Source organism: Peribacillus frigoritolerans, assembly GCF_030676415.1.
In the GTDB taxonomy this organism is placed as follows: Bacteria; Bacillota; Bacilli; order Bacillales; family DSM-1321; genus Peribacillus; species Peribacillus frigoritolerans_A.
In genome coordinates, this window is record NZ_JAUUTW010000021.1 from 1 (window position 1) to 57,671 (window position 57,671).

The 57,671-nt window shown below is 35.5% G+C and carries 45 protein-coding genes and 12 pseudogenes (1 of these 57 running past the window's edge); 12 read left to right on the top strand and 45 right to left on the bottom strand.

The features are described 5' to 3' along the window. Window positions 1-364 precede the first annotated feature (364 nt). From Q8G36_RS18545 to gdhA, 15 genes and pseudogenes are all read right to left on the bottom strand, one after another. Window positions 365-1,366: pseudogene (locus tag Q8G36_RS18545) on the bottom strand (LLM class flavin-dependent oxidoreductase). A 557-nt stretch (window positions 1,367-1,923) separates the two neighbouring features. After that, a pseudogene (locus Q8G36_RS18550) lies at window positions 1,924-2,094 on the bottom strand (family 1 glycosylhydrolase); the annotation flags it as partial. Window positions 2,095-3,033: 939 nt separating this feature from the next. Further along, window positions 3,034-4,143 (bottom strand): flavin monoamine oxidase family protein, encoded by a 1,110-nt coding sequence (locus tag Q8G36_RS18555; protein ID WP_305160993.1) that lies wholly within the window; start codon window positions 4,141-4,143, stop codon window positions 3,034-3,036. Continuing rightward, window positions 4,140-4,286, bottom strand: coding sequence for a hypothetical protein (locus Q8G36_RS18560; protein WP_305160994.1), 147 nt, complete (start codon window positions 4,284-4,286; stop codon window positions 4,140-4,142). Before Q8G36_RS18560 ends, Q8G36_RS18555 begins: the two co-directional genes overlap by 4 nt. Window positions 4,287-5,225: 939 nt before the next feature. Further along, window positions 5,226-5,897: an ArsR/SmtB family transcription factor gene (locus Q8G36_RS18565; protein WP_187049580.1), complete on the bottom strand. Its 672-nt coding sequence runs from the start codon at window positions 5,895-5,897 to the stop codon at window positions 5,226-5,228. 297 nt (window positions 5,898-6,194) lie between these two features. Then, window positions 6,195-6,533, bottom strand: coding sequence for a bacillithiol system redox-active protein YtxJ (ytxJ, locus tag Q8G36_RS18570; RefSeq protein ID WP_305160995.1), 339 nt, complete (start codon window positions 6,531-6,533; stop codon window positions 6,195-6,197). A gap of 368 nt (window positions 6,534-6,901) precedes the next feature. After that, on the bottom strand, window positions 6,902-7,240 hold the full coding sequence (locus Q8G36_RS18575; protein WP_305160996.1) for a thioredoxin family protein: 339 nt from the start codon (window positions 7,238-7,240) through the stop codon (window positions 6,902-6,904). Between the two features lie 142 nt (window positions 7,241-7,382). Next, window positions 7,383-7,642: pseudogene (locus Q8G36_RS18580) on the bottom strand (metal-sensing transcriptional repressor). After that, on the bottom strand, window positions 7,632-7,943 hold the full coding sequence (locus Q8G36_RS18585; RefSeq protein WP_305160997.1) for a sulfurtransferase: 312 nt from the start codon (window positions 7,941-7,943) through the stop codon (window positions 7,632-7,634). The pseudogene Q8G36_RS18580 and the gene Q8G36_RS18585 overlap by 11 nt, the downstream one beginning before the upstream one ends. Before the next feature lie 200 nt (window positions 7,944-8,143). Beyond that, a complete protein-coding gene (locus tag Q8G36_RS18590) occupies window positions 8,144-8,914 on the bottom strand; it encodes an SDR family NAD(P)-dependent oxidoreductase (RefSeq protein ID WP_305160998.1) in 771 nt (256 codons plus the stop codon). Between the two features lie 637 nt (window positions 8,915-9,551). Next, window positions 9,552-10,640, bottom strand: coding sequence for a quinone-dependent dihydroorotate dehydrogenase (locus Q8G36_RS18595; RefSeq protein ID WP_305160999.1), 1,089 nt, complete (start codon window positions 10,638-10,640; stop codon window positions 9,552-9,554). 545 nt (window positions 10,641-11,185) lie between these two features. Further along, a pseudogene (aspA, locus tag Q8G36_RS18600) lies at window positions 11,186-11,398 on the bottom strand (aspartate ammonia-lyase); the annotation flags it as partial. Window positions 11,399-11,658: 260 nt separating this feature from the next. Further along, complete coding sequence (locus tag Q8G36_RS29045) at window positions 11,659-12,069, bottom strand: MsnO8 family LLM class oxidoreductase (RefSeq protein ID WP_336622977.1); 411 nt, start codon at window positions 12,067-12,069, stop codon at window positions 11,659-11,661. A 118-nt stretch (window positions 12,070-12,187) separates the two neighbouring features. Continuing rightward, a pseudogene (locus tag Q8G36_RS18610) lies at window positions 12,188-12,343 on the bottom strand (ArsR family transcriptional regulator); the annotation flags it as partial. Window positions 12,344-12,348: 5 nt separating this feature from the next. Continuing rightward, window positions 12,349-13,731 carry an NADP-specific glutamate dehydrogenase gene (gdhA, locus tag Q8G36_RS18615; RefSeq protein ID WP_305161000.1) on the bottom strand — a complete coding sequence of 461 codons (1,383 nt, stop codon included), beginning with the start codon at window positions 13,729-13,731 and terminating at the stop codon, window positions 12,349-12,351. Between the two features lie 570 nt (window positions 13,732-14,301). Here gdhA and Q8G36_RS18620 point away from each other — a divergent pair. Then, window positions 14,302-14,730: a VOC family protein gene (locus tag Q8G36_RS18620; RefSeq protein ID WP_222619875.1), complete on the top strand. Its 429-nt coding sequence runs from the start codon at window positions 14,302-14,304 to the stop codon at window positions 14,728-14,730. A gap of 597 nt (window positions 14,731-15,327) precedes the next feature. Here the strand turns inward: Q8G36_RS18620 and Q8G36_RS18625 are convergent. From Q8G36_RS18625 to Q8G36_RS18645, 7 genes and pseudogenes are all read right to left on the bottom strand, one after another. Beyond that, window positions 15,328-16,209: a DMT family transporter gene (locus tag Q8G36_RS18625; RefSeq protein ID WP_305161001.1), complete on the bottom strand. Its 882-nt coding sequence runs from the start codon at window positions 16,207-16,209 to the stop codon at window positions 15,328-15,330. 144 nt (window positions 16,210-16,353) lie between these two features. Continuing rightward, window positions 16,354-17,163 carry a TrmB family transcriptional regulator gene (locus Q8G36_RS18630; RefSeq protein WP_305161002.1) on the bottom strand — a complete coding sequence of 270 codons (810 nt, stop codon included), beginning with the start codon at window positions 17,161-17,163 and terminating at the stop codon, window positions 16,354-16,356. Window positions 17,164-17,799: 636 nt separating this feature from the next. After that, window positions 17,800-17,961, bottom strand: a complete 162-nt coding sequence (locus Q8G36_RS29355; protein WP_370694073.1) for a hypothetical protein — start codon at window positions 17,959-17,961, stop codon at window positions 17,800-17,802. Window positions 17,962-17,972: 11 nt separating this feature from the next. Beyond that, window positions 17,973-18,176, bottom strand: a pseudogene (locus Q8G36_RS29360) (hypothetical protein); the annotation flags it as partial. Between the two features lie 82 nt (window positions 18,177-18,258). Then, window positions 18,259-18,828: pseudogene (locus Q8G36_RS18635) on the bottom strand (flotillin family protein); the annotation flags it as partial. A 566-nt stretch (window positions 18,829-19,394) separates the two neighbouring features. Further along, window positions 19,395-19,697, bottom strand: a complete 303-nt coding sequence (locus tag Q8G36_RS18640) for a hypothetical protein (RefSeq protein WP_305161003.1) — start codon at window positions 19,695-19,697, stop codon at window positions 19,395-19,397. A 72-nt stretch (window positions 19,698-19,769) separates the two neighbouring features. After that, a pseudogene (locus Q8G36_RS18645) lies at window positions 19,770-19,927 on the bottom strand (IS1595 family transposase); the annotation flags it as partial. 486 nt (window positions 19,928-20,413) lie between these two features. Here Q8G36_RS18645 and brnQ point away from each other — a divergent pair. Next, window positions 20,414-21,757: a branched-chain amino acid transport system II carrier protein gene (brnQ, locus tag Q8G36_RS18650; RefSeq protein WP_305161004.1), complete on the top strand. Its 1,344-nt coding sequence runs from the start codon at window positions 20,414-20,416 to the stop codon at window positions 21,755-21,757. Window positions 21,758-21,936: 179 nt separating this feature from the next. Here the strand turns inward: brnQ and bla are convergent, their stop codons facing one another. Then, on the bottom strand, window positions 21,937-22,869 hold the full coding sequence (gene bla, locus Q8G36_RS18655) for a class A beta-lactamase (RefSeq protein ID WP_305161005.1): 933 nt from the start codon (window positions 22,867-22,869) through the stop codon (window positions 21,937-21,939). A 313-nt stretch (window positions 22,870-23,182) separates the two neighbouring features. Between bla and Q8G36_RS18660 the strand changes: the two genes are divergently transcribed. Both Q8G36_RS18660 and blaI read left to right on the top strand, forming a co-directional pair. Continuing rightward, window positions 23,183-24,994 carry a BlaR1 family beta-lactam sensor/signal transducer gene (locus Q8G36_RS18660; protein ID WP_305161086.1) on the top strand — a complete coding sequence of 604 codons (1,812 nt, stop codon included), beginning with the start codon at window positions 23,183-23,185 and terminating at the stop codon, window positions 24,992-24,994. Next, window positions 24,975-25,355, top strand: coding sequence for a penicillinase repressor BlaI (gene blaI / locus Q8G36_RS18665; RefSeq protein ID WP_305161006.1), 381 nt, complete (start codon window positions 24,975-24,977; stop codon window positions 25,353-25,355). The genes Q8G36_RS18660 and blaI overlap by 20 nt, the downstream gene beginning before the upstream one ends. Before the next feature lie 405 nt (window positions 25,356-25,760). On the opposite strand, the pseudogene Q8G36_RS18670 reads toward blaI, so the two are convergent. The 5 genes and pseudogenes from Q8G36_RS18670 to Q8G36_RS18690 all read right to left on the bottom strand — a co-directional run bounded on the left by Q8G36_RS18670 (window position 25,761) and on the right by Q8G36_RS18690 (window position 32,505). Next, a pseudogene (locus Q8G36_RS18670) lies at window positions 25,761-26,596 on the bottom strand (alpha/beta fold hydrolase). Between the two features lie 523 nt (window positions 26,597-27,119). Continuing rightward, complete coding sequence (locus Q8G36_RS18675) at window positions 27,120-28,556, bottom strand: amino acid permease (protein WP_305161007.1); 1,437 nt, start codon at window positions 28,554-28,556, stop codon at window positions 27,120-27,122. Between the two features lie 133 nt (window positions 28,557-28,689). Next, window positions 28,690-30,144 (bottom strand): aldehyde dehydrogenase family protein, encoded by a 1,455-nt coding sequence (locus tag Q8G36_RS18680; RefSeq protein ID WP_305161008.1) that lies wholly within the window; start codon window positions 30,142-30,144, stop codon window positions 28,690-28,692. A 65-nt stretch (window positions 30,145-30,209) separates the two neighbouring features. After that, a complete protein-coding gene (locus Q8G36_RS18685) occupies window positions 30,210-31,250 on the bottom strand; it encodes a homoserine dehydrogenase (protein ID WP_305161009.1) in 1,041 nt (346 codons plus the stop codon). 37 nt (window positions 31,251-31,287) lie between these two features. After that, on the bottom strand, window positions 31,288-32,505 hold the full coding sequence (locus tag Q8G36_RS18690) for a cystathionine gamma-synthase family protein (protein ID WP_305161087.1): 1,218 nt from the start codon (window positions 32,503-32,505) through the stop codon (window positions 31,288-31,290). A 537-nt stretch (window positions 32,506-33,042) separates the two neighbouring features. Between Q8G36_RS18690 and Q8G36_RS18695 the strand changes: the two genes are divergently transcribed. Both Q8G36_RS18695 and Q8G36_RS18700 read left to right on the top strand, forming a co-directional pair. Beyond that, window positions 33,043-33,687, top strand: coding sequence for a GntR family transcriptional regulator (locus Q8G36_RS18695; protein WP_305161088.1), 645 nt, complete (start codon window positions 33,043-33,045; stop codon window positions 33,685-33,687). Window positions 33,688-33,953: 266 nt separating this feature from the next. Beyond that, window positions 33,954-34,355, top strand: coding sequence for an MFS transporter (locus Q8G36_RS18700; RefSeq protein WP_305161010.1), 402 nt, complete (start codon window positions 33,954-33,956; stop codon window positions 34,353-34,355). Window positions 34,356-34,792: 437 nt separating this feature from the next. Here the strand turns inward: Q8G36_RS18700 and Q8G36_RS18705 are convergent. The 11 genes and pseudogenes from Q8G36_RS18705 to spoVAD all read right to left on the bottom strand — a co-directional run. Continuing rightward, a pseudogene (locus Q8G36_RS18705) lies at window positions 34,793-35,608 on the bottom strand (IS110 family transposase); the annotation flags it as partial. A 61-nt stretch (window positions 35,609-35,669) separates the two neighbouring features. Then, window positions 35,670-36,203 carry a DinB family protein gene (locus tag Q8G36_RS18710; protein ID WP_305161011.1) on the bottom strand — a complete coding sequence of 178 codons (534 nt, stop codon included), beginning with the start codon at window positions 36,201-36,203 and terminating at the stop codon, window positions 35,670-35,672. Between the two features lie 508 nt (window positions 36,204-36,711). Then, window positions 36,712-37,908 carry a macrolide family glycosyltransferase gene (locus Q8G36_RS18715; protein ID WP_305161089.1) on the bottom strand — a complete coding sequence of 399 codons (1,197 nt, stop codon included), beginning with the start codon at window positions 37,906-37,908 and terminating at the stop codon, window positions 36,712-36,714. Window positions 37,909-38,301: 393 nt separating this feature from the next. Further along, window positions 38,302-38,856, bottom strand: coding sequence for a hypothetical protein (locus tag Q8G36_RS18720; RefSeq protein ID WP_370694076.1), 555 nt, complete (start codon window positions 38,854-38,856; stop codon window positions 38,302-38,304). 777 nt (window positions 38,857-39,633) lie between these two features. Beyond that, window positions 39,634-39,822 (bottom strand): annotated as a pseudogene (locus Q8G36_RS18725) (IS5/IS1182 family transposase); the annotation flags it as partial. Between the two features lie 415 nt (window positions 39,823-40,237). Beyond that, on the bottom strand, window positions 40,238-40,534 hold the full coding sequence (locus Q8G36_RS18730; protein ID WP_305161012.1) for a hypothetical protein: 297 nt from the start codon (window positions 40,532-40,534) through the stop codon (window positions 40,238-40,240). 200 nt (window positions 40,535-40,734) lie between these two features. Continuing rightward, entirely contained in the window at window positions 40,735-40,947 is a 213-nt protein-coding gene (locus tag Q8G36_RS18735) for a hypothetical protein (RefSeq protein WP_305161013.1), read from the bottom strand. Between the two features lie 353 nt (window positions 40,948-41,300). Further along, window positions 41,301-42,161 (bottom strand): DUF421 domain-containing protein, encoded by an 861-nt coding sequence (locus Q8G36_RS18740; RefSeq protein ID WP_305161014.1) that lies wholly within the window; start codon window positions 42,159-42,161, stop codon window positions 41,301-41,303. A gap of 29 nt (window positions 42,162-42,190) precedes the next feature. Further along, window positions 42,191-42,397 carry a DUF1657 domain-containing protein gene (locus tag Q8G36_RS18745; RefSeq protein WP_305161015.1) on the bottom strand — a complete coding sequence of 69 codons (207 nt, stop codon included), beginning with the start codon at window positions 42,395-42,397 and terminating at the stop codon, window positions 42,191-42,193. 13 nt (window positions 42,398-42,410) lie between these two features. Further along, on the bottom strand, window positions 42,411-42,761 hold the full coding sequence (gene spoVAE / locus Q8G36_RS18750; RefSeq protein ID WP_305161016.1) for a stage V sporulation protein AE: 351 nt from the start codon (window positions 42,759-42,761) through the stop codon (window positions 42,411-42,413). Window positions 42,762-42,763: 2 nt separating this feature from the next. Further along, on the bottom strand, window positions 42,764-43,777 hold the full coding sequence (gene spoVAD / locus Q8G36_RS18755; protein ID WP_305161017.1) for a stage V sporulation protein AD: 1,014 nt from the start codon (window positions 43,775-43,777) through the stop codon (window positions 42,764-42,766). Window positions 43,778-45,303: 1,526 nt separating this feature from the next. On the opposite strand from spoVAD, the gene Q8G36_RS18760 reads away from it, so the two are divergent. Together Q8G36_RS18760 and Q8G36_RS18765 are read left to right on the top strand one after the other, a co-directional pair. Then, window positions 45,304-45,579: a hypothetical protein gene (locus Q8G36_RS18760; protein ID WP_305161018.1), complete on the top strand. Its 276-nt coding sequence runs from the start codon at window positions 45,304-45,306 to the stop codon at window positions 45,577-45,579. A gap of 251 nt (window positions 45,580-45,830) precedes the next feature. Next, a complete protein-coding gene (locus Q8G36_RS18765) occupies window positions 45,831-46,223 on the top strand; it encodes a hypothetical protein (RefSeq protein ID WP_305161019.1) in 393 nt (130 codons plus the stop codon). 920 nt (window positions 46,224-47,143) lie between these two features. Here Q8G36_RS18765 and Q8G36_RS18770 read toward each other — a convergent pair. From Q8G36_RS18770 to Q8G36_RS18785, 4 genes and pseudogenes are all read right to left on the bottom strand, one after another. After that, window positions 47,144-48,417: pseudogene (locus Q8G36_RS18770) on the bottom strand (IS110 family transposase). A gap of 289 nt (window positions 48,418-48,706) precedes the next feature. Then, a complete protein-coding gene (locus Q8G36_RS18775; RefSeq protein ID WP_305161020.1) occupies window positions 48,707-49,462 on the bottom strand; it encodes an SDR family NAD(P)-dependent oxidoreductase in 756 nt (251 codons plus the stop codon). A 54-nt stretch (window positions 49,463-49,516) separates the two neighbouring features. Further along, on the bottom strand, window positions 49,517-50,299 hold the full coding sequence (locus tag Q8G36_RS18780; protein ID WP_305161021.1) for a MerR family transcriptional regulator: 783 nt from the start codon (window positions 50,297-50,299) through the stop codon (window positions 49,517-49,519). Window positions 50,300-51,559: 1,260 nt separating this feature from the next. Beyond that, on the bottom strand, window positions 51,560-51,967 hold the full coding sequence (locus Q8G36_RS18785) for an Lrp/AsnC family transcriptional regulator (protein WP_305161022.1): 408 nt from the start codon (window positions 51,965-51,967) through the stop codon (window positions 51,560-51,562). 134 nt (window positions 51,968-52,101) lie between these two features. Here Q8G36_RS18785 and Q8G36_RS18790 point away from each other — a divergent pair, with 134 nt between their 5' ends. From Q8G36_RS18790 to Q8G36_RS18800, 3 genes are all read left to right on the top strand, one after another. Next, window positions 52,102-52,866: an MBL fold metallo-hydrolase gene (locus Q8G36_RS18790; RefSeq protein ID WP_305161023.1), complete on the top strand. Its 765-nt coding sequence runs from the start codon at window positions 52,102-52,104 to the stop codon at window positions 52,864-52,866. A 166-nt stretch (window positions 52,867-53,032) separates the two neighbouring features. Beyond that, window positions 53,033-54,352 carry an MFS transporter gene (locus Q8G36_RS18795; RefSeq protein ID WP_305161024.1) on the top strand — a complete coding sequence of 440 codons (1,320 nt, stop codon included), beginning with the start codon at window positions 53,033-53,035 and terminating at the stop codon, window positions 54,350-54,352. A gap of 524 nt (window positions 54,353-54,876) precedes the next feature. Beyond that, on the top strand, window positions 54,877-55,449 hold the full coding sequence (locus tag Q8G36_RS18800; RefSeq protein ID WP_305161025.1) for a biotin transporter BioY: 573 nt from the start codon (window positions 54,877-54,879) through the stop codon (window positions 55,447-55,449). Window positions 55,450-55,736: 287 nt separating this feature from the next. Here the strand turns inward: Q8G36_RS18800 and Q8G36_RS18805 are convergent, their stop codons facing one another. Both Q8G36_RS18805 and trhA read right to left on the bottom strand, forming a co-directional pair. After that, a complete protein-coding gene (locus Q8G36_RS18805; protein ID WP_305161026.1) occupies window positions 55,737-56,222 on the bottom strand; it encodes a YusW family protein in 486 nt (161 codons plus the stop codon). 98 nt (window positions 56,223-56,320) lie between these two features. Next, window positions 56,321-56,965 carry a PAQR family membrane homeostasis protein TrhA gene (trhA, locus tag Q8G36_RS18810; protein ID WP_305161027.1) on the bottom strand — a complete coding sequence of 215 codons (645 nt, stop codon included), beginning with the start codon at window positions 56,963-56,965 and terminating at the stop codon, window positions 56,321-56,323. Window positions 56,966-57,144: 179 nt separating this feature from the next. On the opposite strand from trhA, the gene Q8G36_RS18815 reads away from it, so the two are divergent. Then, window positions 57,145-57,671 carry the 5' portion of a metalloregulator ArsR/SmtB family transcription factor gene (locus tag Q8G36_RS18815; RefSeq protein WP_305161028.1) on the top strand. It continues 61 nt past the right edge of the window, so 527 of the gene's 588 nt are visible here — the first part of the coding sequence; the start codon lies at window positions 57,145-57,147; its stop codon lies beyond the right edge, outside the window.

The window sequence follows — 57,671 nt, forward strand, 5'->3', positions numbered from 1 at the left end:
TTCATTGTGAGACCTCCAAATAGATGTTTTGTCCTTTTTTAGCTGGCCAGCTTAGGACACATTCATCTTATCAAGAGGTCTTTTTTCGTTCAAACCTCATTTTCAGTTATTACAGGAATGCTGCCCCGATAGTTCAATAAAGACTTCTTCAATATTAGCCTTAATCCTTTATGGATTAAAGAACGTTATCGTTCAAGCGTATTTCGTCACATACTAAGTAAATTAAGGCAAACAGAAAAAAGCCGTGATCACATTTACTAAACCACGGCTTTAATGTCTGTTATATTAAAAAATACAATTTAATTTAAAAGATAACGCGATACCATCCCCCCTTAACTCCATAACAGAGGTGTTTTCCTGCTATTTATTTACCTTCAACAATTTCCTTAAAGATTTGATATGACCGCTTTTGTTTCTCAGGATTAAAGATAAAGGAAACAGCCATTATTTCATCTACCTTATACTTCTCTTGGAAATTTGTTAACTGTGCTTTTACTGTCTCTTTACTTCCCATTAACGCTACACTGGTCATCGAGGAAGCCATTTCTTTCTCAGGTTCGCTCCATAGGTTATCCATGCTATTTACTGGTGGCTGCAATGGAAATTGTGTACCTTGTACTATATTTAGGAAAAATTGTTGCATCGTTGTTGATTCTCTTTTCGCTTCCTCATCTGTTTCAGTTGCAATCACATTTAAACAAATCATCATGTATGGAGAATCAAGATAGTCAGAAGGTTGGAATCGATTTCGATAAATCGAGATGGCTTCCTCCATATGCCTAGGTGCAAAGTGTGAGGCAAACACATATGGCAACCCTAATTGAGCAGCTAAATTCGCCGAATCTGTCGATGACCCCAAAATATATAATGGGATTTTAGTACCAACACCTGGATACGCTTTGACATAACCCTGTTTTTCTTCAGGTCCAAAGTATGTAAGCAAGGAATTTACGTCATTAGGAAATGTATAAACTGAATCGTTCTATGAACGTCTTAACGCACTTGCCGTCATCATATCAGTACCAGGTGCTCTTCCAAGTCCTAAGTCCAAACGGTTTGGATAGATGGTTGCCATCGTTCCAAATTGTTCGGCAACGACTAATGGAGAATGATTAGGCAGCATAACCCCGCCAGATCCAACACGGATGGTTTTCGTATGCTCCAATGTATGCTTAATTAAAATGGAGGTAGCTGAACTTACAAGTGTAGGAGTATTATGATGTTCTGCAATCCAATAGCGATTATATCCCATTTCCTCCGTAGCTTTTGCTAAATCAACCATCGCATCAATTGCATCTTTAGGTTCCTGTCCTTGACGAATCGGGGAAAGGTTTAAGACAGAAACCGGTATATTTATATTTGTCATTTCATTGGCTCCCTTTCTAAATCAAAATACATCACTATAGTCAATAACAGATTTAGAATGAAACTGTATACTTAGGACCACAGAGGATCTTTGGTGGTGATTTTTTGAATATACCTGTTTAAATGATGAAGAAATTTTACAAAGATACTGACTTGACATTGGAGAAAAAGTGCTTACTTGATAACATTAATATATATAAATGATATAAGTGACGGGGAAGTGAATCCCTCACTCGGGTTTGCTCTCTGCAGTGGATTGACTTTTTTCACTTTAGCACTTGCCCATTTAATTTGTTCAAGCAAGACGGGCTGAGCACTGATTCCCCCGCCAATCGCCATGATTTCTGGATATAGTATATACTGTAAATTTTTGTGGCTAACTGAATACAATATTCTTCAAATACAACCATTGCTTCTTTGTATTGGTGGAGTGGCCTATTTGTTAAACCGCATAACACCAGAGCGTAATTAATAATGTCTACTTTTCATTTAGAAATAAACAAAGAGGATTATGATGGTCAGTTGAGATCATGATAATCCTCTTTCTATTGTGCGTCCCTGGTATTTTACCTGTATAGGATTTTCTTCACGATCTGATAAAATTCCGCCACCTGTGAAAGGGCTGTGGGTGATCATATTAATTTCATTAAATGAAATCCAGTATTTGACCTTCTCTTTATATCGCTTAAAAACGGTTTCTGCTTAGCGAACAAAGTGATCAATCGTTTCCTCCTTGTATTTAAGATGAGTTTGGTTTCACTATTAATCAATTGAATAATAGAATTATAGTGTTAGATATCCTTTTCGTCAAGTAGTAAATATTCCTCTTCTTTAAGCTTTTTTATCATTTCCTAATTTGTGATACCTATACATAATCCCTATAGCTACAACAGCTGAATGGTATGCTTTGTCTCGATACATTTGACATTGATCAATTTTTAGATAAAACGGATAACTGGTAAAGAAAAGCATGCCCAAAGTGGATATGCTTTTTTTCTTTATAGGGGATAAAGATTCAAACGTGATGTTTGATTTCACTTTTGAAAAATTTATCGAAGAAATGTACTGTATTCAAAATTAATGAGGTAGGTCTGCACCGATACTTATTGCTCAGTTATATATATTAAATTTTTTATCTATTTTCTACTCCTTGTTCAACAATCCTGCCCCGTAAGTTCCATAAGAAATGGAGCTGTTTCCAGCCCCATATAGAAGTAAAGCAACAGTTAGTTCAACAAATAAATTTAAAATGAAAGTTAGTTTTTAAGTTTATTCAGGTCAAATCTTGCTATTTCTTGGTTTTCGATTGTTAAAACTAAAAAAGCATTAAATGCATACTCTTTAAGTTCATCTAATTTTCCTTTTGAAGGTATAAGTGGTGGAACTTAGGGATTTTCTTCGCTTACACTCTAAATCGTAGTTAAGAGTATACTTACCCTTTTGGTCAGACTTAAGAACAGATGAAAAAGTATGACCGAACCCTACACCACTCTCGTTTTAATCTTCGGGATTATAAATATTGAAGCCTATTACGTCTTCTTACACCGATTTTAATTTGTCTTTGGGCTCAATCTTAAGTTCAATTCCTTTATCAACTTCTCTAATACCTACTGTTTTTTATCACCTAAAGTTACAAAATTAGGACATTATTGTATTGAAAAGAGTGTGTCATAAAGACCTATTAGTTAAATTACTGATTTCAAAAACTGCCTGCTCAGCTGCCTGAAGTGCACCTTCGAGATGTCCACCGTATTGTGAATTAGTCTCTGTTCCAGCAAAAATAATTTTCTTTTCCCATACCTCTGCTTTTGGTGGTTGACCATAGCTTGGGTAATCTCTAAGCGGATTGAAGTCTTCCTCAATAGCCGTTTCGGAATCTCTGGACCAATCTTTGTAAAGGATAGAACTTACGTTTTTGGCCGAGGGTCCAAAGAGTCTAACCAATTGGTCAATGACCAATTTTAAAACTTTATCCTCACCGAGTTCTCGGCGCATCTTCACTGGCATTCCAAAGAAACCAAATAATGCACCAGAGCCTGTAGGAGGGGAAGCATCATGGATTTCCTGCAAGGGTCCCACCCAACTCGATACGAAGCCAGAAAGTCCTGATTCCCTCCAAAAGGGACGATCATAGATTGCAACTGCCTTAGCCTGTCCTGCCATCCACGTAGGCTTGTTGACAAGGTCAGTCATAAGATTTGGAGGGAGAGCAGGAGAGAATTCAATATGACGTGCCACAATTCGAGGCGGCAATGCTAGGATAACAGCACTTGCAGAAACTTTTTTTCTCTTTCCATCAGCAAGGTCTGCTTCAAGCGTGATAGCACCAGCTTTATCTAGTCGAATTGCCGTTACTCGCGTTTCTAACTCGACTATCCCTGGCGGCAGAGTACCTGCTACAGCATCAATAAGGGACTGCACCCCTCCTATGAACCGAATTGACCTTGCACCAGAGTTTTCTGGCAGTATATAACGCTCTGGTGGTTCGTTTGGAAATCGTTCTGAAAGCATTTCCCCTTTGGTGTACTGGACGAAAGTTCCTAAATTCTGTTCTTTGATAAGATTGGTAATAGTGCTCTCGTACTGCGGCCAGAACCATGTCGGACCGAGATCAAATTTGCCTAGGTCAGGTCTGTTTGGATCGGCAGTACTCAAGACCCTACCGCCAATTCTATCTCTAGCTTCTAGAACCCTACATTCGATGCCCTGTGCAGTAAGCAGAGACGCAGCACGAAGGCCACTTAAACCAGCACCAACAATGACTACAGGATTGTTCATATGCTTTCCTCTTTCCGACCGTGTGTACGCTGTCTAAATGTACTTATGAAAGAGTTATTCCTTTTTGTATTAGCCATTTCCAAATAAGCTTTCCCAATGTAGCAAAATGGGCTTTCTATATTCGACCAAATTTCAATCTTCATTAATATTCCCCCTATTTTTTAGTACGGTATTGTTGAGTTAGAAACTTCAAGGTTAAATTGCTGTTTGTAAAAAAATATACCTATACAAAATTACTCAATTAATTTATTGAGTAATAGAAATATTTAATAGCATATTTCTGTAGACAAGGGGAAAGTATCCTTTTCTTTTTTCTTACCTTACATTCTCTGGTTTTTATCCTGTATGAAAAACAGATTTGATGGGAAAACATTCTCTTTATATGACCTTTTGGGCTTAAGTTATGAGAAAGGTGCCAGCCACCCGTAATTTGAACTCTTCTGAAATCTGTCTCTAATTCCTGGTAAACTCTATTCAGCCAACTCTTATTACTATTTCAGCTAAAGTGTCTGCCTTAAACTAGTCTGATATTTCTCCACAGTCCGGCTTATACGTAGGATAATAAGTTTAACTTCACTAAATTTACTGGAGAACCCATATCGTTTCATTGTTGACGAATTTATTTATTACACAAAAAAAGTAGCTGTAAGCTACCCTTTATACCTTATAAAATAAACTATATAAATAATTTATCATCTGCTTTTTTTACTTTCTGAGTAAAACCAAATACCTACCAGTTGGTATAGAGGAGTTTTAATATAACATCTAAAATTTATTATTAAAAATATATGTCAGTAAGAAAGGTGGCGCATTTTATGAATCACATCGATGAAAGAACAAATTATAAAATTGGTCTTTCGAATATGAACAATAAGAAAAGTATTGTCTAAGCACTTTTTCCATCCTTACTGACATTATAAAGTAATATTTGTTTCGCTATAAAAAAACGCCTTGGTTTAAAATTATATCGGGTCTCGCCATTACTTAAGATATGAATTTAATTTGCACTTTGGTCTTATAAAATTATACAATACAAATTAAAAGCATACGAAAGTTCATGAACTATAGTGATATACTATATTTTAATGTTTAAGTTCCAGATACTTCTGCCATTCATGAATGCTTTCTGCCATACGGTAAGCCCTAAACCCTTGCTTTTTCATTTTTTGCGCCGCTATAGCTGAAAAAGCACAGAACTGCCCTCTACAATAAGCTACAACTTCTTTATCTCTCGGTAATTGTTGAAGATATAAATCCAACTTTTCCATAGGGACAGAGACCGCGTCTTCTATATGCCCAGCTTCATATTCATCTGCCGGACGCAAGTCTATGAGGATTATATTTTCTTTTTTTAACTTTTCGTATACTTCATCCATTGTAAGTGTATATAATTCTTCCATGTGACCTAAGAAATCTTCTTTAATCCGAGTGATATCTGAAAGATGATTTTCACCAAGATGCCATAAGGAAAATAAAAACTCAACTACAGATGGATCAGCCAATGAATAAATAGCATATGTTCCTTTTTTAGTAAACTTAACTAATCTTGAGTCATTGAGAACTTGAAGATGACGAGAAACATTTGCCACATTCATACCTGTATCCTGCGCCAACTTTTCAACTGTTTTTGGACCATGAGATAGTAAATTTAATATCTCAAGTCGTTTGTCACTCGATAAACACTTTCCAACTCTTGCTAGTTGTTTATACAATTCATCCTTATAATCTTTTGCAGAAGAAATGAGCTCTTCCATACTAATCATCCTTTATAATCAATTAATTACATTGTTGATGATACTATAGTTAAAGTAAGAATAACAAGATAATGATTTCATTATCTCATACTCAATCTGCAAGAGAAAACATGTGTAAATTAAAGGGATGATTATAGAGGCTGTTTTTCTTTTGCAGGTTAGCAATAACTTCTAACAATTTAACTAACAATATTATCATTTACTATGCATAGATCCATTGATGTTACTGTTTCTAAATTATTATGGTTAGATACAAGGTTAATTATTAAATGTAGAAAACTTATTTCTACTTTTCAATTAGTTCAATACTGCTGTCATATGTTCAGTCGTAACTGACCAATGTGATGCAGTCCAATATTTAGATTTATCCTTCACAAAAATAACTTGTGGAGATTCATGCTTGACGCTCAAATCATCCGCAATTTTATTAGAAACCGCGCGTGACTCGATTACTTTAACAATAATGTAGTCTACATTATTATTTGGTGAACCTTCTAAATAATGCTCATATTCTTTAAGTGCATTAGAGCTCACGGGACAGGTAGTACTATGCTTTAGAATGACCTGTCCACGTATTGTAGACTTCTCTAAAATATCATCCCACTCTTCTAATTTTATTAATTCTTTCCACTTCATTTCATTTCCCCCTTAAGTTCAATTCATTTAGTATTCAATTGATTAATTGAATTATAGTACTCATGTTCTTATAAGTCAAGTACAAAGAATATATACTTTTAAAGAGAAATTTACCTTCCTAATTAGAAACATTTAAAGTTGAATTAAGAGAATATAATATTTAACCCCTTGTACCAACTGATAGGACAGGGAGGTGATCATACAAATTAATTCGTTCTGCTACTCGGCATTTTAAGTTATATTGTTGACGAATTACATCAAAACATTCAGAAACCCTTTCAGATCCTTTTCCACCTTCTAGAATAGCAATTATATAGTTTGAGCTTAATTTTCGGAATCAATTTTCTCGTGAAGTAACTACGTTATTTCTATTGCTGATTATACATTTCATAAATTTTCTCTATTCGTTTCTCTAATTCATCAAAGTGAACAAACCGAGCATCTCTTAATACTTCTTTTCCATCTATAAATAAAAGTAGTACAGGTACAGTAAAAATAGAGAATTTAGCTGCTATTTCTTCTACCTCATAGGCGTTTATATGTCCTAAGTGGATAAGTGGAAACTTGTCCAGTAATTCTCTTAGCTTTGGTAAAACAGCATGACACACACCACAATCTTCTCTTGACACGTATAAAAAACTTAATTCATGATTTTTCAAGAAATCTTCTATCATATTCATCGAAGTTAATTCTTCTAATTTTTTCATTTTCTTGCTCCTTTATTGATTTTTTAGACTTCTACTGCATGATTTACTTTTACTATTTTAATTCCAACGAAATACTTATACCTGTAGTGGTATAAAAATAATCAAATTAGTTACCTCTAATATTCTTAAGGATAGGTGTTTTTTATCTACTCTTAACTAATAAATCAATGGCTTCTTTTACTAAATTCTCTGTTTTCCATCCTGCTTAACACTTTCTCTGGCACATTGTTCAAGGTTAGTGCTAACCATTACACCTATTTCTCGATTTAAAGCACTGTAGGCAGCTGACAATTGAGTTACAATCTCTCTATAATTTCCCCCTTGCTCCATCATGTTTAATACACCTTTCACTTGTCCTGTAATTCTTTTTAAACGATTTTTAACATGTCGATTATACTCCATGATCCAACATCCTTTTCTTTTGGTTAACAGTGCATGGATATTTGGTTAATTCAAAACTATTAATCGTAAACCCTTTTTTTATCAAAAAACGTAATCCTAAGTTCAATTCTAAATTATCTTCAGCTATAACATGTATTTTACCCTGAGGGATTTCCATATAAAAGCGCTTTAGGTATGCCAAAGGAATATTTAAGGTATAGTCCTCGGGATATTTTGAGGTTTCATTATAATCCCGAATATCTAATACAATGATAGTAGAATCTTTTAATTTATTTTTTTTTATACAATGAATTCCTTTCACTGGGTAATATCTCTTATATAGTATAAGTAATATAGGTATTAATAATAAAGTGACCAAATAAATAATTTAAAAAACCTCCCCTTTAATAAGTATTGATTCAACTTATTCTCCTCCTTAGAAAAGATTAATTTAATCTATTTCACTATTCTTGATTATTTAAAAAAGAACAACCATTTTCATGATTGCTCCTTTTTTCATTTTTATCTTAATCGAGCTGTAACTCCACCATCAATTGGCATAATAATGCCTGTAATCCATGATGATGAATCATCCGCAAGGAATAAAATTGCATTTGCTCCATCATCTGGAGTACCATTGCGTCCAATGGGGTGAAACTCATTAAAAGTTGGTAATACTTCTGCTACTTCTTCTTCTGACATAAAAGTATTGTAAATTGGTGTTTCAACAATTGCTGGTGCTACTGCATTTACTCGAATGTGATCACCTGCGAATTCCACGGCTAAATTTCTTGTTAAAGCATGTCTTCCTGCCATTGCAGCTGAATAAGCTGCCGAAGGAGTTGACTCTACTGCTTGAATTGCCCACATTGAACCCGTGTTTACTATTGCTCCTCCTCCACGTTTTTTCATTTCTGGTATAACTGCTTGAGAAGGGTAGAATGTTCCTTTAACGATTGTATCTAAATAGGATTGTAAATCGTCCTCTGTATGGTCAAGGAATGGTGTTGGATTGAATTTCCCTGTATTATTTACTAATATATCTACACCACCAAACACTTCTACTGCTTTTTTAACCAATTTCTCTGAAGTTTCTTTTTTACTGATATCACCGGCTACATATAAAACTTTTTTGCCAGTGTTGTCAATTTCTAAAGCCGTTTCCTTTAACACATTTTCTCTACGTCCATTAATAATTACATTGGCTCCTTCTTCAACAAATCTTTTTGCAGTTGCTTTCCCAATCCCAGTACCTCCACCAGTTACGATTACGGTTTTCTTTTCAAATCTCATTATCATTCATCTCCCATTTTTATTATTTAGTTCAGTTATTCCATCAATCACTATTGGAAATTCCTTTTAAGTTCATTTCCACCTATAAACTTATTATTTAAAGTGGTTAGTTACCTAATCCTAAATCATTTATAACAGGTAAATATATTAACTATTAACCTATCTACTAATAGGTAGATTTGTTTTTAAAAATTTTATTTACAATTCATGATTTGACAGGATTAATGGTCATCTTGAAAAAACTTATGTGGATCACAATTCAATCACTCAATTGAATAATTGAATTATAGCATCGGAATTCCGACTCGTCAATTAAGATTTTTTTCCCTAAAAAGGATACCTTGAGCCTTTTGATGAATAACCCTGAGTTTAATGCCGTCCATTCGAAAAAAGGATGACTCAAAAAGAGAAAATCAGAATCAATTTAGTTGCCGATTTCTTCATCATAATTTCTGTATTTTATGTGGACATCCTTTTAGTGAAAATCCTGTTGGTAGTTCTCGCCCTCTACAAATAATGGTGCCTTACTTCAATAAGAGAGTTGCTTCGGCAGCTCTTTTTCTTATGGACTAAAGGGGCAGAATAGTTGAATAGAAGATCATTTATATAAAAAAGACCACTCATGTTAGAGTGGCTACTATTCCTTACTATCTATACCAATAACCTGTCTAATATTCGTAAATCCATCTTTCTCCATTAATTCAAGTAGTCTTTTGTTAATGGACTTAACAATGCCAGGACCTTGGTAAATCATTCCTGTGTATACTTGAACAAGACTAGCTCCAGCACGAATTTTTTCGTAGGCATCTTCTCCTGTAAAAATTCCACCTACTGCAATAATGGGTACTTGTTGACCTACTTGATGATAAATCTCCCTAATCCATTTAGTTGAGCGATTTGCAAGTGGTTTACCACTTAATCCTCCCACCTCTGTTGTAAAGGATTTGGAACGTAGACCTTCTCTTGACAGGGTGGTATTAGTGGCGATAATACCTGAAATACCTTGGGAAATAGCAACTTGCAAAATCTCATTCATTTGTTCTTTTTCCATATCAGGAGCAACTTTAAGAAGAATAGGTTTTTTTATTGCCCCATTCATTTCGAGTTCATTTGTGTTTTTATAAATTTCCTGCAAAAGTTGACGCAAGTTTTCTGACTCTTGTAAATTCCTTAAATTAGGAGTATTTGGAGAACTGATATTGATAACAAAATAATCTCCATAAGGATAAAGTATATCTAAGCATTTTATATAATCATGAAAGGCATTTTCATTTACCGTTAGTTTGTTTTTTCCAATATTAATCCCAATGGGAATACTTGCTTGTTTGTAGTCTACTAAGTGTTTTACAGCTTCTTCTGCACCTATATTATTGAAGCCCATTCTATTTATAACTGCTTGGTCAGTGACCAAACGAAATAAACGTGGCTTTTCATTACCTGGTTGTCCTACAGGAGTTAAAGTACCCACTTCAACAAAACCAAAGCCAATTGCTGACAAGGACTTGTACACTTCTGCATTTTTGTCAAATCCAGCACCTAGTCCAACAGGGTTTGGAAAGTCTATTCCCCATACAGTATTATGTAAACGAACATCGTTAAATTTATACAACATATTTAGATAATTCTTGCCGAATCTGTTGTTTGCCATTTTCAATGAAGATATGGTATGTTCATGAGCAACTTCAGGGTCTAGTCTAAACAGAAGTTTTTTTATTAATTGGTACATCAATTGCCACTCCCAACAAATTTTAATTTTAGCAGTCATTTTTTCTTTGGCATCTGCATTATTTTTATATCTTTAGTATGTTGTCTTTCGACGATCCTTATTTATGTGAGTAAACAAAATCATCAAAGTGTTTACTTCATATAGAAGATTGTGATGAAATGTACTTAAACTAAAGGGGCAGAATAGTTGAATAGAAGATCAATTTATATAAAAAACACCATCATGTTATGGTGACTACTATCTCTTACTATCTATACCAATAACCTGTCTAATATTTGCAAATCCATCTTTATCCATTAATTCAAGTATCACGAATAAATTCGTAAAAAAGAAGTCTTTGCTTAACCGGGCAAAGACTTTTAGAAAGTGGTCAAATAGATTCTAACTAGTTTATACATGCTTTTACTGTTTCTAATTCCCCATTAGGAGAGACAATAAATTAACACATATAAAACCTACCTTTTTTACATCAGACTTTAGTTTTTATCAACTGTGACTTCTTTTGAACTTTTAAGGGGGCTTTTCCACCAAAATCATGTGGGGAATTACTCTCTATCAAACAGCTCAGCCCCAGAAATTCCTGGGTTTGTCATCTCGTAAGGATTTAAAATAAGATCAAGCTCTTCCTCTGTTAACACATCATACTGCAGGCATAGTTCACGCACTGATTTTCCTTTTAAAATGGCTTTCCATGTGATACGCGCTGCCACTTCGTATCCAATATGAGGATTAACAGCCGTGATAATCCCTACGCTTTTTACTCCAATCATCACTTTAGGATTTTCAAGCAAGGCAGAGGGCTTGAAGTTTTTACGGTATTCATTAACAGCAGTAAGGCCAGCACCAAATGGGTTAATAAAGTGAGCGAATGTAAACGCAGTTCCATTCGCTGCGGCAATTTCCGCGCTTCCTCCACTACTTCCCAAAAGCCACATTTCTGGGATTGTTTCTATGACAGGTGTAGCAATTAGTTCATGGAAACGATGGTCTACTGAAACATTATCTGTTAAGAATCCTTTTAATCTTCGATTTGTTGCTCGTAAGAAAGTGGTCGAGACTTTTCCTCATTTAAAGCATACGTAACCAAACGGTTTCCTCCTGGTGCTCTTCCTATTCCTAAGTCAATGCGATTTGGATAAAGTGCTTCAAGAATGCGAAAGTTTTCTGCTACTTTATATGAACTGTAATGGGGGAGCATGACTCCTCCTGAACCAATTCGGATACGCTCAGTTGATGCAGCCAAATGCATCATTAGCATTTCAGGGTTGCTACCCGCAAGCGAAAACGTCTGGTGATGCTCGGATACCCAAAATCGACTATAACCTAGCTTGTCAGCACTTTTTGCCAGTTCCGTCGTCTGAAGTAATGCTTCACGGGCATTACTTCCTTCATCTATTGGAGAATAATCGAGTATGTTTAATGAAATCATTTTTTCCACTCCGTAATATAATTTGCAACTAAATTCCCTGTATATCTGCTAGAACAAATATTTTATATAATATCCAGAAATATAGATATTTGTATTTAAAAAAACCTCCTTTCTTTTTTAATTTTTTTTGAACATATTCAGTAAATTGACGTAGGGTCTTTTCGTTTCGTAGATAATACGTCCATTGTCCTACTCGTTCAGATTCTAATAATCCAGCTTTTTGCATGGTTAATAAATAACCAGAAACATTTGCTAGTATATCTCCAACACATACTCTTTTTAGAGTATACCTTGAATCAGCATAGCATCTGCTACTTTAAGGAAGCCAGAAATGTTTGCTCCTACAACTAAATTGCCAGGCTCGCCGTATGTTTCTGATGCTTCAACACTGTTTTTATAAATGTTTTTCATGATACCTTGAAGTTTGGCATCGACATCCTCAAATGTCCAAGGCATTCTAGCACTGTTTTGGGCCATTTCAAGTGCAGAAACGGCAACGCCACCCGCATTGGCAGCTTTAGCGGGTCCGAATAAGATGCCATTATTAAGGAATATGTCAATAGCCTCAAGGGTAGAAGGCATGTTGGCACCTTCACCTACTGCCTTCACGTTGTTTTTAACCAGCAATTTTGCTGCTTCTTCATCAATCTCATTTTGTGTTGCACACGGAATGGCGATGTCGCAAGAAACAGACCAGATACCGTAACTTCCTTCATTGAATTCAGCTTCTGGATGAGCATCAACATACTCACTCAGACGTTTTCTTTCTACTTCTTTTAAGCGTTTAACTGTATCCAGGTTTAAGCCATTTTTATCGTAAATGTAACCATTGGAGTCACTGCAAGCAACTACTTTAGCACCCAGCTGTGTTGCTTTTTCGATTGCATAAATAGCTACATTACCAGATCCTGAAACAACGACAGTGCTTCCGTGAAACTGTAAGCCTTTATCTTTCAGCATTTCTTCGACGAAGTAAACCGTTCCATATCCAGTTGCCTCTGTACGGGCTAAGCTTCCGCCATAACTTATGCCTTTACCAGTTAAAACACCTGCGTGATAGCTTCCTTGCATCTTTTTATACTGACCGAATAGATATCCTATTTCTCTTGCTCCAACTCCGATATCGCCTGCCGGTACGTCCGTGTCCGGTCCGATATACCGACCTAGTTCTGACATAAAGCTTTGGCAAAAACGCATGATTTCAGCGTCTGATTTTCCTTTTGGATCGAAGTCAGATCCACCTTTCCCGCCGCCGATAGGTTGTCCTGTAAGAGAGTTTTTAAAGATTTGCTCAAAACCAAGGAACTTGATGATGCTAGCATTAACGGTCGGGTGGAAGCGTAGACCTCCTTTGTATGGTCCAATTGCGCTGTTGAACTGCACGCGGAAACCACGGTTCACGTTTACATTCCCAAGGTCATCAACCCAAGGAACACGGAAGGTAATCATTCTTTCCGGTTCCACAAGTCTTTCTAATATCCCATTTTTCATATAGGCTGGATGTTTTGCAAATACTGGAACTAATGAAGAGAAAATTTCCTTCACTGCTTGATGGAATTCACTTTCATGAGGATTACGCTCTTTTACTTGTGCGTACACTTGGCTTACAAATTCTTTAGCCACTTGTAGATCATCTTTTCGGACTACTTGTGATGTTATCATTCCTTTTTTACCCCTCTTTTTTGTTATATAATGCTTCACACCTTGAAACGGAATAAAATCATTTACAACAGCTGAATTTTAAAATCCTTTATCCAAAATCCAAGGATGCTGTTTTTGTTTTACCTGTGCTTGAACATCTCTAAGTGTTAAATCCAACCCAATGGCAATAGCATCTACTTTCATTCCTGTCTCGGACTGCTTTACGATTAAGTTAAACTCATTAAGTATTCAATTGATTAATTGAATTATAGTATTCATGTTCTTATTAGTCAAGTAAAAATAACCGCTTTGTCTCTATCTAAAAAATATAAACTTTTAAAGAGAAATTTACCTTCCTAATTAGAAACATTTATAGTTAAATTAAGAGAGAACATATCTAACCTCCCTGTACCAACTGATAGGTACAAGGAGCTGGTCATACAAATTAATTCGTTCTGTTACTCGGCCATTTACTGTTAAGATAAGTTATATTGTTGACTAATTACATCAACAATAATGTAGAATCCATAAAATTATTTTAAATAGACTTAACCTTTATTAAAAATAATAATGCTGAAAGGAGGAACTAAATTGGGAGGAACTGAATTTGAATATGTTTTAGATCACGTTGGAATTGCTGTTAGAAGTATTGATGATGCTCTTCCCTTTTATCTTAATGTATTAAATGGAGTATTAGAGGACCGTTATACAAGTGATACACCTGGAGTTGAAGTACACGTTGCTGTTGTCAGAACTAATGATAAAGTAATTGAATTATTGGCACCAACCAACAAGAACTCTCCAATGGCTCGGTTTATAAAGCAACGAGGAAAAGGAGTGCATCATATTGCATATCGAGTTGACGATTTGGACAAAGCAATACTCGAGGCAAGTAAAAATGGAGTTCGTTTTCTAGAGGACACACTACGTACAAACCCACGCGGGAGAAGGCTCATTTATGTTAATCCCGTATCAACTGATGGAACTTTGATTGAACTTTGTAGCTATTCAAATAATTAAAGAAAATATAATTAGAATTATCTTAATTGGTAGAAGCAATTCAAAGAAACAATGGGGGAATTAACGTGAACTTTAACTAAACTATAACGTTGTTCAACTCCCATGTGAACTACCCCTATAGGGCGCGACAGTCGGTGGTACACCGTTGTCGTTGGAGTCAGACTAACAGATGGGCTCTAAGGCACCATAGTCAAAGGCCTTCTTTGCAAGCCATTATTGACCCGGAAACCCATTTTCATTCTCTGGGTGCAGCGCCGGTTTTTTAATTAAATTCTACTGTATAATGAGATATAATATAAAAGGATCTTACCTGGAAGTTGGTAAGATCCTTTTACAATTACTAATTATTCATTTTTTCTCAAGGATATACCAGATGTGGAAATGAAATATCGATTCCATTTTCAACAAAGGCTTCTTTATGGCTGTGGGAAGTTGTCTTCTAACGCACCATTGTTCCATATTTTGTGTTGTCACAATAACACGATGGACAACATCCAAAACTCCAAGATTTGAACACCGAGGACAGACTCTTATCAGTAGTCTCTTCTTGACTTAACATACACCATAATTAATATTTTAAATGTCTAGGTTAATAGTTTATTTAGATTGTGCATATAAATTCCCTTTAACATCTGACACAAAAAATATACTTGTCATTATTATTGCTAACCCAAGATAAGTGCTTAGATTAGTATGTTCATTTAAAAATAAGACTCCCCAAATTATCCCAAATACAGGAACTAATAAAGTAACGCTTACTGTCCTGGTTGGACCCACATTTTTTATAAGATAGAAATAAAGAAGATAAGCAATACCAGTGGAAAAAACAGCTAAACCTAAAACTGAAAAGGTTACCGTTAAACTTGGTAATTTATTAGGTAAATTTAAAAGTGCGAATGGCATTAAAACAATGCTTGCTCCCACCTGTTGTCCAATAGCTAACTCTAGTGATTTTGTTTTATGAAAAGTAAGCTTACTATATACTCCTCCAAGTCCATAAAATAGTGCTGCTAGACAAATTGCTATTATAGATGCTATTACCTCCACATTCATATGAATAGGACTCCATCCAACCAAAATAACAACTCCTATGCAACCTATAATAATCCCGTAGAACATTTGAATATTTTTAGCTTCCTTAAGCCATAAAATAGAGATTATTGCTGAAAACAAAGGAGTCGTAGAATTAATAATGGCAGCAAGTGAAGCAGAAATGTATAATTCTGCTGAAGCAATTAAAACAAAGGGAATTGCTGCGTTGATAGCCCCTAAAATAAGAAACTCCTTCCAGTGATTCTTTAAATGTATTTTTTGTTTTAATAAGAAAGCATAACCAATTAAAAAAAGAGCAGCAATAAATACGCGACTTTCGATAAGGAAAATAGGACCTAATGAAGGTGCTGCCACTTTCATAAAAATAAAGGAGGAACCGAAAAGGCTAGCAAGTATTAACAGTACAAAAAGTTGTTTTAAAGACATAATATTACCCCTTCTACCAATCACTACTGTGGTTAGTTGTTTAACTTTAGAATCCAAAATTTAAATTCAGACATCTTTTCTTTCAGTAAATATTAGTAGTTATTATAATAATTACTATAAAACGATTAATGAAAAAACGGTTCATTAGTTGAACCGTTTTCCTGTTACAATGTGATAGAGGAACGGATTATTTTTCCATATCACTTCCATTTTTTCTGGTCCTAGTTCTTTTATAAGTTGAGAAAACATGATGTCATGACCTATATATTCCAATGCTAAAAGTACAAGAGCTGGATCTTTAGTGGTTATAGCCCAAGCCTCGGTCTCTCTTGAAAAATTAGCTATTAATACTTCATTTTTATCTTTTACAATGATTGTTAAATTTCCCTGAGTTCTTTCTTCAATAATACTTGAAGCCATATAGTTATGATAAGTTGTAAAACCAGCTTTTTTTTCTTCCGAGCCGAATAAAATTGAAAAAATAGGAAGGTTTTCTTTTTCTTTCCTTCTTATAGATTCCTCTAAATCTCCCCACTGCGCTTCCCATAAGCTTAACCAAAGTTCCTCTTTTGCTTCACGTATCATAGTCCTCATTTCAGATAAGGCTATTTCAGCATTTGGTATCCGTTTAATTGTATGAATATCTTGTTGTACCTTAAGGAATTTCAACTCATTTTTCAGGTAATTAAGAGAGGCTTCATAATCAATTTTAGATCTATTTATAAGATCCTCAACTGGTAAAGGCTCGTAAGTAACAGGATCTGAAGGTATTTTGTAAATTGCACGCTTTTCTAATAATTTTTCAAGTACCTGATAAACCATAGATCTAGGGACACCAGAACGTTTGCTAACCTCGTAACCAGTAATAGGTGAGTGTTTCAATAATCCAATATAAGCTTGACTTTCATATTGCGTAAAACCTATTTTTTTCATTACATTTATTATTTCATCCATAAAAGAATAACCTTTCCATTTTTTTAGTTATAGTAGTTATTATAATGCTGACTATTTGTCATTTCAAGTTGTATGTTCAAATTTTCTGCATATTTAAGATACTTCTTAAACATGTTAAAAATATTAGAATCATAAGAAAGATAGTTAACATTTCATTCTATGAGGAATTATTATTGCTTTCGACTGATTTTGAGGGGAACTTTTATGAATGTTTGAGAGGTCTAAGATCCACATATGGAGGTCACCCCTTCCATGTTTCACAGATTCTTCCCCTCTCAAAATCCCTTCGTCCAACCTTTGAGGTGGATAGCAGTCACACTGCCCCAAAGGATCAAAATTAAAGTTATCTAAGATTGTTTTATAGAGTGGTTAGAGAATTTATAAAAGGTAACTAATATTATAGAATGAACGTTTCTAATCATACATAGAAATTTTCACCTACATTCCACATGTCGGTTTTCTATCCAAAATAAAAACACCGCGGGAAACGGTGTTTAACTCGGATCGTTAAGTTCGTGATTAAAGTCTTGAGTAGTCAAATTCGAAATTGTCATAAGAGGGTAATCCAGCTTAACGAAACCATTTTAACTTGCGGTATCTTTATGTAAAGCATTCGAAGCTTCGTTAAATTAGGTTTTATCTAATTCGAAACCAATAAAGTTCCGATTTAGATTTATAGCAGCTGTTCTGTTGATCCCCACCCATAAAACAATCCATTTTAGTTTCACCTTTATTGGTATGAGTTGCAATGATTTTTTCGAGAACAATTACTGGCTTTTGACAAGGGTGAACTCTCACTTTTCCACTAACTATGGGAGCTTCATAAGAAGCCCTATCATAATAAGAATTAAACGTTCTTTTGTCCCTTTAGTATAGGAAATAAAATATTCTCTTGAGTTTGACAAATAATTTACTTTCGCATTAATTGTGACCGGATTGGTTTTTTCCCAAATTCCTATTCTTTGTTGTTTCAACTTCAGCTTTTCTTCTTTTAGATTCTTATGGCTTCGATGATAAAAATCCTTCCTTTTTTGACGACTTTTCCTTTTACTTTAATTGCTTTCATTATTCCCACCAAAAACAAAAGCTGATAAGCAGCATTTTCAAAATCATGTCCATTACGGCCGCTTGTCCAAACTGTTCAAAAGCTTCAGCGATCTTCTGCTAGGCTTCTGCCTCTGCTACCCTTTTTAACCGGATAATTTCCGCTTCTGTCGTACCTTGCGCCCTTTGTGCGTCCGCTTTAGCAAGACCGTCCATCCGAACACGTTCCGCTTCCGCTTTCGCCATGGCTTCAATTTTATACTTATCGGCATCCGCCTTTTTCTTCACTTCTGAATCATATTGCTTTTCACGGCGAAGGATTTCTTTTTCCTCCAGCTCAATTTGCTTCTGCCGCTCGATGATCCTGATTTGCATTTCCTGCTCTGTTACTTCCTGTTTAGATCTGGCCGTTTCAAGATCGTAAGCTTGGTCAGCTCGTGCTTTGGCAATATCCTGCTCGCGACGGAATTCCGCAACCTTTAGCTTGTTGATTTTTTCGGCTTCGGCTATTTCGGTTGCCCTTTCAAGTTCGGCACGCTGGGCTTCCTTTGAAACTTCGGCTCGCTTGATTCGCGTTTCTTTCTCTGCATCGGCGGTAGCTATATCGGCATCCCTCTTCACCTGAGAATAAGATTATTTTGGAATTAGGGTGAAAAAGTAGATATTATTGAAGTAGTACTTAAGTGTATTATTTTAAGAAGCCATAAAATTAATCATAAGCATGGGAGAATATTAAGTTTAGTATTCAGTCGTTATAATTGGTGTACCCATTGATCGCCCAACCCCTATAGTCAAAAAAAAGAGTTTCCAAAGCAACTCAATGTTTTCTTTAACAAACGCACCCATAGTCACGAAATAGAAAGAGGATATAGCATTCTGATTAAAACAAAGAAGTAAACGCACATAGCCTTTTAAAGCTTAATGGGTGGTAAGTTTAAAACGAGAATATCATAAAAAAAACCGTCTAGATTTGACGAGTTTTTTGGTTATTGCCATTCATTACTGCTTATCCCACGAGCATCTTCAATATCAAAGCCACGTGAACTTAATATAGAAAAGAAAAATTCTTCATCTAAGTATTCACCCTCGTATAACACTCTTCCACAAAAGCAATAGAAAAGTTTTTTTAACTTGCATATCCCTCACAACTATATCTGCCTGAATATTTTTCGTGATGTCATCCTTAATTAGTTGAATAAAAGACCAAGGCTAGTCAAGAATGCAGGTTCTTTCTTTAATTCAAGTTTAGGATATTGCTCATTCAATGACTCATAAGATGATGTATTTGTAACAGGTCCCACATTGTTTATGTTGTTGTCCTCTAGTAAATCCACTGTAATTTCTTTTCCAACAGCATGTAGCGAATACCTGTGATCACCACTAGGTACAAGATTTGGATGAATTCGAGCGAAATCATCTTTTTCATTCGTGCACGCTACTAGCATGGATAAGATTAGAAATATTAAACTTCCACATGTAATCTTTTTCATATTCAACTCCCTAATAATGGCTCATCAACAACCCAACAATTCTGCCTCATTACTGAAATAAACTAATATGAATCATTTGGTAAATTGTAGTAATTTAAACTTATCATAGATTGCCTCTGTTGAGAACAGGCAACTATCAACAATCATCTTGCTTACCTTTGCATCATCATTCGATGCCTGATGTGGTCAAGGAATTGAAACCAACTCAAATTATGGTGGAGGTATTTTGTCTTTTAATCTCTTCAACAGAAGAGACAAACCTTTCATTAAATCCACCTAACAACCAGGATTGTTTTTTCACAGCTACCACTTTTATCCCCCTTAATGACAACTTTATTTCTTGTTTTTTCCTCCTTTGTATCCTTTAAAGATAAAGAAGTATGTATTACAATATATCAATAGTTATAAAATGGAATTTTAGTTAATGATTACATATCACTAATAGGGGGCTAAGTAGGGGAATTTTCTGTAATTCACAGCGATTATCATTTGAATCGTAATCATGGTAGTAACAATCTACTTGTCGTTAAAATTTTAAAGGACCTTATTGCATATTAAATAAGGCCGCCGAAAAGGAGAAACTTAAAATTTATATTGAAATTAATTTTATCAGGTCATAATACAATACAATCTTATGTATTTAATTTGTGATTAATTTTTTGAAAATTATTTCTTTTTGAAAAAATAAAATTTAGTTCTTTCATGGAGGTTTTAATTTGGCTACTAGAGTACCATTTTCATTTATATTAGTTATTGGTTTAATGTTATTTGCTCTATTTTTCGGGGCAGGAAATTTAATTTTTCCACCAATGCTTGGTCAATCAGCAGGAATGAATATTTGGTCAGCAAATGCAGGGTTTTTAATAACAGGAGTTGGCTTACCGTTACTTGGTGTGTTAGCACTTGGTTTTTCGGGGAAAGATGATCTACAGTCGTTAGCAAGTCGGGTACATCCTGTATTTGGTATTGTATTCACAACCGTTCTTTATTTAGCCATTGGTCCTTTATTTGCTTTGCCTAGATCAGGAAACGTTTCTTTTGAAATCGGTATAAAACCTTTTTTGTCCGAAAATTCAGGCTCTACACCTTTACTTATTTTTACAATCATCTTTTTTAGCATTACGTGCCTTTTTTCGATCAATCCCGCAAAAGTTGTCGGAATTGTTGGGAAAATATTAACACCAATCAAGATAACGTTCATTGGAATCCTAGTAGTAGTTGCTTTTAATCATCCAATCGGAGATTTTCAAGCACCTATTAAGAATTATTCAGTTCAACCATTTTTTAATGGGTTTAGAGAAGGTTATTTAACAATGGATACGCTTGCATCTTTTGTTTTTGGCATCATCATCATTAATGCCATTAAAGAAAAAGGTGCAAAAACAAAAAAACAAATTATGGTTGTTTGTGCAAAAGCAACTGGAATTGCTGCCTTTTTCCTAGCAACCATGTATTCAGCTCTTTCTTATATGGGTGCTTCAAGTGTAGAAAAACTTGGGCACCTGGAAAATGGAGGTACCATCTTAGCAAAAGTCTCGGATTATTATTTTGGAGCTTATGGCGGGATATTATTAGGATTAATGATTACAGTAGCTTGTTTAACAACAAGCGTAGGACTTGTTACATCTTGTTCTTCATTCTTCCATAAACTATTTCCAAAGGTACCTTACAAAACAATTGCTATTAGTTTATCTATTTTTAGTGCAATAGTTGCCAATATTGGGCTAACACAGTTAATTGCTGTTTCTATTCCTCTCTTAACAGCTATTTATCCATTAGCCATTGTATTAATTTTCTTGACATTTTTTCATTCTTTATTTAAAGGGAAAGCTGAAGTGTATCAAGGAAGCTTACTTCTAACATTTATCATTAGTTTATTTGATGGATTAAATCGAGCTGGTATACACTTTTCATCCATTAATAATTTTTTTTATGAAATTCTTCCTATGTACGATGTCGGACTAGGGTGGATTATTCCAGCAATTGTTGGAGGATTTATAGGGTTTAGCAGTAGCATACTACGAGGGAAATTCGGTCTTAATCCCCCAACTAGTAGTTAAATAAATATAAAAATAAGGTCAACCCAGTGATTTTTTACTGGTTGACCTTTTAAAATTGAATGTTGAAGCCAGGAACCGACCTGTTTGTCCGTTATTGAAGGGTCACCATAACAATCGTTTTAGGAATTAATCTACTAAAAAAGGCTGCTTAACGTAACCTTTTTTAGTACAATCATATACTATTTATTTTTTACTTTAAGGGCCTTAATTACTACTTCTGTTGTCTCAGCAATAAGGTCGTCGTTATAATCAGCATCTTTTTTATCACGACTTGAAAGTACAGCAAGAACAATAGGGGCTCCTTTTGATGGCCAAATGATCGAAATGTCATTTCGCGTACCATATAATCCTGCTCCAGTCTTATCAGCCACTACCCAACCTTTCGGCACTCCTGCACGAATTAACGCATCTCCAGTAGTATTTCTCTTCATCCAATCTATTAAAAGTTCACGTTTCTCAGTTGGAAGTGCATCTCCCAATGTAAAAGCCTGAAGACTAGTAGCAAGTGCTCTTGGTGTACTCGTATCATGAGTTTCACCAGGATTAACTTCATTTAAATCTGGCTCAAATCGCTCAGGGTTGGTAACATTATCCCCGATTTCCTCCAGTGCCTTTTTAAATCCAGCCGGTCCCCCCAGTTGTTTAAGGATAAGGTTTCCAGCAGTATTGTCACTGTATCGAAGAGAAGCATCTGAAAGTTCCTTAAGAGTCATCCCCGTATCAACATGCTTTTCTGTAATCGGATTATAATTAACAAGATCCTCACGTGTATAGGTAATTCTTTGATTAAGTTCTTCTATTGATTTCTGTTGTAAAAGTACTCCTACAGCTAGAGCCTTATGAGTAGATGCATAAGCAAAACGCTCATCTGGATGATAGGTTACTGTTTGGTTTGTACCAGTATCCAACGCAAAGACACCAAGTTTAGCATCAAATTTTTCTTCAAGCTTAGCAAAATGATGATTATTGGCAGTTTCTTGTTTTTTAGGTTTAGTTAATTCAGCATTAACGTTATTGTTTGAACAACCTACAAGCGTTGCACATGAAAGAAATAGAACAGGCACAATTTTTCTGAATGCGGAAGTACTAAAAATATTGTTCAATGATTTCATAAGATTCAACCTCTTTCTAAAAAATATTTATTATATATTCTCCTGGGATAGCAGCCGGATCTTTAACTGTTGCACCCTATCTTTTGTTCATGGTGTAGACCTCCTGATTATTTGATTAGACTCTTATGTACGAATTGAAAAAACCAAGGAGTTTTAACAGATTACATTTGTAGTCTTATTGCATCTGTAGTACAGTATTACATATGTAATCAAATAAAGTCAATTCTTTATTTTTTCACCCTCAAACCACTATAAATATGCTATATACCTGTTTTTTAAAATTTAAAAGTCAAGAGAGTTGGTATTGAAGGACATGTTTTTAACTCATTTTATAATAGGTCTATTGGTGTCTTCATTTTCCATTCCTGTTATTCTACTTATTCGAAAATGGTTTGGAAGACAATTAACAGCAAAATGGTACTATCATTTGTGGATGTTTCTTTTTATGGCTTTAGCACTTCCATTCATACCTACTGATTTATATAATTTTAGTACTCTCTTTAGCGGTGGAGATACATATCAGGCTAATGCCCCCAGCTCTAATATGAACATAACTGGAACTGATATGATACAAGGCCTCCACCTAATACAAGACTTTTCTGTATCGGTCAATCGGCCGGACCTGTCCTTACTTAATATTGGAGTGATGGGTTTATGGATGTCAGGGATGCTTTTATTTACCTTTACTATGGTTCGTGGATTGCTCACACTTAGAAGGATAAAGAATTATTCTTCTCCGTTTTCCAATCAAGAAGTTCTCGTGCTTTTCGAAGAATGCAAGAAAAGACTACAGATTAAAAAATCAATAAAGATTGTAATTTCGAAAAGAGTCCAATCTCCAATGATATTCGGACTTTTTCAAACATATATCGTCTTACCTTCCCAGCATGAAAACTGGCTTAGCTTGAAAAATTACGAGTATATCTTTCTTCATGAACTAAGTCACTATAAAAACAAGGATTTGCTGACAAATTACGTGATATTGTTCTATCAAATCATTTATTGGTTTAATCCCCTTGTCTGGCTTGCTTTTAGAGAAATGAGATTGGATCGGGAAATCGCATGTGATACATCTGTTTTACAGTTAATAGATGATAATTCATTTAGTGAATATGGAAATACAATCATTAATTTTTTGGATCTTTCAAAACGGTCAAGTAAGCTTCAGATAGTGACACATTTAAACGGTTCGAAGCTTCAAATCAAAAAACGAATTGAACAAATTTCTGCCTATAAACATTCCACAAAAAAATCAATAAGAAAAAGCGTCTTTATTTATGTGTTGGCCAGTATCATTTTGACAATTCAATTACCTTTCGTTTCCGCATTTGCAACGGAAAACGACCGATACTATTTTAAAAATGATGGAGTGGTTTTTGAGGATTTACATCAATTCTTTAAAGGGTATGAAGGAAGCTTTGTTTTATATGATCATGACGCACAGCAATATCGCATTTATAATGAAGAGAAAAGTACGTTGCGGGTATCACCTGATTCCACATATAAAATCTATAGTGCCTTATTTGCACTAGAATCAAATGTGATATCACCCGAAGAATCCACCCTTTCCTGGGATGGGACGGAGCAACCCTATGACGCTTGGAATATGAATCAGGATGTTACATCTGCTTTACAAAATTCTGTAAACTGGTATTTCCAAGAATTAGATCGTAGAACAGGATTTGAAACAATACAATCCAATCTACAAGCGATAAACTATGGTAATTCCGATGTATCTGGGGAATTGGGCGAATTCTGGCTCGAATCATCATTGAAAATTTCTCCAGTCGAGCAAGTCCAACTGCTGCAAGCCTTTTATTACAATCAATTGGGATATAATGAAATGCATAACCAAGTTGTAAAGGAAGCACTACTCTTAGAAAAGGGTGAGGAAGCTCGCCTATCAGGAAAAACAGGTACAGGAACAGTGAATGGAAAAAACATCAATGGTTGGTTTATCGGGTATGTAGAGACGAAGAACAATACTTATTTCTTTGCTACCAATATACAAAATGAAGATGATTCATCTGGAAGCAAGGCGGGAGAAATTACTTTATCAATTTTAAAAGATTTAGGAATCTATAAAGAAAATGGAGGGGAGAAAAATGGAGAAAAACATTCCTAGCATATCAGAATCAGAATGGGAAATCATGAACGTGCTTTGGGATAAAGCCCCTCAAACAGCAAATGACATCATAGTTTCCTTACAGGAGAGTACCCATTGGAAGCCGAAAACCATACGCACTCTTCTCGACCGATTGGTTCAAAAAGATGTAGTAGGTGTCAATAAAAACCTAAGAGTTTACACCTTTTACCCGCTCTATTCACAGGAAGAGTGCCAGCGTGCCGAGACCGAATCATTTATCAACCGTATCTATGGAGGTACCCTGAAATCCATGCTTGTCCAGTTCATTCAGGAAGACACCCTATCTGATGATGATATCAATGAACTACGCTTTATTTTAAATAAGAAACCTAAAAAGTAATACTATTAAAAAAGCGATTTGGGATTTTTCCAAATCTCTTTTTTCGGTCGAAATCGAAATAGCTGAGGACATATTTCTCATGTAATTATCGCTTTCTTGCTCTTCTCTGTAAATACTACGCCCGTTAGTCATAAACTAAAAAACAAGTGCAGAGCTACATACGAAAAGAGCCATTAACTATAAATGAATAAATAGAAAGGGCATGTTTTGAAAAAAGATTATCAAAACATGCCCTTATATTACTATTAAATTGGATTGTTCTTTTATAAAAACGCTGACCTTTTTTGTCTTCCTTAATAAACAAACGTACCCGTTTTTAAAGTGGCTCTGTTATATTCATTGTTGATTTTATCAAAAAAAACGATTTTTATCGATCAGTTTGCAACAATTTACGGTCATCTGTAATCAGCCCTTTAAAAATGTTAGCAGTGCTTCATTAAATTCTTTGGCATGTGTTGCATTGAACCCATGTGGACCACCCTTTATTAAAGTTACCTTAGAATCAGGAATTGCTTCTGTATCAGCTTCCCACTATTTTCAAATGGAACAATTGCATCTGAATCACTATGAAGAACAAGGGTAGGTATATTCAACTTGGCTAAATCTCCTCTGAAATCCGTTTTGCTGAAAGCAGAAATACAATCTAGTGTCCCTTTAGGCGATGCACCTGCTGCAATATCCCTATTGTAAAGTCGGAATGGTTCACTGACTAAGTCAGTTCGATCTCCAGCAGCAAAAAATCCTCTCGTAAACTCATCAAGAAATGCTAGGCGATCATTTTTTACTCCATTTTCTAATCCTTGAATTACTGCATCATTAAATGCTCCCTCAGGATGTTCTGCTGACTTGTAAAGAAATGGTGGTACAGCTCCTGCAAATACAGCCTTCTCTACTCTATTTGTTCCGTAAGTTCCGATATAGCGTGCTACTTCTCCACCCCCCATTGAAAATCCGACCAGTGTCCCTTTTTGGAGATCCAAATGCTCTAGTAACAGGTGTAAATCAGTAGCGCATGTGTCATAATCGTAACCGTTCCATGGCTGAGAAGAGTTCCCGAACCCTCGACGGTCATAAGTTATGACTCTGTATCCAGCCTCAACGAGAGCAGGAACTTGATATTCCTAATATCTACCACTTAAGGACCAACCGTGAATTAATACTACCGGCTTCCCTGTACCATGATCCTCATAATATAGTTCAATCGGTGTTTCATTTTCGGTTCCTACAGTAATTTTTGCCATTTTTCTACCTCCAAAAAATATTCACATATATCCTATTCTCCAATAATACGGATGAATCCCGTAGCCTATTTATTCACGTTTCATGTTGCGGACTACAAGCATAATAATCCTATTGTTCCGATGATTCATTTTCTGTTTTTGTAACAATTCCCCATCTAATACCTTTTTTATCTTTTTGGGTTCACTTCAATTTCATGGGCTTTTCTTTTTACAAAAGTGTACTTTCACCAATTAAGGTTGAAGCTACTTTTATATTGAATGTTATGGGAGTTATGTATACGAATCGAGTAGGTAGGAGTGACTAACTTTATCATAGAATTCATCCAAATCCATGTCTATTAACCATCGGTACCCTTATTTGATGCACATGCTAGGCACACTGAAAAAGAACAGCTTCTTCTAAATAAGCAGAAGAAGTCTGTCCAAAATCAGTGGTGATCCTTTGTTATTATTTAAATTAGTACGTTAAAAATCGATAAACCGAAGATCTTGTAAGCCTTCTCATTTTTCACAAAAAATCTCTTTACTTAATATTCCTAATATTATCATCCGTTTCATTATAAGAATTTATCTGATTCTTATTTCCTCGGTTTTTCATATAATAGAAGAGATAGCATAAAACAATAAAAGGTACTCCACAATACAGAGCAATTCTTTGGCTCGCATCAAAAGCAAGACCTATACAAGAAGCAAGACACAAAACACAAGCAGCAATGGGTACAAAAGGATAAAGTGGTGTACGGAATTTTAAATTTTTAATATCTCCACCCATTTTCAAAAAATGTTTACGGAACATATATTGTGATAAAACAATCCCTATCCAAACTACAACTACTGCAAATCCTGATATAGCCACAAGTACTACATAAACTGTATCAGGTGCAAATACACTAGATAATAGAGATAAACAAGCTACTGCCATACTTACAGCTAAAGCATTCAATGGTACTCCATTTGACGTTACCTTTCCAAAAAATGAACTTATCATTTTTTCATTTGAAAGAGACCATAACATACGAGTAGATGCATATAGACCAGAGTTTGCTACTGAGAGTAAGGCTGTAATAATAACAAAGTTCATAATATCAGCTGCATAAGGAATTCCGATGTTGTCAAAAACCATCACAAATGGACTTTCAATGACTCCTGCTTCTTTCCAAGAGATTAACCCAGATAACACAAAAATTGCACCAACAAAGAAAAACAATGTTCGCCAAATTACATTTCTAATAGATCTAGGAACGTCTTTTTCTGGATTTTCACTTTCTCCAGCAGCAATGCCAATAAGTTCTGTTCCTGAAAAGGCAAAATTAACGGAAATCATAGCCATAAAAACTGGAAGCAGGCCATTTGGGAAAAGACCTCCATCTACAGTGAAATTAGAAAGCATGGGGGCAGAGGCTCTATCATCCATTGGAATAAATCCAAGCATTGCAGATCCTCCAAGCACAATAAATAAGATAATAGTAATTATTTTGATACCTGAAAACCAAAATTCGGTTTCTGCAAATATTTTTACTGAAATGGAATTTAGTAAAAAAATTAGAATCGCAAAGACGGCGCTCCACATCCAAACAGAAGTGTGAGGAAACCATCTCTGCATTAATAGTCCAGAGGCAGTAAATTCGGAACCTACCGTTACCACCCAAGTAAGCCAGTACATTAAACCGATAGTAAATCCAGTAGCAGGACCGATATATTTGGTAGCGTAAGTTTGAAATGAACCTGTTACTGGCATAGCAACAGTTAGTTCGCCCAGGCATAACATGACAAGGTACATGATTAATCCGCCTACTAAGTAAGCGAGAATCGTACCTCCTGGTCCAGCTTGGCTAATTGTATATCCACTGCTCAGAAAAAGACCCGTTCCAATTACACCACCTAGCGAAATCATGAACAAATGCCTACTTTTCATTGAACGTTTCAACTGGTTTTCATTGGTATTATTTGTGTTTGGCATCTAGTCTCCTCCTCGTTATTTACTCTCTGCAAGTACTTATTTTAATAGACAACAATATACAAAGTTTATATTTTGCAGAAAAATCAGAATCTTTAGCATAAAGACTGACCTGCACAGGTCAGCCCTTATGTTATCATATTGATTTATTATTAACTTTAAAACAAACAACTTTTGGTTCAGTCATTTCTTGAAGCGCAAACTTAATTCCTTCACGACCTAAACCAGAACCTTTTACACCTCCGAAAGGCATCGCATCAATGCGATAATCTGAGCTATCATTTACCATAACTCCACCTACTTCAAGTTTACGTATGGCTCTCAATGCCTTATCTAAATCACGAGTGAATATACCTGCTTGCAATCCGAAATCTACACGATTAGATTGGGAAATGGCTGTATCAAGATCAGGAACATTATAAATGGTAACAACTGGGCCAAAAACCTCTTCAGTTGCCAATTTACAATCTTCTGGTACATTAACTAAAACAGTAGGTTGATAAAAAGATCCTTCACGTTTTCCACCACAAAGCAACTTTGCACCTTTCTCAACAGCTTCATTTACCCAACTTTCAACACGTTTTGCTTCTATTTCGGAGATCATTGGTCCCATATCTGTTTCTTCTAATAATTTATCACCTACTCGATATTGTTGAGTACGATCAATAAATTTACCAATAAAGTTATGATAAATACCTTCTTGAACATATATTCTCTGTACCCCTAAGCAATTTTGTCCTGCTGCCCAAAAGGCTCCAGAAACAGTTGATTTCACAGCTTCTTCTAAATCAGCATCTTTCAATACAATAACTGGTGAGTTTGATCCAAGCTCCATACATATTTTTTTCAAGCCTGCTTTTTGAATAATTGCTTTACCAGTGGCAAGTCCTCCTGTAAAAGAAATCATTCGTATAGCTGAATGAGTAATTAGACTATCTCCCATGTCACTTGTATAACCGGTAATGACGGATAAAACTTTCGGTGGCAAACCGGCTTTTTCAAAAGCTTCTGCCAATAAGAGAGCACTTAATGGTGTTACGGTTGCTGGTTTTACAATAATAGCGTTCCCAGCAGCAATAGCAGGACCCACTTTATGTGCAACAAGATTTAATGGATCGTTAAAAGGTGTTATAGCTACAATAATTCCAATAGGAAAACGATAATAGTAACCTATGCGATCTTCGCTTCCTGGCATTTGATCAAACGAAATGGTTTCTCCATTAATTCTCCTTGCTTCTTCAGCACTTATACGAAGTGTTTCAATACAACGTAGTACTTCTTTTCTTGCTTCTTTAATTGTTTTACTTCCCTCACGAGCAATAGTAGTTGCATATCTTTCCTTATTTTCAAAGATCCAGTCCGCAGCACGATGAAGAATAGCAATTCTTTCATGTGTTGACATATCTGCTGCTATTTTTACTCCTTTTTTTGCTTCTTCTATAGTATAAATGACGTCTCTTTCATTAGCAGCAGGAACTGTTGTGATTAAACTATGATCCTGTGGGTCCAAGACTTCAATGCTTTTATCACGAGATACCCATTCCCCAGCAAGAAACATCTTATTTTTATTTATTAAATTGTCAGTAAACATCATACAAAATCACCTCATGATAAGTAATTTTTAACTTATAACTTTAAGAATGAAACGAATAATAATTATAATTGATCACGGTTAATGTTGATTAAATCAATGAGAATCGAGAATCCTGTTTCTTTACGTCCAGCTCCCGCTCCAATTAAGGTAATTGGACCAGCTAAATCACAATCATAAGTAATAGCATTTTGTGCACCTAAAACTCCAGCTAGAGGATCTGTAAGAGGTATAGCTTCAGGTCCTACCTTTGCAATGACTTTATCGCCATCCTTTATACATTTAGCAATTAACTTCCATCTCTTACCTTCTGATTTTGCCCACTCAATGTCCTTTTCCGTAAGATGACTAATCCCTTCACATTCTACTTCTTCTCGTTTCATTGGAATACCCATTACAATGTTAGCAAGAATGGTAGCTTTATATTGAGCATCATATCCCTCAACGTCGCTAGTAGGATCTGCCTCTGCATAACCAAGAGCTTGTGCCTCTGACAATGCATCTTGATAACTCAATCCTTCTTCCATTTTAGTTAGGATATAATTAGTTGTTCCATTCAAAATCCCTCGTATTTCAAAAATGCTATTCCCTGCCAATGAACTCAGTGGCATTCTTAATGCTGGGGTTCCACTCATAACTGTTCCTTCAAAGCCCCAACGAACATCATTTTTTTTTGCTAATTCAGCTAACTCTTGATAAGCTAGTGAAACCGGACCTTTATTACTCATTACTACGTTTTTTTTGCTTTCAAATGCTGCTTTACAATGATCAATGGCAGGTTGTCCTGTTTTTACATCAGTAAAGGTAATTTCAACAACAGTGTCTGCATTACTCTCACGTATTGTTCGAAAACTATCCCACCCTCTTACCAAGCTAGGGGTCTCAGGGTAACTATCTAATTTTCCTGTTTCCTTTACAGCTTGTAACGCTAAAGAAAGATCCAACCCCTTAGGATCATAAAGGGAACCTTTCATAACATCAGAAATAGCAACGATTTTTGCATCAAAGTTAAACCCACTACGTAGTGACTCACTTTTATCTTGTAAAATTTCAGCTAACCCTTGACCAACTACACCAAATCCAAGTAATGCTATCTTATGTGTCATATTTCAATACCTCTTCCATTAGTAATATTTTATACTTTCAACTACAGCTAACAGGGTAATTGGATTCTAAGTAAGAAAAAGCTTGCTCTAAATCTGCTATAAGATCTTCTGTATCTTCGATACCTACAGAGATACGAACTAAACCTTCTGGGATACCAAGGGCTTTACGCTCTTCAATAGTACATTCAACATGGCTAGTCGTTCTTGCAGGCCCATATATAGTTTCAACGGCTCCAAGGTTTCCAGCTTTGTTTGCATATTTTAATTTTGATAATAAAATTTTGATAGCTTTCATTTCATCTTTTAATACAAAACTTAATATCCCACCGAACCCTTTCATTTGTTTCTTTGCGATATCATGATGTGGATGCGCTTCCAATCCCGGGTAATAAACTGCGTCAACAAGCTTTTTCTTTTGAAGATACTTTGCAATTTCCATTGCACTTTTTTCTTGTTGCCGTACACGAAGCTTTAACGTTTTCATCCCTCTTAGAATAAGGTAGGCAGACCATGGGTCCATAGTTGCTCCATTAATTTCACGATAATGATAGACTTTTTTCATTAATTTTTTAGAGCCACATACTATGCCACCTAATGCATCTGCATGTCCACTTAAAAATTTAGTTGCACTATGGACTACAATATCAACTCCTAATTGAAGAGGATTTTGATTAATTGGAGTAGCAAACGTATTATCTATGATAACTAATGCACCCACTGATTTTCCGACTCTCGCTATCCTCTCAATATCAGTAACTTTCATAGTAGGGTTAGTAGGAGACTCTAAATATAGCACTTTACACCCTTTGACCACTTCAGCTTCAATTTCTTTATGGTTTCCGGTATTACACAATGTTACATCGACATCAAGATTGGACAAGAATTCAGTAAAAATTTTATTGGTTCCTCCATAAGTATCTTTGACTGATACAACCCGATCTCCTGGTCTTAGAAATGTATATAATGTACTACTAATAGCAGCCATTCCTGATGAAAAACCTACAGCTTTCTCTGCCCCCTCGAGTATCCTTACTTTTTCTTCCAGAGCTTGAACAGTTGGATTTGCCATTCGATTATAGGTATAACCAGGTTTATTTCCAAGGGCAACTTCTTGCCATTCGTCTACGTCATCGTAATTGTAGGCTACACTAAGAACTACAGGAACTTGGGTTGCATTATAAGCAAGAGATTCTTTTTCTCCTGCCCATACCGCTTTTGTTCCATCTTGCACATCTTTAAAGTTATTCTCACTCATATTTTTCTCACCTCTAATTTTATAAATTTGTAAAAATGGTCTTGTTGAAACTTGAATTTTATTTTGTATATAATATATTGTATATTTTATACTCCAAAAAAAATCCCCCTTCCACATTACAGTTTTTACCTAATGTTTTCTTGGGTTTATTTCTTAACATTAAGGTATCTAATACAAATAGTTTAAAAAACTTAAAACAAATGAAGAAAATATACTTTATATTGTATATTGTATATAGTACAGAATAGTCAGAAAACATTTTACATATCGAATTATACAATTAACTTATCTATTTTTCAATGCTTTATTATTTTATTCTTAAAAATTCTTTAAACTGCCTTATTTCTAATACCATAAGACTTAAAACAACAATTCATAAATAAAAATGGAAGCAGGAGTCGGTTTATATCTTAAATATCATAATAAATAATAGAGATATTGAAGTCTGTAAAAGATGGTGCTAATATTAAAGACAAGAATTTCTAATTATATATTGTATACTATATAATATTAATTTTTAGCTTAGGAGGAAACGCTATCAAAAATAGATATCAATCATTAAAAGATCTCGTATATGATTATATAACTGAAAGAATTCAGAACGGAACCTTACTTCCTAAGCATAAGATAAATGAATCGGTATTATGCGAAAAATTAGGAGTAAGTAGAACGCCTGTAAGAGAAGCTTTGATACAACTAGCTTCAGACAATTTGCTCGAGTATCTTCCTAGAAAAGGATTTATTGTTAAAGAACTTGATACCAAAAAAAAGCTAGATGTTTTTCGAATTGTTAGTGTATTGGATTCTTTAGCAGCCTCATTATCTTTAGAGCATATCACAGAAAGTGATATTGAACGTATGGAAGATTTGGTTAAGAAAATTGAATTTTCAATTTCAACAAAAAACTATTTAGATTATCAAAAATACCAAAATCAATTCCATAAAGTATATATTGATAAATGCAATAATCCTACATTAATAGATCTTCTTGATTCTTTACAAAATAGTTTTGTTAGACAAATTTATTTAAGTAATAATGAAGAAAAGCTTTTTGCCGTATTAGAGCAAATGAATGAAGATCATAAAGAAATTACCAATTATTTTAAAAAAAGAGATAAAGAGAATTTAGAGCAACTTATTAAGAATAAACATTGGGAAATAACTCATTTAGATATGATATAGTTCATAGTTAACATAAGCTAACTTATAGGAAATAAAATACGAAAATGCCCTTTCTTCTTCTATGAACTGTTCTGTGATACCCAATCCTAATTACACGTAGTTTTCTCCAATTATTTTGTTTTTAATGTAAACCAACAAATGTTGCTAATAACTTGTAATAAAAAGAAAAAGCTTGTTTTGAAAAAAGATTGATCAAAGTTTTCTTCTAAAGGTTTATTTTTCGTGACTGGTTTAATTAGAAAATCTTCAAGGTGATATATCTTGGTATGGCATCTCCAATGAATTCGAAAAGTATCTTAATTTCAACAAATGCTTTATTGACAGCTGTTGTTATCGGGATTCTTCCGTTTTTTCATAGTATCATTTTCACTGTTGCCTTAATGACTCTTGCCATCTGCTTTATTTCATCAATTACAGGTGGTGCTTGGGCCCTTGCTGGGGACGTTTCACCTACTTCGATTAAGGCATCTGCTAGTGCAATTATGAGTTTTCGTGGTTACTTTGGCGGTGCATTCACCCCGGTTGTATCAGGTATGATTGTGGACACAACCGGTTCTTATACGTTAGCATTTATTTCAGGTGGAATTATTGCCAGATGTGCGGCTCTTTGTTTTTGGGGCAATGTGAAAAAGCCTATTGAGGCAGAACAAACTTCAGATGATTCTTGATAAGAATGTTCATTTTATTTGTAATCACTTACAACAATGGGGCGGAAACCAAAGATCATATTATAAAGTATGGATTAAACCAGCATATTTTCCCGTGCCTATCACCCCACCTCTTTATCCTACTAGTAATTCAATCAAACTCACCCTTTTTAGGGTATTTTTTTAAAACTAGAAACCTTGATAAATGAATAAATAGAAAGGGCATGTTTTGAAAAAAAGATTGATCAAAACATGCCCTTATACTATTTAATTGAATTATTCTTTTATAAAAAAGATTGATCAATTTTGTGTCCCATAATGAACTAAACCAGCTAATAGGATGTCAATATCTTTCTCTAATATTTTCATTTCCCTTATGATATACTATTTTTGGCCATCTCAAATAACCCTCCAAAACCCTTTTGGAAGGATTTTTCTCTGTTTCACAAAACCGTTAATTAGGCTAAATCTAGGAACGTTTCTTTTCTGCTTAATAAAGCATAAATCCAATGAAGCAACTTATTCATACAGGCAACGATTGACACTTTGGCAGGTTTTCCTTCTGATTTTTTCTTATCATAGAATGTTTTAAGCTTTTTGTTCCTTGAACTTCTTATGCCGCAAAGTACGGCAAGATACAGAGAATGACGTAGTCTGCTCGAACCTCTTTTTGTCATACGATTAATGGTTGCCGTAAACTTTCCCGATGAGTGAACACTTGGATCTACTCCAGCGAAGGCAACCAGTTTTTTCGGGTGATTAAACCGATCGATTTCACCAATTTCAGAGATAATCGTGGCTGCGATTTTTTCTCCGATACCGGGAATCGATTGGATGATCTTATATTCTTCTAGTTCATTTGCCAGGGTCACTATACGATCTTCCAAATCAGAAAGGTGTCCCTGGTAATGAAAAAGCAACTCAATATACATACGAAGATTGATTACGTGACTTTCATACACGCTTTTTTGAAATGGATTTCGAGATGCGGAATCCATTATTTTTTTGCTTTTTCCCTTGCCCATTCACCCGATCGGTTTGAACAGAACTCTATAACACTCTCTTTCTCCGGCTGTTAATACCGCCTCTGAAGGAGGATATTCCTTTAACATCAATAAAGAAACCTTCGAATATAGATCTCCAAAAACCTTCCGGTATTCAGGAAACACTTGATCTAAAATGGTGTGAAACTGAAGTTTAGCTTCCACATACATATTCGTTACGATTTCCTGTTGTCTGGACAAATTCCAAAGGTCTAATAGCTGAATTCCTCTAATTTACTGGGCTCCTGCTGATATTCCGACGGTCAATAACTGCTTCAACAATAGAGATAAATTACTTACTTACTTTTAAAAGAAACTGATCGATACGTTCTTTTTGCCGTAAGTGGTGCCGGAAATGCATTTCGATTAGCTGAAAATATTCCTCTGCATTTAAATATCCCATTCTCCTGTGCTGAACTTTCTGGCTGGCCGGAATGTCAGAGAGCTTTCTTTCTATCTCTTGCATTTTCTCAATGATTTGAAGCAGTCCTTCCTTTACTTCTTCTTTGCCTGTAGGATTTGGCGGTGTGAAATCCGGTGTATCCGGACCTTTTAACCTGATTGGAGGAAACGTCCCTTCTTTGAAAATCGTTTCCCCTATTTCTGTTTTTTTACCGCCATCGGAAGTAGTGCCATCAACACATTGCTCAATGGCTTTCAAATGAAGATGAAGGGTGCTCTTTATTAAATGATTGTACATTTGTCCTAATGACCATTCATCCTCAGAAGGCTTTCTCGTAAACTCATCCAGCGAATATTTACTTAACTCTTCAATATAGTATGTAGACACCTGTTCGAATCGCTTCAATACCTCTTTTGTATCCAATAGATCTCCCGCTTTCTTTATAATTTTCTTTCTCCTTAATGTTGAGTAGTGCGTCCCAATGCTAAACTAAATAACATCTTATGACATTAACTTCGACTCACTTACAAATAATCCCTTCTCTTTATTTAAGAAAATGGCCCTTTAACGGAAAAACTTATTGTCACTCAACAGTTCCTTAATCGATCTTTCAATTCAGATGTTCTTTTTCCTTTTCACTATAAAAACACCCCTTTAGTTAACCAATCCAAAGGAATAAAACGGTGGCATTTTTTAGCAAACGGTATAATTTTATTTTAAACGGTACATCTTTTTAATAAACGGTACGACTTTTATTTCAAATCCACACCTAAGGATCAAATGAATTCCCTATACAAATCTAGTTAACATAATGAAACGTTATAGGAAATGAAATAGGATCTTCATCGAAGAGACCTGTTACTTCGATAATCTCTTCTAGGAGTGATACAGAGTCAATCGACCATTTTTCTGACTGTACCCCTTATATGCCTTAGAAGATACCCGAACTTACCTTTTTTAAGTAAACATCTATAGCCGTTAGAGCTTCTTTTGCTCCACCTGCTTTTTTAAAGCTATTGCTCAACTTCTTAGCATTTTCCCGATAAGCAGGATTGGACAATACCTGTCGAACGGATTCTTGTAGCTTTTCTATGCTTACTTCATGTGGATCAATTCTAAACCCGGCTTGAAGTTCCTCTAATCGATTAGCGATCATAGGCTGATCTGAGGTCTGGGGGATGACGACAAGGGGCACTTCATAATAGAGAGCCTCACTCGTACTATTCATACCTCCATGAGTAATGAAGACGTCCGTATGCTTTAAAACTTCAAGCTGCGGTAAATATCTACGTACAATGAAGTTTTCCGGTAAAGGCTGCAGCTTGGCTAAATCAGTAGCCATGCCCACTGAAAATATGACTTTCCCCTCAAAGTCTCTAAAAGCCTCTACGCAGGTTTGAAAGAAAGATTCAAAGCCTTGCAAGACGGTACCCATTGAAATATACAGTACTTTCTGGTCTTTCAGTTCCTCTAACGGAAAATCATGTATTTGCACCCGTTTCGTGATGGAAGGACCGATAAATACATATGAATCATCCATATATTCTCCACCTGGTTGAAACTCTCTGCTTGTGTAGACAATATTCAAATCAGAAGTATTCATCATAAATTGGAGGGGTTGCTTTACCTTCACACCGAAACGTTCCTGGATCCGTTCCGTTATAGTTGAATTTTCTTTCTCCATTTCCGGCAATGGATTTAGAGGAAGGCCACTGCCACTTTCTAGCATTTTCAGGAATTGCTCCTGAGGAATAGCGAAGGAAGATGATGAAGAGATAGAAGGAATGTTTAAATAGTCTTTGACCAGCATGCCCGCACCAAACGTATCATGATACACATAATCAAATGGGGTGGAATCAGCTAATTCTTGAACAATAGCCAAAATATCATAGGAAAGTTTTAAATGGACTTGCATAAATTCATGGATACTAATGACTTTTTGAGGTGTGAATCCCTTTAAATGATTTGGATGAAGATATACATTCGCACCCAAACCTTCAATTCTCTCTTTAAATTCTTCAGTGGTTACGTAATGAACAGAATCTCCACGATCAATTAAAGCTTTTACTACACCAAGAGTCGGATTAACATGGCCCTCAGCTGGAAAGTTTATCATTAATACATTCATCAACTTTCATTCCCCTTTCCAATAATATATAAATCACTCAATCTCTTTTTATGATACAATACCACCCTTATCTTTTTCCAATATAAACCATCAAACTTACCTATAAAGGGTTCCGCCAAGGTCCTACCAACAAAAAGCGGAAAACATACTCTAAGCGAAATTCGACATAAAAAAAGCCGATTTCCCTCCTCTAAGGAAATTCGGCTTTTTCATCAACTTGAAATAGGTTCTAGGTATACGCTCCTCAGCACCTGCCCAAGCCCGGAAAATTTCCGCCTTACGACAGCTTGTGCTTGAGTGGCAGTTGCGACAAAAAACCACTATTCTCCCATTCCTTCTAAATCGATGAGAGTGATTTTGAAACTCCTTCACCTGGTCATTGGCAATCTCCCGTTATTTGATTTCGATCGCCGAAGCCTTGTTGTCCCAATCCGAAGCCATATTAGCAGTTTTACCATACCAATCGGAGTGTCTAAAGGAGACTCCTCTGCCATACCCTTGAGATGAAGTATGCTCCCACAGCGTCGTCGAATAGCTTGAAGAAGGTGACGCCGTACTTAAGGAGGAAATTCTGTCATTCCAGCTGGAAGACAAGTTTGTAAACCCGTCTCTCCAATAAATATAATTCCCACCTTTATATTTATACTCATAGAAATCGGTACAACAAGAACCGCTACCCATGGTAGTGACTTTGTTTTGAAGCCTCTGTTTATCTTTTTCGATAAATGCCTGCAAAGTTTCCCTGCTTGTAAATCCATACGCCAACCAATCGCCCTCTTTATTCTGTTTAGGTAGAACCATGGTTACTTTTATTTCTTTGTTAGATATGTTGCTCACTTTGGCCTGGGAATCCACATCTTTTCCATCCACATTTAAATAGTGGAACGATTTAATCGTATAATCCTTTTCTGCATTCGTCGCGGCCTTCGATACTGGTGTAAATCCCATGACAACGAAAAGACAACATATTATTACGGAAAGACAAAGTTTTACTCGCAATTTCTCCACTCCCATATTATTGAAATTTAGATGCTTTGACCGGAAAAAGTGAATCAATGTTGACTGCCCCTGCGTAAATTCTTGACGGAACAGCCGATACCGACTTGTACACTAATGGCTGAATTCCACTTTTATTACATATTTCCTCCTTCCTTCTTCGCTCCCAGCCGTTTTTACGAAATGTGTCAAAGGATGATTCTCCTCCAGTCTAAATTGTATATTATTTACATACAAGTATATATTTTCCTATATTGTGAGTTGGGTAAATAGTTTGACCATACAAAATTCAAGTTGAACCTGACTCCTTTTAAAGAACTTTAAAAGGAGATACCACAATTTAAGCAGTGCCTTCTTTAATAGTAAATCTCAATGACTTTATTGTTTCTTTTCACAACTTACATTTTTTAATTTGTACATCTGCCATCTATGTTCCAAAACTCGTACTTTTCTGAACACATGTCACAACGCTTTGAATATTTCTTTTTTTGTTACTATTCACGTTGTAAAACCCTGTTCATTATTCTACGTCCAATACCTATTAAAATTTGCCTTATTTAGATTTGAAACTAATTGATCAAACTAATACAAGAAATCTTGATAAATGAATAAATAGAAAGGGCATGTTTTGAAAAAGAATTAATCAAAACATGCCCTAATACTATTTAACTGGATTATTCTTTTATAAAAAAGATTAATAATTTTTGTGTTCCTTAATCAACTAACGCACTTAACTAAAATAACTGGATCAATACTTGGGCGTCCTACCTCTGAATACATATCTTTCACCAAGTCATAAATGAAAGTGAAGTCAATGGCAGCCTCCATTTTACGAACCAAATGGTTCGGTGGCACCAGTTGATCTAAAGTAATCATTTCAAGTTGATCTCGCTGAATAGAATCATGTTTAGAAAGCATCCTCATCACCTCAAGTTTTAATCCTTCTATTTTAAAACAAAAATGACTCCAGGCAAAAGTGTTCTATCTAAAAGGTAAGACAAAGTTGATTGGAACGGAAGGTACGAGACTCCTGCGGGAAAAGCGCGTCTAGGGGAGACCCCGCAGGCGAAAGCCGAGGAGGCTCCCCGACCGCCCGCGGAAAGCGAGTGCCTGGAGTGGAAATCAACGTCCAAATTGTACAAGCCATAAAAATAGACAAACTCGATTTTCATCGAGTTTGTCTACAGTCTGAAACGAACAAAAGGAAGCCTTTAGGCTTCCTTTTGTTCGTTTCACTTTTTAGTTCCTTCCTTCAGTTATATATAAGTCGAAACCATGGAGATTATTATTTGTTTATATTAGTCAGAATTTTTGGTTCGGGTCTGATTCCAATTTATTTGTTTGTCAAAGGATTTTTATCAGGTACTAATTCCTTTGAAAACTCTGTTATAGCAGCTACTTTCGGCATTTGGCCAACTGTACGTGTTCGAATATTATTCATTACATTTTGAACAGGAAGCAGCATATTTCTGTTCCTGTTTCTTCTTAATCCATAAGCAGCTGCACTAACTCCCAAACCTAATAAAGACGCCCACATCATACCTCTTCTATTATTACTATTTCTACCAAACCTGTTTAACAGATTTTTCTTTCTCCCTGTATTCAAAAGCATAGATACCCAATTATTCATTTTTTAGACACTTCCTCTATATAAATTTGGAAAGCAAAATTTTTCCCTTCCATCATCTAATATTTGTTTTTAAGGGTTTGATGATGCTGGCAATGTTTTGTTATAGAACCATGCCATTTTTTCTTTACGATGACTGTCTGGTTCTCGTTCCATCAAAAAACCTGCAACTTTTATAAGTTACAGGGAAAAAATTAAGTGTTTTATTCAGATTTTTGGGCTAAAAATGCACTTTGCACTTGGCTTACTGCTGTTTGAGCTTGCGCAATCTCATTAGTAGCTTGTTTAATTGCCTCTTGAGCTAAAGTTGGGTCTGAAGATGATTTCTCAATTGCTTGAGTAAGTAAACTTTCTGTAAGGGTCACATTTGCTTTAGCTTGATTTAATTGGTTTACATCAATTTGATTTTGAGCCACTAGGATCTCCCCTTGTTATTATTTAAATTACTTTTATATCTTTACCTAGTCAGTCTTTTTATAACCGGGAATAACAAAAAAAAATGTTGGTTTTATTTAAGCAATTTTTTCTCTTCCTATATATGTACAAGCAGGTGATTTCAGAATGAGGCTGAGATTTGTAATTAGTTGAAAGCAACCTTTTTAAAAAGAGGCGTGACAAGTTGAATTTCCCTTTAGTCTACATATACATATAAAATCTCCTTTTACCGCATTACGTTTGATAAATTTTTGGGTGAATTTTAGGAGGCATGTATCTGCCTCCTATGTTTTTTAGATCGAATCAAATAACCCATGAACAATGGATCATACAATCAACTTTTTAAGATATGCGTAACGTTATCAATCGCTTTTTGTAGTTTTTCACTGTTTTTTTCATATATCTGCTTGGCTTCTTTATTTTCTGTTCCTAATGCAAATAGTTCTAAGTCTGCTTGGCATTTTTTCATAGTCGAAAGAAGTAAAGGCCTTTCTTGAGGAGATGGTACTTGCAATATATCATCAAAAAGATCCACCGTTAGTTCTCCATAAGAATTTATTTGTCCAAGAAAGACATTTTCAATGGTGACCCCTAATTTTTCTAATTCAGTATGTAACCAACCTCGACTTCGTCCAATCGTCGCAAGTGGTTCATCCAATATTTCCCCATCCATTATGACGGTTTGAGGCTCTTTGACTGAAGCAACCACCAAGTTTAAATCCTTTGCTGTTAATGGCTGGTTCTCTTTCTTTAACATAACGGATAAATCTCCGGTTGCCTCTAATACCGCAAATTCCACATCAGACACCTGAAAAGCATCCTTCTTTCGAAGTAACTCTAACAATTCATCCGTTGTATATCTTTCCTTCTTCAAGTTATCTTCCATGATTTTTCCATCTTTGATAAAAACCGTTCCTTTCCCTTCTACAAGGTCCCGAACTATCTTGCTTTTCAAAGAAATAACTCCAATTAAAAAAGATATTGCCGCAGTAGTTACAATTCCTATAACTCCCACTGAAATATTTCGTTCAAGTCCCGTAATCACTTCTGCCCCAATACTACCTATAGTTATACCAACTACATACTCAAAGTAAGACAGTTGAGATAGCTGCTTTTTACCTAACAATTTAGTTACTAAAAAAAGGATAACGAGAAACAACAAAGCACGGATAAATACATCTAACCAATCAGGCATTATATAACCCCTCCTTTTTATACGTTATTTTAAAACCCTTTATACTGGAATTCCTCATTCTCCAATTCTCCTACCCTTTTTTTCAAATCTGTTACTATTTCGTTCACAGCTATCATCGTTTCATGCAAGATTTGTTTGGATTCGTTTTCTTGAGTCCTTAATGCTAAACTCGATAGACTGGCTTCTACGCCTTTTAGGCTTGCAAGACATTGCTTTACTTCCGATCCGATGGTCATCTTACATCCTCCCTTATCCCTTTGGTTTAAAAATCAAGGCTCCTAACATGCCAAAAATAATGGCAGCTGAAATGCCGGCACTTGTCACTTCAAACATTCCTGTAAGTACACCGACTAACCCGTGTTTTTCGGCTTCTTGCATGGCCCCATGTACAAGAGAGTTCCCAAAGCTTGTAATAGGAACGGTAGCTCCTGCACCAGCAAAATCAATTAACGGTTCATATAAACCAACCCCATCTAATATCGCACCAATCACGACAAGGGTACTTAACGTATGTCCCGGCGTAAGTTTAAACACGTCAAACATAATTTGCCCAATGACACAAATCAAACCACCTACGACAAATGCCCAAAAATAGATCATGTCTATTGTTCACCCCCGTATTCAATTGACACCGCATGGGCGATACAAGGAATCGTTTCATTTTGCTGAAAGGATAAGGGGGATAATAAGGCACCTGTTGCCACCACTAACATTCTTTTAAATTCACCTTTTTTCATTCGGTTTACTAAATGACCATAGACTACTGTTGCTGAACATCCTGCACCACTACCACCTGCCAAAACCGGTTGTCCTTCCCGATAAATCATTAATCCGCAGTCCTGAAACTGATCTTCACTAATAGAGGTTCCATGCTTTTTAAATAAATCAAGGGACACTTCATGGCCAATCTGACCAAGATCCCCGGTAACAATTAAATCGTAATAAGATGGATCAATGTTCCGTTCCTTTAAATGAGCTTCAATGGTATCAACGGCAGCTGGAGCCATGGCTCCTCCCATATTAAATGGATCCGTCAATCCCATATCGATGACACGGCCAATTGTTGCAGAAGTGACACGAGGTCCATCCCCGGAATTACTAAGTAAAGCCGCACCAGCACCTGTCACGGTCCATTGTGCTGTAGGTGGTTTTTGTCCCCCGTATTCCGTTGGATAACGGAACTGTTTTTCAACGGCGGTATCATGACTGGAAGCCCCTGTTAACAAATATTGAGCTCCATTTGTATTGACAATATAGGCCCCTAAAGCTAATCCTTCCATCGAGGTAGAACAAGCACCAAACAACCCAAAGTAAGGGGCTCCAATTGTTCGGCTTGCGAAACTTGTCGGAGTGATCTGATTGATCAGATCTCCAGCAAGGAGAAACTGAACCTGTTCCTTTTGAATCTCCCCTTTTTCCATGGCTATTTGACAAGCTTCTTCAAAAAATATTTTATGAGCTTTTTCATAGGAATCCTGTCCAAGCCATAAATCTGCATGGAGAAGATCAAAATCTTCCGCGATAGCTCCATCTGCTTCAAATGGCCCTCCAACTGTACCTGTAGAAATAATCACGGGCTTTTGTTCGAAGACCCATGTACGATGACCTTCTAACATCACAAACCACCCCACTGTATAAGAATTGTTTTAATCAAAGCAATGATAAAGAATGGGTTGAACTTATTCAAATGGTTAATAACTTGGAAACACCGATACAAGAAATCAGAAATTTTGTATCAGACTATAAAAGGTAATAAGGTTGATAAAAAAGGGAGGAACCGCCAGAAAACCCTATATTTTTCATATTCTTATCATTCATCTAAAACCATAACTATTCATTTTTAGTGATGGTTTGTACCAACTAAAAAATACTTATCTATAACCTTCACTAGTTCTCTCTATTTTCAATTAGATAAAGTGAATTTCAATAATATCCTATATATCCATAAGGGTAATAATTCGAATATGGTCTGACAAATGGGAATACAAAAACAACATATAGGAAGCTCAGTCGACGATATCGGCGATATCGTCGACTGCGAGGACGTCCGTAATCATCGTATTCATCTCCATAGCTCCACAAATTCTTCAGGAACTAGCATTGTCACACTTTCTTCATCCATATCATCGATAATACCATCAACCTTAGTCGCTCAATTGTCCTCTAACAGGGTAGTTCATATATTTCCTACATAGGGTTTTTATATCGTCAGGCTGGTACCCCCTGATTTTGTTGAGGATTTATAGGATTGTTGTTATTGTAGTCCACTAAAAATATCTCTCCTTCATTCACGTTAGGATATTCATACTTTTTAATGTATATCTCTCCAAAATTAATCTTGCTGCTTTAACAGATGTTGCACGAATCACAAACTTTCTATTTTTGTTTGTGAATGACAAATAAATTCATAATTTTTTTCTCAAATGCCCCTTTCCTGGGTTGGGGGGCGTTTGTTCTGGACCGAAGATGAAATGGTTTGAATAATAATCGGAGTTGGAGAGATATTATTTACTGACCTTCCATCACCCCGTATCAAGCCTGAAAATTTGATATGGGGTTTTATTTCTGTAGATTATTTATTAGGGGAATTTACATATAGATGATCTTTTCCCAAATAAGTTTGTAAAAGCGAATCACCTCTGTTCCTGTCTATTCCCCAAGGGTGGGTGCAGGGATCATTTATCTGTCCTGGTCCCCCGCGTAAATAGAGAACCATAGTAAAAGATGAATTAAACACTCGGTGTTTTGGATATTTTAACACAGAACTTTGAAATACAAGTTGGAGATAGTGTGGAGTTTGAAGGATATAGATTTAAAGTATTGGAAATTTATGGGCTCAAGATTAAAAATTGAAACTTCAATTGAGTGAGTCAATTTACTGCGTAAATCCAAGAAGATCAAAAGTATTTGTATGTATGAGTACGAATATATTTAGTAAAGAATGAACAAACTAATTACAGCGTGAGAAACTCTCTTGGTGTTCCTTTCTTTATCTAAAGATACCTTCTAATATTAATTGGGAGGTATTTTTATTTTTGTTTCTCATAAGTGATTTTGGAAAAGTCACTCATAATTACTTACATATGAGGAATGATAAAGAAAGGCCTAAAGGTCAAATCAAATTATGAAGGGGGGGTACACCATGAATAAAAAATGGCTTCTCATGCTAATAGGGACATTTTTATCTGTTATGTTAGCAGGATGTAACGTTGATCCGGATCCGGATCCTGCTCCACCTGAAGTAGATGCTCCGGCAGATAATGAAAACGATATACCTGACGTTGATCAAAATGATACACCTGGCGTTGATGAAAATGATAACATGAATAAAGATGATGAAGAAGATAACGATCCAGATCCAGAAGATCCAATAGAAGATCCAGAAGATATGCAAGATGAAAATAATAGAGACGATTAAATTCAGATGGTTATCTCTACTAGGGAATGTCCTTTTTAATTTTTTTACTAATACGCGCTGTAGGATTTTTAATTTCTAAAGAACCTGAAGGTCTATCTGATTTTCAGGTTTTTTACTGCTTCCGGTATAGGGTAGCTTCAGGAAAATGCGGATTTACAACGATAAGGAAGTCTCAACCCATAAAACCCTTTCTGAATTCACATAAAAAAATTATTAGGATATAAATAATAATAAAAGGGAGTGATGAACTGGTGTTAAATAAAATAGCTGCTTTTATTTTATTGTTTTCCTTGACTATTTCGACAACTGATGGTGTACGAGCTCAATCGTTATCTAATCAAAATCACAATACTGTTTTTGAATATACACCTAATTACAACAGTCTATATAGCTTTTTGAATATAACTGAACAGGAATATACAAATTCAATTAAGGCAGGAAAAACCATGGCAGAGATTGCTAAAATTCAAGGCATTTCAAAGCAATCTCTAATTAACTTCTTAAAAAACCAGATGACTGCTCAATTAGATAAACAGCTCAATGAAGGGAAAATCAATAAAGAAACCCATGAACATATAAAAAGTAATTTAAACCCTGCTATTGAAGACGATATTAATTTCAGATTTCAAAAACCTTCCGAATAGATATTAAGGTCAACAATACATAGACATTAAATAGAGCTGCCCGTAGTAGTCAATAACTGACTACTACGGGCAGCTCTATCTTTTTTAAATCATCTATAAAAATCAGCTCCGGGACTTATTATATGATACCAAACAATTGTATCGAACTGTTCAGCACAACAACCCGAATCCAATAAGGAATTCGGGAAAAATCTCCATTCCAATATTTGAAGATTTTGGGTATGAGGCTATTGAATTCTATTGATATTGATCTGTATCTTGACTTTTTATTTATGTAATAAAAAAACATGGGTATAAACAATTAAAAGTAATTCACCTTTTAATGCTGAGTTGAGAACATAAGTAATTGTAAATTACCTTTTCATGAGATAGGTGGAAACCAAACCAATTTATCACTGGAATCTTGAAATGACTGCGGTGAATCCCACAATTTTTTAAATGTACTATAGATTAAATTATCAGAATTAATTTCAGACCCAGTGAGTTTAAAAGCAATATTCCCAAGCATACCTTTATGATTTGAATAGATTTTCGAAAAATAAACCCTATCTTTATTTAATATGTGATTAACAATTTCCTGTTATTTTCCAATTCTTTCTCCTCATTACCAATATAACACTTACAGGTATAAATACCTTATATAGTTAAAAATGAAACCTATTTTATGAAAATGTATGTTGGGTAATACAAAAAGAATTTATGTCTTTCCCTCCCATGTCTCAACGGGTCAATTGCTCTCTCATTCCTTCGTCATGCCTATCCAAGGGGTGGAGGCCAGTTATGCTAACCTGATGGGTCACCCCTTTTGTTCAAGAAACCTGGTACTCCGTACATATTTGAAATCCTACGAATAAGACAACATTCAAAATTACAGTTGACTATTTTAAAATGATACATTTTATATAACTAATGTTTTATTTCTATGCTGCTAAAGGGATTGATACTTGGACTTTTTTTGGACAATAAGACTCGTTTCGTCGTGCTATTCCTACAAAAATCCTTGCTAGTTTACCTATCAGTTTCATGATTGATTTCATTTTTTTTATCTTCTTTACCTTCACATTATGGGAATGGAAGGCTTTAAACTCAGGGTTATTCATCACAAGGCTCATAGTTGCTAAGTAGAGGAATCGTGTAGTCTTGACCTTCCACGCTTTGAAATAACAATCTGACCTTTCCATTTGCCTGAACTTGCTTCAGCTAGATGTAATCCCGTATGCCGTAATAGAGAGTTCCCGTGAGAGAAACCACTTAGATCTCCTGATTCACCCAGTATCCCAGCTAATGAAATTTCACTTATTCCTTTAATCATAAGAAGTTTTTTTGCAAATGGTATTTTGTAGAGAACTTCTTTAACTTGCTGTTCAACTCTTTTGAGTTGTTTTACAGCGAGGTCATATTCCTCTAATAATTGTTCTAAATGGAATTTATAAGCATCAAGAGCTTGTCCGGTCCCAATAGAGGATTTGGCTAGATTGATTAGTAATGGAGCCTTCTTGGGTCCTGGTTGTCGTTTCATTAAAGACTTCCACCCCCTCATGACATCTGGTGTTTCTAGTGAAGATATTTCATCCGGTGTAGGAAATAAACGAAGGGTTGCGATCGCCCCTTTGCACGTTACACCTTTAAACACTTGTCTGAGTTCAGGAAAGACCACATCCACCCATCGATTTACTTGATTAATAGACATCACGAGACGTTTAACAATTCCATCACGGTTAGAAATTAGAACTCTAAGTTTCTCAAATGATTCGGATGTGGGACGAACAAAGGAATAATAGCCGTTTTTAACCATATCCGCAATAACGAGGGCATCTTTTTTATCACTTTTCGATTGAGTATTGTCACGATTCTCTTTATTCCTTTTTACTAAGTGGGCATTCACAGTAACTACCTCAATATTTTGTTTATCCAGCCATTTTGATAGGTTAATCCAATAATGTCCTGTAGGTTCCATACCCACTATTGTGGAATCTAAGTTTTTTAGTTTTTGTAAGTTTTGAATCCAACTTAATAGTTTTACGAACCCCTCTTCATTATTTTCAAATGTAAGAGGATCCCCAAGTACAATTCCACGGAAGTTAACAGCTCGAGCAACGTGTAATTGTTGGGCTATATCCACACCTACAATTAGATGTGTATCGGAAATTCTTTCTATTAGTTGATTTTGTTTGTCTTGCATTTTAAAATTCATAGTAAGGCTTCCTCCTTAAGATTTTGAGTTAGATTGGACTCTATACTCGTATCTTACTGAGGGGCTCTATTTTTTTCAAACCTGATATTTAACGATCTACAGGAAATGCTAAACTGCCCCGTTAGTGCCATAAGAAAAGGAGCTGCTGATCAGCTCCTGGTAATGAAGTAAAGCACCCGTTCGTTCAAAAAAAAGCGAACCTTATTAAGTAATCGTTCCCGATTCCTCATAATATAATTGCATTAAAAATTATGAGTATAAAAAGTATCTTTTTATTCCCATTACACAATTACAAATGACTCCCTCCGGTTACGTCCATATTATGCCCCGTAATAAAACTTCCTTTTTCACTTGCTAGAAACGAAACAGCATTTGCAATTTCTTCGGGTTGACCCTCTCTTTTTAAAGCACTCATATTCTTTGCATTTGCTTGGCCTTCTTCAGTATGTAACCAGTTAGCAGTTGAATCCGTGTCAATGATTCCGGGCATCACTGAATTAACCGTAATTCCTTTGGCCCCTAATTCTTTGGCAAGTGTAAATGTCATTGTATTAATGGCACCTTTTGTCATGCTGTATACCATCATATGCGGAAATGCAATACGTGTCACACCGGATGATAGGTTAATTATTCTACCATTGAACTCTAAAAATTCGATTAATGATTGCGTAATAAAATATGGAGCTTTAACATTCGCATTAAATAGTCGATCGAACTCATCATAGTCCACTTCACCAAATCCATTTGACGTAGCATGTCCTGCATTATGAACGATTATATGCAATGATACATCATTCTCTTCAATTAACATTTTTCTAGTTTTCTCTATAAATGCTTCAATTCCTTCACTGGAATTAAAATCACCTTGAATTAATTTCACTTGTCTGCCACTTAACTCAATTTCTTTTTTTAGCTCATTCGCTTTTTCGGTGTTTTGATTGTAGTGCAACAATATATTAAATCCATCTGTTGCAAGTTGTATTGCGACTGACTTACCTATTCCTCTAGATGCTCCCGTTACCAATGCATATTTATTTTTCTTCATGTGTACTCCCTCCTTTTAAAGAGAGTGTAAAGGTTAACCTAGGGGTAAGGTCAATTATATAGAAGGGAAAATAAATATCGAAAGGCGCTTTGATGAATATAGATAATCATCAGGGTTTAATATTCGTTCATAAATATAGGGTTCAGACAATTCAAATTCGTTATTTTCCATTATTTCTTTTATCTTTAGCGCTGATTCTTCTTGATAAGGATTTACTTCGTAATAAAACTGCGTCGTATCAAAACCAAAATAGCTTGTGTTAACGATGTGATTTAATTTCTGATTTTCTACTTGTAGAGCGATGCTAACAGGATATATTTGATTATCAATCAATTTATATTTAATAATCTTATCTTTCACACTCACTTTCAGCCCTTTAATCATTTCATCTGAATTATTCAGCGCCACACATATATTTTTATTTGGTTCTATGTTGTATTCATATACAATCACTGGTTCTATATACTCTTTTTTGACCGCAATATTTGATTTAGTAATCATATTACTTAGGATTTCTAATTGATTTATTGCTTGATTGGCAGCTTTTACTTTATTCTTTTCTTGGTGAAGCTTTTCATCTATTAAATTATTTATCTCTTCATCTGACAATTCTTCATTCATGATTTCACGAATTTCATTCAACGTAAAACCAGCTTGTTTTAATAAATTTATTCGTTTAGCAGCTAGTAGCTGATTTTGATCATAATATCGATAATCATTATCTGGATGAATAAATATAGGGTTCAAAATATTATGTTTATCATAAATATACAAAGCTTTCCGTGATAAGCCAGTTAACTTGCTAAAATCTTTTATTCGAAGCCAATTATTATTCACTAATGAATCACACCTACTATCCATTGTATTTAAATTTTTCTTAGATAATTACTGGATAACCTTTAAACCAATCATTATTCGACTAGCCCGACCTTAAGCTCTTGCACCCGTTAGTTATCTTATCTGCAGGATACTATAAAAAATCCTTGCTTTAGGTGCATATCTTTCAATTAAGGATGTTAATAAAATATGGTGTGCTTCTGATACTGATGCTTTTGGTCCAAGTATAAATTCTGCTTCATTAAAAATTCCCGGATCCTAGATTCACATCAATAAACTTGTCTATTGTTGGATAGGTTTCTAAATCTAAAGTTTCTTTTGTTATTTCATCATCTGGAAAGGCAAGGATTCTAAATCTCCATTCCTGTTTAAATTCCCAACGTTTCTCCTTAAACATTCCTAAATCGTGAAGGTTAATTCTTATAAAAATAGTCATGTGATTTGTGTGAAATTTTGGAATGTAGATGTTTTTCTTCGTTTGTATAGGTACACTTTATTTGGTCCCTAAATTCTACTTGTATGGAAAACTAATGTTGATTCCTTCTTTGTATGTTAATACAGTCAGCATATCTTATTTGAGAACCACCCTTTTCCAATATTGTAGGAGTGTCTCTTCCTTTAAACATATTGACAGATAATTTAATTCTTACTCCATCCATATCTCTAGTGTACATTCTCCACATTGGAATTGATTCATCAGAATGACTTGTCCAACTTGAAGTGAATATTGCGGTATTAGCTAAAGGGAAATCTAGTGACTTTGCTTCGTTTTTATCATTTACTCCATCCAATCTGCAAAAATCTTAATGTATTATACTTTAAAATTAAAGCTAGACTTTCAAGTGAAGTGTAATGATAAAGATGTTCAGGTAACTCTGTAATTCCCATTTCACCCCACATGAAATCATCAGTATAAATTATTTCTCCAAAGCAATTAATATACATAAAAGGTCCCCTTAACTTTGGATTGTCAAAAACATTTTCCCACAAGAACAAAAAAATTACTTCCCTTTAATACTTTAATATATTGTACTCTTATTATTTATTTCCTGCTTCTTCAACAAACCTGCCCCGATAGTTGCATGCATAAAGAAAGAGGTGCCAAAGCAACTCCCTTATTGAAGTAAAGCACCTGTTAGTTTTAGTACAGTCCTTCAAAAACTAACTTTGGAATAAGAAAAAGAGGTGCCATAGCTACCTCCATTGTTCAAATAAACCTCTCTATAGTTTAAGTACAAATCCCCCATTTTTATTAATGTTTTATTTATTAATAACAATAGATAATTTATAGTTTGCATACTTGTTTAACTCTAATAAAAATTGATTTAACGCTTCATTACTTGGAAACCTGCACTCCAAAAGATAACAGCTATCTCCACTGATTTTATAATTATTGATGACATACCCCTCCTTTGTTTGGATAAATGAGAGATAAGGTTGATGGTGTGTACCTTCTATATAGATATTGATAAAGGCATACGTAAAGCACCCTAATTTCGCTTGATTTACTTTAATGCTATACCCCTCAATAACCCCATTGTACTCTAATTTCTCCACTCTAGCTGCGGCTGCTGGTCCTGTTAAGTGAACTCTCTCCCCTAATTCTTTCATCGTAATCCGGCTATTGCTACATAACTCCTCAATAATTCGCTTATCTGTTTGATCCATCTGAACGTCAACTCCTTTCAAAAATAAAGTCAAACGCCTAAAACACTTTATTTTATCTGTGTATTTGAATGCTGCTCATATTATACACTTAACACTGTTAGGAAACACACATGTAAAGAAAGGGAGTTTTAAAGATGAAGATTACACAAATTCGAAATGCAACGATAGTTGTAGAATATGCAAATAAAAAGTTTTTAATTGATCCTATGTTAGCAGAGAAAGGTACGTACCCATCTTTCCCTGGTACGATTAGGCAAGGTCAAAACAATCCTTCAGTGAGTTTACCAACCTCTGTTGACGATATTATTAGTGGAGTTGATGCAGTCATTGTGACTCACTTACATTTAGACCATTTTGACGAGGCAGCGCAAAGACTATTATCAAAAGATATGAAAATGTTCGTTCAAAATGAAGAAGATGCAAAGGAAGTCCAAAATACCGGGTTCCAAAATGTAGAGGTATTAACAAAGGACACTGTCTTTGAAGGCATCCAATTAGTGAAAACAAGAGGCGAGCATGGAAGAGGAGAAGAACTATTAAAGCGTATGGGGGAAGTATGTGGCGTTGTCTTTAAACATCCAAGTGAAAAAACATTGTACGTAGCTGGTGATACAGTCTGGTATGAAGGTGTACAGGAAGAATTAGATACCCATAAACCAGATATTATTGTCATCAATGGCGGAGATAATCAATTTATAGAATATGGTTCTCTCATTATGGGAAAAGAAGACATCTATGAAGTACACAAGGCGGCTCCTAATGCTAAGGTTATTTCTGTTCATATGGAAGCTGTTAACCATTGGACACTATCTAGAGAAGAATTAAAAAACTTTAGTAAAGAAAAAGGATTCTCAAGTAATATTTTAGTACCAGAAGATGGTGAATCCTACACATTTTAATAGAAACACCGACAAACAGTGTTTTAAAAATAAGAAATAGAAGAAGCTCATAATTATCGAAAATTTAATTATGAGCTTCTTCTAATGACGATATAAATGAAATGTTCCAAGTATGACAAAACAAACATGACAAGCTACAAGGATATTTCGTTAGGAGGTAGAGTTCATGACAATCACAGCAAAAGATACAAATGTATCAACACAGCAGCCTATATGGTTGCAAGAATATATTGATTCACCAGAAAGACAAATACAGCTTTATAAAAAAACATTAAGAATTTTGATTCTTTCACAAATCTTTGGGGGAGCAGGACTTGGAGCCGGTATAACAGTAGGAGCGCTTCTTGCACAAGACATGCTAGGGACTGAAAATGCGGCAGGAATTCCAACTGCCCTATTTACTTTAGGTTCTGCAGGAGCTGCCCTACTTATAGGCCGGTCTTCACAACGTTTTGGCCGTAGAGCAGGACTTGCAGGTGGTTTCCTTGCAGGTGGGTTAGGTGCTGTTGGTGTTATCATTGCAGCTTTAACCAACAGCATCCCACTTTTATTTATTTCTCTTTTTATTTATGGAGCTGGTACGGCGTCTAATCTACAAGCGCGATATGCAGGGACAGACCTTGCAACAGATAAACAAAGGGCAACTGCTGCAAGCATGGCCATGGTTTCCACTACCTTGGGTGCTGTAGTTGGTCCTAACTTGGTCAATAGAATGGGAGAATTTGCGGATTCAATTGGTGTTCCAACCTTGGCTGGCCCCTTTATCTTGTCGGCAGCTGCTTTTATCATCGCCGGATTATTTATCTTAATTTTTCTTCGTCCAGACCCTTTGGTTGTGTCTACAGCTATTGCGAATGCTAAGAAAAAAGACGATACCGCACAGACAGGGACAAATTTAAAGAATGCTACCATAAACAAAAAGGGTGTTGTTGTAGGGGCTGTCATTATGATTTTGACTCAATTTGTCATGGCAGCCATTATGACAATGACACCAATTCATATGGGACATCATGGTCATGGTTTGAGAGAAGTAGGATTAGTTATAGGTTTCCATATAGCAGCTATGTACCTTCCTTCACCATTGACAGGTTTACTGGTAGATAAGCTTGGCCGTATTACTATGGCTGTTGCTTCTGGTCCTACACTCCTAGCCTCTGGATTGGTGGCAGCTTTTGCACCGGTAGGTTCAATGCCTCTGCTTACCCTGGCGTTAGTACTACTAGGTTTGGGCTGGAACTTTGGTTTAATAAGTGGGACTGCTCTCATTATAGATTCAACACACCCATCTGTGCGTGCAAAAACACAAGGATCAGTCGATGTCCTATTTGCACTGTCAGGAGCAGCTGGTGGGGGGATATCAGGAATGGTAGTCGCTCATTCTAGTTTTGCAGCATTATCACTTTCTGGAGCCATTCTGTCACTAGTGCTTATTCCTGTAGTTGTTTGGTCTCGGAAAAGTCCAAACAAAGAGCTAAGAATGATGTAAATCATTTCCCTCAAAAAGAAGCACCAGAACAAGTTACGTCACTTATGGAGGCATGTTTCTAATTGTAAATGAAATAACAATTAAAGCCATCAATAATTTTTAGAAAAAGCAAGAACAACCCCCCCTTGTTTCTCAAGGGGGTTCAATTTGTCTAGTTTTATCGTTTATGTAGGAGTTTAAAATTTTCAAACAACGTGTACGCGGTAAAAATTGAAAGTTTTCTTGAAACTATAGTTACCAATACAGGAGCAGAACGAGGGTTCGGTTCTTTGTTTGGCTGGGACTTACCTGAAGACACAATCTTTTATGATGAAATTTTCAATACGGAAACGATAACTAGCCTTGCAAAAAGTTTCATTAATTTTCCAAGTTTTGAATTTTACTTTTACTTACAAACCTTGTCATCTAAAAAGTCCATTATTGAAATAAAATTCATAATATCATTGACAGTGTTTACTTAACATATTAAAATTCTTTATATGTTAACTTGTTATACAACTAGGTTTACATTAGGGGGAAACACGATGAAGGAACGTCATGAGAAGTTAAGAATGATGATGGTTACAGCTTTTTTCGCAGCACTTATAGGAATACTTGCCCAAATTACAATTCCTCTGCCCTTAGTACCGATTACAGGGCAGACTCTAGCTGTTGGACTGGCAGCGACAATACTGGGTTCACGTTATGGAACCTCTTCCGTTTTATTATACTTGTTCATAGGGGCAGCGGGAGTACCAGTATTCGCTGAAATGTCTGGAGGACTAGCTAAGATATTCGGTCCGACTGGCGGTTATTTATTATCCTATATCCCGACAGTATATATAACGGGTCTTATATTGGAAAAAACCCGTTTCTCAGTTGCAATGGCTTTCCTTGCAAATACAATCGGGATGATACTTACTTTGGTCATCGGTACGGTTTGGTTAAAATATATGAGTTCATTATCTTGGCCAGTGGCATTTGCCAGCGGTTTTGCTCCATTTATCATCGTAGGAGTTTTAAAGGCATTCCTTGCATCTTGGCTTGGCATTACAATCCGTTCAAGGTTAGCGTCGGCTAATATGCTGCCAAAAAAAAATGCACCACTTTCACAATGATGGGTAAATGAAGAAGAGGGAGGGTACCGCTTGTGGTACCCTCTTTTACATCTATATACAAATTCCAGAACACTACATAAAAAAAAGACTCTTAATAAAGAATCTTTTTTACAAGTATTTACTGCGGTCCTATCCCCATAAGTCCGAATATGAATAGCAAATGTATATTATCCCCTTTGCTAACCGTAATCATTTTACTATAGGAACAGTAATTTGACAACTATTGAGGACACCCATGAACATGCTACCATTTTATTACTTTAGGAAGAATATAGTAACGAATTTAGTTACTTATTATTCACCTTATATTCTTTTTTCGTGCCATCATCGAAAACTACCTCTAAATCGAATTCTTGATAGTCATCTTTCAAATTAAAAGCTTTTGTCACTTCTTGAATGACTTCCTCCTCTGATGAATCTTTGGTGAATGTCAATTTTTCCAGAATCGGGGTCAATTCTTTCATTGCTTCATCACCGTGAACTTCATGTTTGTTAAGTTTGTCCTCGATCGAAGCTTCTGTTTGAGCTCCCATGGTATCATATTCAGCTTCGTATTCGTTATCATTGCCTATATAATCCACTTCTAATTGAAAATCCTTATAAGTGAAAGGCAGTTTTTCATTATTATCCGTTCCTGTTTCAGGATTATTTTCCGCTTGATTTTCATTTTCCTGAACCGGCGGGTTTTTCACTTCATCGTTTTCTTCGCCGCATCCAGCCAAAACAAGCATAGCGGCAAACGGCACTGATATTATTTTGATTGATCTTCTCATTAGTTTCCTCCTCCTTTAGTCTGTATACCTTATTTATTTCCTAATAGGGTCATTTAAAACCCCAAGAATCTCTTAGATACATCAAATCGACCAAGTGATCATAGTGGAAGGATATAAAACAATACCGCAAAAAAGTGTGTGACAGATCCCCCAAGCACGAAAACATGCCAAACCGCGTGATGGAATGGAAAACCGCGCCAAACATAAAAGATGGCTCCAAACGTATAAAGCAATCCCCCTGCAATCAGTAACTGGATACCAGCTGAAGGCATCGTTGCTGTAAGTGGTCCCCAAACGATAACGATCATCCACCCCATTGCAATATAGAGAATCGTCGAAAGGAAGAGGAATTTTTTCACATAGAAAGCTTTGAAGACGACACCAATGATTGCAATTCCCCAAATTATACCTAGCAGTGTCCAGCCCAGTGACCCTTTGATCACAAGAAGCATGATGGGCGTGTATGTTCCTGCAATGAATATATATATGGCTGAATGATCAAAGATTTCAAATATATCCTTTGTTTTGCCCTCTGGAAAACTATGCACTAAAGTGGATGATACGTATAAAAGAAGCATGGAAACACCATAAATGACTGAAATGACTATATGCCAAGGCGATCCTGTTTGGGCTGAGAATATGATTAAAAACACAAGTGCGGCAATACTCAACAAAACGCCGACACCGTGGGTTATCGCATTGACCACTTCTTCTTTTTTTGTATAAATATGAGTATTAGCCATGTTACAGCTCCTTAATTCCGGATTAATTTTTTTTGCATTCACCTAAAGTATACATCAGATCTTCCAAGCAATATAGAAAAGTGAATATTAACTTGATTATTATCCCTTAATTAGATTATTATCCCTTAATAGATTATTATCTAATTAGATGATAATCTAATTAGAAGTGGGGGATAAAAGTGCAATTAGAAAAATTGGTCGCTTTCCATAAAACGATTGGTGATGTAACTAGGATTAGAATTATATCCATCCTGGCAAATGGTCCAAAACACGGACAGGCACTTGCGGGAATATTAAAATTGACGGCCCCGACCATTTCACACCATTTAACGAAATTGAAGGACATTAATTTAGTGAAGGATCAGAGGGAAAAAAATACGGTATATTATTTTTTGAATGAAGATGTCCTGAAGCATTATTCGTCAGCATTACCTAAAATGGTTTCAAATAGGGGGGACTTCAATAAAATGGATAATCAAAAGCTGAATTTAGAACACAAAAAGATCCTTGAAAACTTTTTTACTCCAGATGGTCGACTAAAAACCATACCAGCACAGAGAAAAAAGAAAATGATCGTTCTTCATCATATAGCGAGCCTTTTGGAAAAGGGACGTAAATATCCAGAAAAAGAACTGAATGAATTCATCCAGTCTTTCCATGAAGATTATGCAACGATAAGGCGCGAACTCATTATCGGAAGCATCAT

Bases quoted from the DNA above. Each gene is read 5' to 3' on its own strand.
- trhA (WP_305161027.1), bottom strand. From the start codon at position 56,965: ATGGCTAATACTCATATTTATACAAAAAAAGAAGAAGTGGTCAATGCG.
- Q8G36_RS18640 (WP_305161003.1), bottom strand. From the start codon at position 19,697: ATGAAAAAGATTACATGTGGAAGTTTAATATTTCTAATCTTATCCATG.
- Q8G36_RS18800 (WP_305161025.1), top strand. From the start codon at position 54,877: ATGAAGGAACGTCATGAGAAGTTAAGAATGATGATGGTTACAGCTTTT.
- gdhA (WP_305161000.1), bottom strand. From the start codon at position 13,731: ATGATAACATCACAAGTAGTCCGAAAAGATGATCTACAAGTGGCTAAA.
- Q8G36_RS18595 (WP_305160999.1), bottom strand. From the start codon at position 10,640: ATGTACCAATTAATAAAAAAACTTCTGTTTAGACTAGACCCTGAAGTT.
- Q8G36_RS29045 (WP_336622977.1), bottom strand. From the start codon at position 12,069: ATGATTTCATTAAACATACTCGATTATTCTCCAATAGATGAAGGAAGT.
- Q8G36_RS18785 (WP_305161022.1), bottom strand. From the start codon at position 51,967: ATGGATCAAACAGATAAGCGAATTATTGAGGAGTTATGTAGCAATAGC.
- Q8G36_RS18680 (WP_305161008.1), bottom strand. From the start codon at position 30,144: ATGTTTACTGACAATTTAATAAATAAAAATAAGATGTTTCTTGCTGGG.
- Q8G36_RS18675 (WP_305161007.1), bottom strand. From the start codon at position 28,556: ATGCCAAACACAAATAATACCAATGAAAACCAGTTGAAACGTTCAATG.
- ytxJ (WP_305160995.1), bottom strand. From the start codon at position 6,533: ATGAAGTGGAAAGAATTAATAAAATTAGAAGAGTGGGATGATATTTTA.
- Q8G36_RS18745 (WP_305161015.1), bottom strand. From the start codon at position 42,397: ATGACCATCGGATCGGAAGTAAAGCAATGTCTTGCAAGCCTAAAAGGC.
- Q8G36_RS18625 (WP_305161001.1), bottom strand. From the start codon at position 16,209: ATGTCTTTAAAACAACTTTTTGTACTGTTAATACTTGCTAGCCTTTTC.
- Q8G36_RS18760 (WP_305161018.1), top strand. From the start codon at position 45,304: ATGAATAAAAAATGGCTTCTCATGCTAATAGGGACATTTTTATCTGTT.
- Q8G36_RS18795 (WP_305161024.1), top strand. From the start codon at position 53,033: ATGACAATCACAGCAAAAGATACAAATGTATCAACACAGCAGCCTATA.
- Q8G36_RS18590 (WP_305160998.1), bottom strand. From the start codon at position 8,914: ATGAGATTTGAAAAGAAAACCGTAATCGTAACTGGTGGAGGTACTGGG.
- Q8G36_RS18690 (WP_305161087.1), bottom strand. From the start codon at position 32,505: ATGAGTGAGAATAACTTTAAAGATGTGCAAGATGGAACAAAAGCGGTA.
- Q8G36_RS18730 (WP_305161012.1), bottom strand. From the start codon at position 40,534: ATGAATAATTGGGTATCTATGCTTTTGAATACAGGGAGAAAGAAAAAT.
- Q8G36_RS18740 (WP_305161014.1), bottom strand. From the start codon at position 42,161: ATGCCTGATTGGTTAGATGTATTTATCCGTGCTTTGTTGTTTCTCGTT.
- Q8G36_RS18575 (WP_305160996.1), bottom strand. From the start codon at position 7,240: ATGAAAAAATTAGAAGAATTAACTTCGATGAATATGATAGAAGATTTC.
- Q8G36_RS18660 (WP_305161086.1), top strand. From the start codon at position 23,183: ATGTTTTTAACTCATTTTATAATAGGTCTATTGGTGTCTTCATTTTCC.
- Q8G36_RS18790 (WP_305161023.1), top strand. From the start codon at position 52,102: ATGAAGATTACACAAATTCGAAATGCAACGATAGTTGTAGAATATGCA.
- Q8G36_RS18715 (WP_305161089.1), bottom strand. From the start codon at position 37,908: ATGAATGTATTAATGATAAACTTTCCAGCTGAGGGCCATGTTAATCCG.
- Q8G36_RS18565 (WP_187049580.1), bottom strand. From the start codon at position 5,897: ATGGAAGAGCTCATTTCTTCTGCAAAAGATTATAAGGATGAATTGTAT.
- spoVAE (WP_305161016.1), bottom strand. From the start codon at position 42,761: ATGATCTATTTTTGGGCATTTGTCGTAGGTGGTTTGATTTGTGTCATT.
- Q8G36_RS18700 (WP_305161010.1), top strand. From the start codon at position 33,954: ATGGCATCTCCAATGAATTCGAAAAGTATCTTAATTTCAACAAATGCT.
- Q8G36_RS18555 (WP_305160993.1), bottom strand. From the start codon at position 4,143: ATGAACAATCCTGTAGTCATTGTTGGTGCTGGTTTAAGTGGCCTTCGT.
- Q8G36_RS18775 (WP_305161020.1), bottom strand. From the start codon at position 49,462: ATGAAGAAAAATAAATATGCATTGGTAACGGGAGCATCTAGAGGAATA.
- Q8G36_RS18685 (WP_305161009.1), bottom strand. From the start codon at position 31,250: ATGACACATAAGATAGCATTACTTGGATTTGGTGTAGTTGGTCAAGGG.
- Q8G36_RS18630 (WP_305161002.1), bottom strand. From the start codon at position 17,163: ATGGATGAAATAATAAATGTAATGAAAAAAATAGGTTTTACGCAATAT.
- bla (WP_305161005.1), bottom strand. From the start codon at position 22,869: ATGAAATCATTGAACAATATTTTTAGTACTTCCGCATTCAGAAAAATT.
- spoVAD (WP_305161017.1), bottom strand. From the start codon at position 43,777: ATGTTAGAAGGTCATCGTACATGGGTCTTCGAACAAAAGCCCGTGATT.
- Q8G36_RS18560 (WP_305160994.1), bottom strand. From the start codon at position 4,286: ATGAAGATTGAAATTTGGTCGAATATAGAAAGCCCATTTTGCTACATT.
- Q8G36_RS18720 (WP_370694076.1), bottom strand. From the start codon at position 38,856: ATGGGATTTACACCAGTATCGAAGGCCGCGACGAATGCAGAAAAGGAT.
- blaI (WP_305161006.1), top strand. From the start codon at position 24,975: ATGGAGAAAAACATTCCTAGCATATCAGAATCAGAATGGGAAATCATG.
- Q8G36_RS18805 (WP_305161026.1), bottom strand. From the start codon at position 56,222: ATGAGAAGATCAATCAAAATAATATCAGTGCCGTTTGCCGCTATGCTT.